The sequence below is a fragment of the Deinococcus sp. HSC-46F16 genome, from assembly GCF_024171495.1.
Taxonomy (GTDB): domain Bacteria; phylum Deinococcota; class Deinococci; order Deinococcales; family Deinococcaceae; genus Deinococcus.
This window is the reverse complement of record NZ_JALJZW010000004.1, coordinates 226868-282601: the sequence shown is the minus strand read 5'-3', so window position 1 is coordinate 282601 and position 55734 is coordinate 226868. Positions and strand designations below refer to the sequence as shown.

51 protein-coding genes and 3 tRNA genes (2 of these 54 only partly in view) are annotated in these 55734 nt (G+C 70.6%); 33 read left to right on the top strand and 21 right to left on the bottom strand.

All coding sequences use genetic code 11. From position 1 onward, the window contains the following. Positions 1-268, top strand: partial view of a VanZ family protein gene (locus L1280_RS10650; protein WP_371922908.1) — the 3' portion only. 107 nt of this gene lie to the left of the window's left edge; the window shows 268 of its 375 coding nt (coding positions 108-375); its start codon lies off the left edge, out of view; its stop codon occupies positions 266-268. A gap of 56 nt (positions 269-324) precedes the next feature. Here the strand turns inward: L1280_RS10650 and acs are convergent, their stop codons facing one another. The 3 genes from acs to L1280_RS10635 all read right to left on the bottom strand — a co-directional run bounded on the left by acs (position 325) and on the right by L1280_RS10635 (position 4354). Further along, positions 325-2277 (bottom strand): acetate--CoA ligase, encoded by a 1953-nt coding sequence (acs, locus tag L1280_RS10645; RefSeq protein ID WP_253582247.1) that lies wholly within the window; start codon positions 2275-2277, stop codon positions 325-327. A 188-nt stretch (positions 2278-2465) separates the two neighbouring features. Then, positions 2466-4058 carry a cation acetate symporter gene (locus tag L1280_RS10640; protein WP_253582245.1) on the bottom strand — a complete coding sequence of 531 codons (1593 nt, stop codon included), beginning with the start codon at positions 4056-4058 and terminating at the stop codon, positions 2466-2468. Continuing rightward, on the bottom strand, positions 4055-4354 hold the full coding sequence (locus tag L1280_RS10635) for a DUF485 domain-containing protein (RefSeq protein ID WP_253582243.1): 300 nt from the start codon (positions 4352-4354) through the stop codon (positions 4055-4057). The genes L1280_RS10640 and L1280_RS10635 overlap by 4 nt, the downstream gene beginning before the upstream one ends. A 202-nt stretch (positions 4355-4556) precedes the next feature. Here L1280_RS10635 and moaA point away from each other — a divergent pair, with 202 nt between their 5' ends. The 3 genes from moaA (at position 4557) to L1280_RS10620 (ending at position 7548) form a co-directional block, all read left to right on the top strand. After that, a complete protein-coding gene (gene moaA / locus L1280_RS10630; RefSeq protein WP_253582330.1) occupies positions 4557-5576 on the top strand; it encodes a GTP 3',8-cyclase MoaA in 1020 nt (339 codons plus the stop codon). A gap of 123 nt (positions 5577-5699) precedes the next feature. Next, positions 5700-6392 (top strand): GntR family transcriptional regulator, encoded by a 693-nt coding sequence (locus tag L1280_RS10625; protein ID WP_253582242.1) that lies wholly within the window; start codon positions 5700-5702, stop codon positions 6390-6392. A 277-nt stretch (positions 6393-6669) separates the two neighbouring features. Next, positions 6670-7548: a manganese catalase family protein gene (locus L1280_RS10620; protein ID WP_253582240.1), complete on the top strand. Its 879-nt coding sequence runs from the start codon at positions 6670-6672 to the stop codon at positions 7546-7548. A 64-nt stretch (positions 7549-7612) separates the two neighbouring features. Here the strand turns inward: L1280_RS10620 and L1280_RS10615 are convergent, their stop codons facing one another. Then, on the bottom strand, positions 7613-7957 hold the full coding sequence (locus tag L1280_RS10615) for a hypothetical protein (protein WP_253582238.1): 345 nt from the start codon (positions 7955-7957) through the stop codon (positions 7613-7615). 131 nt (positions 7958-8088) lie between these two features. Here L1280_RS10615 and L1280_RS10610 point away from each other — a divergent pair, with 131 nt between their 5' ends. After that, positions 8089-8712 carry a TetR/AcrR family transcriptional regulator gene (locus tag L1280_RS10610; protein WP_253582236.1) on the top strand — a complete coding sequence of 208 codons (624 nt, stop codon included), beginning with the start codon at positions 8089-8091 and terminating at the stop codon, positions 8710-8712. Positions 8713-8728: 16 nt separating this feature from the next. Further along, positions 8729-10201, top strand: a complete 1473-nt coding sequence (locus L1280_RS10605) for an ATP cone domain-containing protein (protein WP_253582235.1) — start codon at positions 8729-8731, stop codon at positions 10199-10201. 10 nt (positions 10202-10211) lie between these two features. Here L1280_RS10605 and L1280_RS10600 read toward each other — a convergent pair whose 3' ends face one another. The 6 genes from L1280_RS10600 to lon form a co-directional block, all read right to left on the bottom strand. Beyond that, positions 10212-13028: a transglutaminaseTgpA domain-containing protein gene (locus L1280_RS10600; RefSeq protein WP_253582233.1), complete on the bottom strand. Its 2817-nt coding sequence runs from the start codon at positions 13026-13028 to the stop codon at positions 10212-10214. A gap of 17 nt (positions 13029-13045) precedes the next feature. Then, a complete protein-coding gene (locus L1280_RS10595) occupies positions 13046-13987 on the bottom strand; it encodes a MoxR family ATPase (RefSeq protein ID WP_253582231.1) in 942 nt (313 codons plus the stop codon). Positions 13988-14039: 52 nt separating this feature from the next. Further along, positions 14040-14984 carry a cation diffusion facilitator family transporter gene (locus L1280_RS10590; protein ID WP_253582229.1) on the bottom strand — a complete coding sequence of 315 codons (945 nt, stop codon included), beginning with the start codon at positions 14982-14984 and terminating at the stop codon, positions 14040-14042. A gap of 172 nt (positions 14985-15156) precedes the next feature. After that, positions 15157-15231: transfer RNA gene (locus L1280_RS10585), tRNA-Asn, on the bottom strand. Between the two features lie 91 nt (positions 15232-15322). After that, a complete protein-coding gene (locus L1280_RS10580) occupies positions 15323-15853 on the bottom strand; it encodes a YqgE/AlgH family protein (RefSeq protein ID WP_253582228.1) in 531 nt (176 codons plus the stop codon). Between the two features lie 97 nt (positions 15854-15950). Next, positions 15951-18413 (bottom strand): endopeptidase La, encoded by a 2463-nt coding sequence (gene lon, locus L1280_RS10575; protein WP_253582226.1) that lies wholly within the window; start codon positions 18411-18413, stop codon positions 15951-15953. A gap of 238 nt (positions 18414-18651) precedes the next feature. Here lon and L1280_RS15760 point away from each other — a divergent pair, with 238 nt between their 5' ends. Beyond that, on the top strand, positions 18652-19725 hold the full coding sequence (locus tag L1280_RS15760; protein ID WP_305881877.1) for an alpha/beta hydrolase: 1074 nt from the start codon (positions 18652-18654) through the stop codon (positions 19723-19725). Here L1280_RS15760 and L1280_RS10565 read toward each other — a convergent pair. Continuing rightward, positions 19722-20864 carry an acyl-CoA dehydrogenase family protein gene (locus tag L1280_RS10565; RefSeq protein WP_253582224.1) on the bottom strand — a complete coding sequence of 381 codons (1143 nt, stop codon included), beginning with the start codon at positions 20862-20864 and terminating at the stop codon, positions 19722-19724. The two genes, L1280_RS15760 and L1280_RS10565, sit on opposite strands and share 4 nt — an antisense overlap. Positions 20865-20967: 103 nt before the next feature. Here L1280_RS10565 and L1280_RS10560 point away from each other — a divergent pair. From L1280_RS10560 to ppk1, 9 genes are all read left to right on the top strand, one after another. After that, a tRNA-His gene (locus L1280_RS10560) sits at positions 20968-21044 on the top strand. Between the two features lie 54 nt (positions 21045-21098). Then, positions 21099-21184 (top strand) — tRNA-Leu (locus L1280_RS10555). Positions 21185-21442: 258 nt separating this feature from the next. Continuing rightward, on the top strand, positions 21443-22816 hold the full coding sequence (tig, locus tag L1280_RS10550; RefSeq protein WP_253582222.1) for a trigger factor: 1374 nt from the start codon (positions 21443-21445) through the stop codon (positions 22814-22816). 114 nt (positions 22817-22930) lie between these two features. After that, positions 22931-23986: a beta-ketoacyl-ACP synthase III gene (locus L1280_RS10545; protein WP_253582220.1), complete on the top strand. Its 1056-nt coding sequence runs from the start codon at positions 22931-22933 to the stop codon at positions 23984-23986. Then, positions 23983-24912, top strand: a complete 930-nt coding sequence (gene fabD, locus L1280_RS10540; protein WP_253582218.1) for an ACP S-malonyltransferase — start codon at positions 23983-23985, stop codon at positions 24910-24912. The genes L1280_RS10545 and fabD overlap by 4 nt, the downstream gene beginning before the upstream one ends. A 57-nt stretch (positions 24913-24969) precedes the next feature. Then, on the top strand, positions 24970-25728 hold the full coding sequence (fabG, locus tag L1280_RS10535; RefSeq protein ID WP_253582217.1) for a 3-oxoacyl-[acyl-carrier-protein] reductase: 759 nt from the start codon (positions 24970-24972) through the stop codon (positions 25726-25728). Between the two features lie 416 nt (positions 25729-26144). Next, positions 26145-26375 (top strand): acyl carrier protein, encoded by a 231-nt coding sequence (acpP, locus tag L1280_RS10530; protein WP_253582215.1) that lies wholly within the window; start codon positions 26145-26147, stop codon positions 26373-26375. 89 nt (positions 26376-26464) lie between these two features. Beyond that, positions 26465-27709 (top strand): beta-ketoacyl-ACP synthase II, encoded by a 1245-nt coding sequence (fabF, locus tag L1280_RS10525; RefSeq protein WP_253582213.1) that lies wholly within the window; start codon positions 26465-26467, stop codon positions 27707-27709. A 117-nt stretch (positions 27710-27826) separates the two neighbouring features. Next, complete coding sequence (ppk1, locus tag L1280_RS10520) at positions 27827-29941, top strand: polyphosphate kinase 1 (protein WP_371922907.1); 2115 nt, start codon at positions 27827-27829, stop codon at positions 29939-29941. A gap of 76 nt (positions 29942-30017) precedes the next feature. Here ppk1 and L1280_RS10515 read toward each other — a convergent pair whose 3' ends face one another. Beyond that, positions 30018-30158, bottom strand: a complete 141-nt coding sequence (locus tag L1280_RS10515) for a hypothetical protein (RefSeq protein ID WP_253582211.1) — start codon at positions 30156-30158, stop codon at positions 30018-30020. Between the two features lie 22 nt (positions 30159-30180). Between L1280_RS10515 and L1280_RS10510 the strand changes: the two genes are divergently transcribed. Both L1280_RS10510 and L1280_RS10505 read left to right on the top strand, forming a co-directional pair. After that, positions 30181-32067 (top strand): tetratricopeptide repeat protein, encoded by a 1887-nt coding sequence (locus L1280_RS10510; RefSeq protein WP_371922906.1) that lies wholly within the window; start codon positions 30181-30183, stop codon positions 32065-32067. A 12-nt stretch (positions 32068-32079) separates the two neighbouring features. Continuing rightward, positions 32080-32385: a hypothetical protein gene (locus L1280_RS10505; protein ID WP_253582209.1), complete on the top strand. Its 306-nt coding sequence runs from the start codon at positions 32080-32082 to the stop codon at positions 32383-32385. 4 nt (positions 32386-32389) lie between these two features. On the opposite strand, the gene L1280_RS10500 is transcribed toward L1280_RS10505, so the two are convergent. Continuing rightward, positions 32390-33028, bottom strand: a complete 639-nt coding sequence (locus tag L1280_RS10500) for a pyroglutamyl-peptidase I (protein WP_253582207.1) — start codon at positions 33026-33028, stop codon at positions 32390-32392. A gap of 63 nt (positions 33029-33091) precedes the next feature. Here L1280_RS10500 and L1280_RS10495 point away from each other — a divergent pair, with 63 nt between their 5' ends. From L1280_RS10495 to mqnB, 6 genes are all read left to right on the top strand, one after another. Continuing rightward, positions 33092-33922, top strand: a complete 831-nt coding sequence (locus tag L1280_RS10495) for a DNA-formamidopyrimidine glycosylase (protein ID WP_253582205.1) — start codon at positions 33092-33094, stop codon at positions 33920-33922. Further along, positions 33919-34563 (top strand): pyridoxamine 5'-phosphate oxidase, encoded by a 645-nt coding sequence (pdxH, locus tag L1280_RS10490; protein ID WP_253582203.1) that lies wholly within the window; start codon positions 33919-33921, stop codon positions 34561-34563. Before L1280_RS10495 ends, pdxH begins: the two co-directional genes overlap by 4 nt. 160 nt (positions 34564-34723) lie before the next feature. After that, complete coding sequence (locus tag L1280_RS10485) at positions 34724-35233, top strand: NfeD family protein (RefSeq protein ID WP_253582201.1); 510 nt, start codon at positions 34724-34726, stop codon at positions 35231-35233. A gap of 34 nt (positions 35234-35267) precedes the next feature. After that, on the top strand, positions 35268-36863 hold the full coding sequence (locus L1280_RS10480; protein WP_253582199.1) for a flotillin family protein: 1596 nt from the start codon (positions 35268-35270) through the stop codon (positions 36861-36863). A gap of 85 nt (positions 36864-36948) precedes the next feature. Then, entirely contained in the window at positions 36949-37368 is a 420-nt protein-coding gene (locus tag L1280_RS10475; protein ID WP_253582196.1) for an organic hydroperoxide resistance protein, read from the top strand. 56 nt (positions 37369-37424) lie between these two features. Then, a complete protein-coding gene (gene mqnB / locus L1280_RS10470; protein WP_253582195.1) occupies positions 37425-38060 on the top strand; it encodes a futalosine hydrolase in 636 nt (211 codons plus the stop codon). A 19-nt stretch (positions 38061-38079) separates the two neighbouring features. Here the strand turns inward: mqnB and L1280_RS10465 are convergent, their stop codons facing one another. Further along, positions 38080-38505, bottom strand: coding sequence for a uracil-DNA glycosylase (locus L1280_RS10465; RefSeq protein WP_253582193.1), 426 nt, complete (start codon positions 38503-38505; stop codon positions 38080-38082). A gap of 166 nt (positions 38506-38671) precedes the next feature. Between L1280_RS10465 and tdh the strand changes: the two genes are divergently transcribed. The 5 genes from tdh to L1280_RS10440 all read left to right on the top strand — a co-directional run bounded on the left by tdh (position 38672) and on the right by L1280_RS10440 (position 43648). Beyond that, positions 38672-39709: an L-threonine 3-dehydrogenase gene (gene tdh, locus L1280_RS10460; protein ID WP_253582326.1), complete on the top strand. Its 1038-nt coding sequence runs from the start codon at positions 38672-38674 to the stop codon at positions 39707-39709. A 126-nt stretch (positions 39710-39835) separates the two neighbouring features. After that, complete coding sequence (gene dnaJ, locus L1280_RS10455; protein ID WP_253582325.1) at positions 39836-40960, top strand: molecular chaperone DnaJ; 1125 nt, start codon at positions 39836-39838, stop codon at positions 40958-40960. A gap of 177 nt (positions 40961-41137) precedes the next feature. After that, positions 41138-42115 carry a ribose-phosphate pyrophosphokinase gene (locus L1280_RS10450; protein WP_253582324.1) on the top strand — a complete coding sequence of 326 codons (978 nt, stop codon included), beginning with the start codon at positions 41138-41140 and terminating at the stop codon, positions 42113-42115. A 43-nt stretch (positions 42116-42158) separates the two neighbouring features. Continuing rightward, a complete protein-coding gene (locus tag L1280_RS10445; RefSeq protein ID WP_253582191.1) occupies positions 42159-42479 on the top strand; it encodes a non-heme iron oxygenase ferredoxin subunit in 321 nt (106 codons plus the stop codon). 53 nt (positions 42480-42532) lie between these two features. Beyond that, a complete protein-coding gene (locus tag L1280_RS10440; RefSeq protein WP_253582190.1) occupies positions 42533-43648 on the top strand; it encodes a hypothetical protein in 1116 nt (371 codons plus the stop codon). Here L1280_RS10440 and L1280_RS10435 read toward each other — a convergent pair. Beyond that, positions 43571-44803 carry a S8 family serine peptidase gene (locus L1280_RS10435; protein WP_253582189.1) on the bottom strand — a complete coding sequence of 411 codons (1233 nt, stop codon included), beginning with the start codon at positions 44801-44803 and terminating at the stop codon, positions 43571-43573. The genes L1280_RS10440 and L1280_RS10435 overlap by 78 nt on opposite strands. Before the next feature lie 83 nt (positions 44804-44886). Here L1280_RS10435 and L1280_RS10430 point away from each other — a divergent pair, with 83 nt between their 5' ends. Beyond that, positions 44887-45651 (top strand): SDR family oxidoreductase, encoded by a 765-nt coding sequence (locus tag L1280_RS10430; protein WP_253582187.1) that lies wholly within the window; start codon positions 44887-44889, stop codon positions 45649-45651. A 71-nt stretch (positions 45652-45722) separates the two neighbouring features. Next, the gene (locus L1280_RS10425) at positions 45723-46826 is read left to right on the top strand and encodes an App1 family protein (protein WP_253582185.1); all 1104 of its coding nucleotides are present in this window, start codon (positions 45723-45725) and stop codon (positions 46824-46826) included. Between the two features lie 79 nt (positions 46827-46905). Here the strand turns inward: L1280_RS10425 and rnr are convergent, their stop codons facing one another. Continuing rightward, entirely contained in the window at positions 46906-50655 is a 3750-nt protein-coding gene (rnr, locus tag L1280_RS10420; RefSeq protein WP_253582184.1) for a ribonuclease R, read from the bottom strand. 258 nt (positions 50656-50913) lie between these two features. Next, on the bottom strand, positions 50914-51690 hold the full coding sequence (locus L1280_RS10415; RefSeq protein WP_253582182.1) for an exodeoxyribonuclease III: 777 nt from the start codon (positions 51688-51690) through the stop codon (positions 50914-50916). 47 nt (positions 51691-51737) lie between these two features. Here L1280_RS10415 and L1280_RS10410 point away from each other — a divergent pair, with 47 nt between their 5' ends. Next, positions 51738-52046 (top strand): hypothetical protein, encoded by a 309-nt coding sequence (locus L1280_RS10410; RefSeq protein ID WP_253582180.1) that lies wholly within the window; start codon positions 51738-51740, stop codon positions 52044-52046. A 7-nt stretch (positions 52047-52053) separates the two neighbouring features. Here the strand turns inward: L1280_RS10410 and L1280_RS10405 are convergent, their stop codons facing one another. Then, positions 52054-52641 (bottom strand): class I SAM-dependent methyltransferase, encoded by a 588-nt coding sequence (locus L1280_RS10405; protein ID WP_253582179.1) that lies wholly within the window; start codon positions 52639-52641, stop codon positions 52054-52056. Between the two features lie 165 nt (positions 52642-52806). Between L1280_RS10405 and L1280_RS10400 the strand changes: the two genes are divergently transcribed. After that, positions 52807-53031, top strand: coding sequence for a hypothetical protein (locus tag L1280_RS10400; protein ID WP_253582177.1), 225 nt, complete (start codon positions 52807-52809; stop codon positions 53029-53031). A 56-nt stretch (positions 53032-53087) separates the two neighbouring features. Here L1280_RS10400 and accC read toward each other — a convergent pair whose 3' ends face one another. From accC to efp, 3 genes are all read right to left on the bottom strand, one after another. Beyond that, the gene (gene accC / locus L1280_RS10395) at positions 53088-54425 is read right to left on the bottom strand and encodes an acetyl-CoA carboxylase biotin carboxylase subunit (protein ID WP_253582176.1); all 1338 of its coding nucleotides are present in this window, start codon (positions 54423-54425) and stop codon (positions 53088-53090) included. An 87-nt stretch (positions 54426-54512) separates the two neighbouring features. After that, positions 54513-55055 carry an acetyl-CoA carboxylase biotin carboxyl carrier protein gene (gene accB, locus L1280_RS10390; protein ID WP_253582174.1) on the bottom strand — a complete coding sequence of 181 codons (543 nt, stop codon included), beginning with the start codon at positions 55053-55055 and terminating at the stop codon, positions 54513-54515. Between the two features lie 282 nt (positions 55056-55337). Further along, positions 55338-55734 carry the 3' portion of an elongation factor P gene (efp, locus tag L1280_RS10385; RefSeq protein WP_104991370.1) on the bottom strand. It continues 161 nt past the right edge of the window, so only the last 397 of its 558 coding nucleotides appear in the window; its start codon lies off the right edge, out of view — the gene reads right to left on this strand; it ends in the stop codon at positions 55338-55340.

Sequence of the window (55734 nt, the reverse complement as noted above, 5' to 3'; positions counted from 1 at the left end):
CCCCCTCGACTGGGCGGCGCACTTCCTGGCCTATCTCGCCCTGGCCTTTACCCTCGCGCGGGCGACCGGACGCCGGGGCCTCGCCGTGGTCCTCGCCGCCTGGTTCGGCGCCACCGACGAGGTGCATCAGGCCTTCGTGCCGGGGCGCGACGCGGGCCTGAGCGACTGGCTGTTCGGCCTCGCCGGGGCGGCGGTGGGGGCGTGGCTGGCGCTGGGGCGAAGGGCCGTGCGGACGGAAACGCCGGAGTTCACCGACGGGGAACCCTGACCAACCCCCCCGGCCCCAGCCGAGTCGTGGTTGGGGCCGGGGGATGAACACTGCCCTCACACCACCGGGGTCGCCGCCAGCCGTTCCAGCACGCTGGGGTCTTCTAGGGTGCTCGTGTCGCCCTCGATTGCCTTGCCCGCCGCGATCTGGCGCAGGAAGCGGCGCATGATCTTGCCACTGCGGGTCTTGGGCAGGGCGTCCGCCACGATGATCGCGTCCGGGCGGGCCAGCGCCCCGATCTCGCGGCTGACGTGCGCCCGCAACTCCTGCGCGTTTACCGTGAAGCCCGCCTGCGGCAGCACGAAAGCGACCACGCCCTCGCCCTTCACCTCGTCCGGGCGGCCCACCACGGCGGCCTCGGCCACGGCAGGATGGGCCACCAGCGCCGACTCGATTTCCATCGTGCCCAGGCGGTGCCCGGAGACGTTGAGCACGTCGTCCACCCGGCCCATCACGGTGACGTAGCCGTCAGCGTCGCGCCGGGCGCCGTCTCCCGCGAAGTACACGTGGGGAATCTCGCCCCAGTAGGACTTGCGGTAGCGCTCGTCGTCGCCGTAGACGGTCCGCAGCATGGAGGGCCAGGGCCGCTTGATGACCAGCAGGCCGCCGTCGTCGGGGCCGAGCTCCTCGCCGTCGTGGGTCATGATGGCGGGTTCGATGCCGAACATCGGCAATCCCGCGCTGCCGGGCTTGCTGGGGTGGGCACCGGGCAGGGTGGTCAGCATGATCGCGCCCGTCTCGGTCTGCCACCAGGTATCCACCACCGGGCAGCGCTCGCCGCCGATCACGCGGTAGTACCACATCCACGCTTCCGGGTTGATCGGCTCGCCCACCGACCCCAGCAGGCGCAGGCTGCTCAGGTCGCAGCGGCCCGGCAGTTCGTCACCCTGCCGCATAAAGGAGCGGATGGCGGTCGGCGCGGTGTACAGGATGCTGACCCGGTGCCGCTCCACGATCTGCCAGAAGCGGCCCCAGTCGGGGTGGTTCGGCGCCCCCTCGTACATCAGCACGGTCGCGCCGTTCAGCAGCGGCCCGTACACGCTGTAGGAGTGTCCGGTCACCCAGCCCACGTCGGCGGTGCACCAGTACACGTCGTCGTCGCGCAGGTCGAAAACTGTCCCCGTGGTCAGGTACGTGCCCACCATGTACCCGCCCGTCGTGTGCAGCACGCCCTTGGGCTTGCCCGTGCTGCCGGAGGTGTACAGCACGAAGAGGGGATGCTCGCTGTCCACGGGGGCGGCCTCGTGCTCATCGCTTACCCCCGCCAGCGCCTCGTGCCACCAGAGGTCGCGGCCCGGCTGCATGGGGGCGTCGCAGTTCGCCCGGCAGACCACCAGCATGTGCTCCAGGCTGGGGGTGTTCCGCGCCGCCTCGTCCGCGTTCGCCTTGAGGTTCACGAGGCCGCCCCGGCGCTGCCCCGCGTCGGCGGTGATGAGCAGCTTGCTCCCCGCGTCGTTGATGCGGTCCGAGAGCGCCGAGACCGAGAAGCCCCCGAACACCACGCTGTGAATCGCCCCGATGCGGGCACAGGCGAGCATGGCAATAGCGGCTTCCGGAATCAGCGGCAGATAGAGGGTCACCCGGTCGCCCTGCTCGACTCCCAGCACGGTCAGGGCGTTGGCGGCCCGCTTCACCTCGCGCAGCAGCTCGGCGTAGGTGAAGCGCCGCACCTCGCCGTCCTCGGCCTCCCAGATGATGGCCGTCTTCTCGCCCCGGCCCGCCGCCACATGGCGGTCGAGCGCGTTGTAGGCCACATTCGTCTGCCCACCCACGAACCACTGCGCGTGCGGTTCCTGCCAGTCCAGCACCCGGTCCCAGCGCCGCATCCAATGCAGTTCCCCGGCCACGTCGCTCCAGAAGCCGTCCGGGTCGTCGAGGCTGCGGCGGTAGAGGCGGTCGTACTCCTCGCGCGAGAGCCGGGCGCGGGCCACGAAGTCGGCGGGCGGCGCGATGACCCGGTTCTCGTGCAGCAGGTTGTCGATATGGTCGTTCGTGGCCTGATGGGTCATGGGCAAACCTCCGGGGAAGGGCGGCGGGCAGGGGGCAGAAGCGGGTTGTGGAGGCCTTCACTGTAGTGCGGCGGCGTGAGGAACGCGCCCGCCGTCACGCGGGGGGTACTGGACCCGGTTCAAGGAACTGGGAGGAGCAGGAAACCCCCGGCGGGGGGCCGGGGGCTGGGAGTCAGCGGTCGGGAGGCTCAGTCGTGCGCCGCGACGGTGCCGTCCACGCCCGCCCCGGTGTAGGCGCGGAACTGCATCTCCTCGAAGGCCTGGTCTTCCTCGTCGCGGCGGCGGCGGGCGCCGATCAGGGTGCCCAGCGCGGCGAAGGCGAAGCCCGCGGGGATGGAGACGATGCCGGGATTCCCCAGCGGGAAGAGGGGCGCGGCCTGGATGGGGTGACGGGCGGTAGTCTTCTCGGGCGGGTCCACGCCCATGATGTTGGGGCCGACCGCGATCAGCGCGAGGCAGGTCAGGATGCCGCCCACGATGCCCCAGATCGCCCCGGTCGCGTTGAACTTGCGCCAGAACAGGGTAAAGAGGATCACCGGCAGGTTGGAACTCGCGGCGATGGCAAAGGCCAGCGCGACCAGGAAGGCCACGTTCTGCGACTGCGCCAACAACCCCAGCAGGATGGCGATCACCCCCACCGCGACCGTGGCGAGTCGGGCCACCCGGAATTCCTCGCGCTCGGTCGCCTGTCCCTTGCGAATCACACCCTTGTAGATGTCATGGGTAAAGGAGGTGCTCGCCGCGATGGTCAGGCCCGCCACCACCGCGAGGATGGTCGCGAAGGCCACGGCGGTCACGAAGGCCAGTCCGAACTCGCCGCCCACGGTTCCGGCACCGCCGAACAGCTCCTGGGCCAGCAGGGGCGCGGCCATGTTGCCCGCCGCGTTCGCCGCAGCGATGTCCTCGCGGCCCACCAGCACGTTGGCGGCGTTGCCCATAAAGGCGGTCATGACATAGAACGCCCCGATCAGCACCATCGCCCAGACCACGCTCTTGCGGGCGTCCTGCGCGGTGGGCACCGTGTAGAAGCGCACCAGGATGTGCGGCAGCCCGGCAGTCCCCAGCACCAGCGCGAGGCTGAGGCTGATCAGGTCGATGGGGTTCTTGTACAGGACGCCCGCACCCAGAAATTCGGCGCCGTTGCGGGCCTCGACCTGCGCGAGCAGGTTAGAAAAGCTCCAGCCGAAAGCGTTCAGGATCAGCACCGTCATCACGATAGTGGCGAACATCAGCAAGACGGCCTTGATGATCTGCACCCAGGTCGTGGCGAGCATTCCGCCCACCACCACGTAGATGATCATCAGCACGCCGACGAGCGGAATGGCGATGCCCGGCGTGAGCACCCCGCCCGACAGCAGGCTGATCAGGGACCCGGCCCCCACGACCTGCGCGATCATGTAAAAGGCGCTGACCACGATGGTGCTGATGGCCGCGTAGGTCCGCACGCGGGGGTCTTTCAGGCGGTAGACCAGCATGTCGGCCAGGGTGTACTTGCCCAGGTTCCGCAGCGGCTCAGCGACGATGAACAGCACGGTCAGGTAGGCGATAAACCACCCCACCGAGTACATGAAGCCGTCATAGCCGTTCAGCGCGATCAGCCCGGTAATCCCCAGGAAGGAGGCCGCGCTCATGTAGTCCCCGGCGATGGCGATGCCGTTTTGCCCCGCGCTGATGCGCCCGCCCGCCACGTAGAAGTCCGAAGCGCTGGTGTTGCGCCGCGAGGCCCAGAAGGTGATCCCCAGCGTGATCGCCACGATCACGGCCGCGAGCAGAAAGGTCATTGCGCCGCCTCCCGCGCGAGTCGGTCGAAGGTCCGGGCCTTCACCACGTAGATCGCCGCCATGATCCAGCCCATCGCAAACTCCGCGAAGGCGAACACGTACCCGAAGGTCACGTTCCCAAAGACCTTGGTCGCCATCAGCGGCTTGTTGTAGCCCGCCAGGATGGGCAGCAGGAAATACAGCACCAGAAACGTCACGGTCATGATCACCGTGAAGCGGTTGCGCTCCGCGACCAGCCGGGCGTAGGCCGGGTTGCGCGTGGGCGCGGCGGCGGAGGGCAGACGGGAAACGGTCATGGGGGCCTCCTGGGGCACGGGAAGGCGGAAAGGGAGCGCGGCCCAGGGACCACGCGGCTGAATTGGAAGGGCACCTCGCAGATTAGGAGCCTCTTAACGTGAAATCAATGAACCGGGTGTAACGTTTGCGTTTCTGACCCGGGGACAGCCCGGCGGGGCGAGGGTGCCCGGTTCGCCAATTGTTCCGCGAGGGGGGCGTATGGTGAGGGCTGTGCTCCTCGACCGGCTGAACCGGCCCCTGCGTGACCTGCGCGTCAGCGTGACCGACCGCTGCAACCTGCGCTGCACGTACTGCATGCCCGCCGACGTGTTCGGGCCGGACTACGCCTTCTTGCCGCGCGAGGACCTCCTCTCCTTCGAGGAAATCGAGCGCCTGACCCGCGCCTTCGTCGCGCTGGGGGTCCGCAAGCTGCGTCTGACCGGGGGCGAGCCGCTGCTGAGGCGCGACCTGCCGGAGCTGGTGGGCCGCCTCGCTGCCCTGGAAGGCGTGGAGGACGTGGCCCTGACGACCAATGGCCTACTGCTGCCCCGGCTCGCGGCCGACCTGAAGGCGGCGGGCCTGCGCCGCGTGACGGTCAGCCTCGACAGCCTCGACCCGGAGGTCTTCGGGCGAATGAACGGCTTGAACGTGGCCCCCGAGCGCGTGCTCGACGGCATCGAGGCAGCGCTGCGGGCGGGCCTGCGGGTCAAGGTGAACACGGTGGTGCAGCGCGGGGTGAACGACGCCGGGCTGCCCGAGCTGTGGCGGGCGCTGCGCGACCGGGCGACCGTGCGCTTTATCGAGTTCATGGATGTGGGCAACCACAACGGCTGGAATCTGGACTCGGTGGTGCCCTCGCGCGAGGTGCTGGCCCGCCTCGCGGACGCGGAACCGGGTCTAGGTTTCTCCCCCGTGAATCCCGCCTACCGGGGCGAGGTCGCCGCCCGCTACCACGACGGCGAGGGCCACGAGGTCGGCCTGATCTCCTCGGTCACGGCCCCCTTCTGCGGCGACTGCTCGCGGGCGCGGCTCTCGGCGGTGGGGGTGCTGTACACCTGCCTCTTCGCGGGGCCGGGCACTGACCTGCGGGCGCCGCTGCGGGCGGGCGCTTCGGACGACGAAGTGCGGGGGCGCATCGCCGCCGTCTGGCAAGCCCGCCAGGACCGCTACAGCGAGGAGCGCGGCGAGGCCACCTCCGGGCGGGCGGTGAGCAAGGTCGAGATGTCGCACATCGGGGGCTGATCCCCTCTGGCAGAGGCTGTTCCCCGGCGCGTACCCGGCGCGTGACCTTGTGTCCGCCGAACACCAATCCTTAAGATGCATCCCGGAGAGCCCCTGCGCCCGCAGCCGGGCTGGGAGGCGAGCATGGCGAAATATCCGCTGATCAAGACCACCCTCAAAGACCGCCTGCTGGGCGGCCACTACGCCGAGGGCCTGCCCCTCCCCAGCGAACCGCAGCTCGCCCGCGAGTTCGAGGTCTCGCGCATGACCGCCCGCCGCGCCATCGACGAGCTGGAGCGCGAAGGCTACGTTTACCGGGTGCAGGGGGCGGGCACCTTCCCCACAGGGAAGCGCTTCCGCCAGGGCATGTTCCGGGTGCGGCCCTTCAAGGAATGGGCGCGGCACCCCGACCACCGCACCCACGTCCTGCGGGCGCTGACGGTGGGCGCCACACCGGAAATCGCCGCCGTGCTCCACCTGAACGCCGGGGACCCGGTGCTGTATGTCCACCGCCTGCGCACGGCAGGGGACGAGGCGCTGGTGATCGAGAAGCGCTACATCAACTCGGCACTGGCCCCCTCGCTGCTCGACCACGACCTGGGGTCCGAGAGCATCCACGAGGTGATGATCGGGCTGGGGGTGCCCATCACCCGCGTCGAGCAGAATCTGGAGGCCGTCAACCTGCGCCAGGAGGAAGCCGAGCTGCTGCGCGTGCCGCTGGGCACCGCCGCCTTCCTGCTGCGGCGCACGACCTACAGCGGGCCGCAGCGCGTGTCCTACGTCAACTACTGGGTGCGCGGCGACCGCTACGCTTTTCAGGACAGCTTCGAGCCGTAGGGCGGGGCGGCGGGGGGAAGACCCCTCACCCCGCTGCTGCGCACTCTCCCCAAGGGAGAGAGCCTCGCGCAACGAGGGCTGAGGGGGTCCTTTCCACTGAACGCCCCAGACTCCGCGCCCTCCCCGCGTGAGGATCGCCCCAAGACGCCCCTATCCGTACCCCACCTGGCACTCGCTTCAGGTAGAGATGTCCCTACGGCAACCTCACCGCCCGGACAGCTCCGGGCTGATGGAATAGCCCCCGACTGACCGCTCCGCGCGGCAGCAGGGAGGCTCCATGTTCTATTACGACGGCAAATTGCAGTACCCGGTCCGTGTCGAGACGCCCGATCCCCGCTTCGCGCGGCTGCTTCAGCAGGCCATCGGCGGCGTGGAGGGCGAGATGCGGGTGTGCCTCCAGTACCTCTTTCAGGCGTTCGGCGCCCGTGGCCCCAAGAAGTACCGCGACATGCTGCTGGCGACCGGCACCGAGGAGATCGCCCACATCGAGATGCTGGCGACGGCGGTGGCCCTGAACCTGGAGAGCAGCCCGGCCAGCGTGCAGGAGGAGGCCGCCCGCAGCAACCCCATCGTGGGCGCGGTGATGGGTGGGGACCCCCGGCAGTACCTCTCGGCGGGCCTCGCGGCGCTGGCGGCCGACGCCAACGGGGTGCCCTTCGACGGCTCGCACATCTACGCCAGCGGCAACCTCGCTGCCGACATGTATTCCAACGTGACCGCCGAGGCGACCGGGCGGGCGCTGGCCTGCCGCCTGTTTACCCTCACCGACGACCCCGGCATGAAGGACATGCTGCGCTTCCTGATCGCGCGGGACACCATGCACCAGCAGCAGTGGCTCGCCGTGATCGAGGAACTCGGCGGGCACCAGGGCACCCTGCCCATTCCCAACTCCTTCCCGGTCGAGGAGGAGCTGCGCGAGGTGAGCTATACCTACTTCGCCCCCGGCATCGAGGGCACCCAGCCCCCGCAGGGCCGGTGGACCCAGGGACCGTCCCTCGACGGCATGGGCCAGTTCAAGCTCGAGGCCGCCAAGCCGTTCGGGGACGAGCCCACGCTGGGGCCGCCCGACCCCCTCGCCTTTGCCGAAACCCAGCAGATGATGGGTGCGGATGGGGAGATGGGGACGACCGTCACGGCGACCCCCTCGGACGACTGAAAGCAGGAAGAGGGCCGCGCCTTCGGGAACTCCCCGGAAGCGCGGCCCTCCCCCGTGTTCTGGCTCAGGCGTCGGGGTCGGCTTCCCAGTCCGTCAGGGCGTAGGCCCCGGACACCATCGCGGCCAGCCCCAAGAAGTAGGCCCGGTCGCGGCCCTCCATGCGGGCACCCAGCAGCAGCAGCACGGGCACGGTGCCCAGTTCGATCTTGCCGTGCAGGGGGAAGGGAATCATCCGGCTGATGGCAGGCGGGTAATCGGTCAGGGCGCTGACGCCCAGGTACGACCCCGCCAGCGCGTGGGAGGCGGTGCGGGCCTGCGGGCTGAGCCCCAGCAGAGCGGGAGCGGCGGCCATCAGGCCGCAGGCGGCGTAGTCGACAAGGCCGTGCAGGCGGGGCGTCAGCGGTTTCATGGGCTCAGCATGGGGGGTCGCCGGGTGCCGGGGGAGAGGGCAGCCCTAAGTCGGCCTTGAGCGTTGGGGAAGCCGCGCCTTCACTTGAACGGGGTGCAAATTTGGACCGCAGGCGCTATATGTGGAACATCATGGATTCGTCGTCGCTCCGGGAGCGTCAGAAAGAACGCCGCCGCGCGCGGATCTATAGCGTGGCCCTCGACCTGTTCAAGCGGGGCGGCTTCCAGGCGACCACCGCCACCGACATCGCGCGGGCCAGCAACGTCTCGCGGGGAACCTTTTTCAACTACTACCCCTACAAGGAAGCGGTGCTGCTCGACTACGGCAGTGAAGTCATGGAGCGCCTGCGCGACAAGGCCGAAGCCCGGCTCGCGGAGGGGGCCGCGCCCCTGACCGTCCTGTATGAAGTCTGGGACGACCTCGCCGAGGAAAATGGCCGCGAGCGCGACCTCTTCCCGCCGCTCGCCTACGAGGTGATGAACCCCAACCCCGAGCGGGCCAGGACCGCCTACCAGGCCCTGCCGCTGAGCAAGGTCATTGAGCTGATCTTGAAACCGCTGCATCAGGCCGGGCAGATTCGCACCGACCTGAGCCTTCAGCGCATCAGCAACCTGATCGCGGACACCTACCTGCTCGTCGCCCTGCGCTGGAGCGCCTACGGCACCGACCGCACCCTGCAGGAGGAAACGCGGCTGGCGCTGAACCTGCTGCTGGAAGGGGCGCTGCGGCCCGACGCCCCGGCCCGACCGTCCTGAAGGGGGCGGACACGGCGTGACCCAGCCTGAACTCAGCATCGGCACCTCCCGGCACAGTTGGCCCTTCAGCCGGGGGCTGGTCGTGGAGTCGCTCGTCAACGCAGGAGCGAGTGCCCCGGCGGCGGCCACCGTCGCCCGGCGGGTGGAGCAGGCGCTGCGGCACGCCCGGCGGACGCCCGTCACTCCAGCCGAGTTGCAGGCGCTGATGGTGGACCTCGCGCGGGACGCACTGGGGGAGGAGGTCGCGCAGGCCGCCGCCCGGCAGACCCCCGCCTTCGTGGACATCCCCGTGCGGGCCAAGAAGGGCACCCTGCCCTTTAGCCGGGGGGTACTGGCCCGCACGCTGGAGGACACCGGGCTCTCGCCGCGCGACGCCTACGGCACGGCGAGCGCGGTGGACGTGCGGCTGCGGCAATCCGGGCGGCGCGAGGTCACGGTGCCCGAACTCGACGAGGTGACCGAGGACGTGCTGGCGGAGCGCTACGGCGAGCACCTGCGCCGCACCTACCGCTTCCTGAAGGGCAACCGGGGCCGCCTGGGGGTGGTGAGCGGGGACGGGGGCACGCCGACCCCCTTCAGCAAGGGGCTGCTGGTGCAGTCGCTGCTGGCAGCGGGGGTCGCGCCCGACGTGGCCCGCAAGGTGGCCCGCGTGACCCAGCGCGACCTGCGCGGCAGCGAGGACCGACTCGTGACCCGCCAGGCCATCCGCGAGAAGGTCGAAGCCCTGCTGCGCGACGAGGTCGGCCCCGACGTGAGTGCCCGCTACCGCCTGCTGCGGGTGATTCGCCGCCCGCCGCGTCCCCTGGTCGTGCTGCTGGGGGGCGTGAGCGGCACGGGAAAAAGCTACCTCGCCGCCGAGGTCGCCTACCGCCTGGGGATCACCCGCGTGATCGGCACCGACGCGGTGCGCGAGGTCATGCGGGCGATGGTGTCGCGCGAACTCGTGCCGGGCCTGCATGCGAGCACCTTCAACGCCTGGGAAGCGCTGCTGCCCCCCGGCGTGCCGCGCCCCGACAAGCCCACCCCCGCCGAGCTGCTCGCCGGGCTGCGCGATCAGGTCCAGCAGGTCAGCGTGGGACTGGGGGCGGTGGTGCGCCGCGCCATTGAGGAGGGCACCAGCCTGGTGCTGGAGGGGGTGCACCTCGTCCCCGGCTACCTGCGGGCGGCCGACTACGCGGGGGCGCTGGTGGTGCCCATGCTGGTGACCCTGCCCGACGAGGGCGAACACCGCCGCCACTTCGAGTCACGCGACCGCGAGACGGCGGCCAGCCGCCCCCTGCACCGCTATATGGCCTACTTCGACGAGATCCGCACCATGCAGGACTACCTCGAAGAACTCGCCCGCCGCGAGGATGTGCCCCTGCTCGACGGCCTGACCCTCGACGAGAGCGCCGAGCAGGCGGTGGACGTGGTACTGCGCCGGGTGATGGATGCCCTGACGCCGGGGGAACGGGCCGCGCTGCTGGGGGAGGAGGGGGGTGGGGAGTAAGGGACCCCGCCTAGCGCCCCCTGACCTTCCGCACCGCCGCCCGCAACTCCGCCACCGCCCTCTCCTCCCCACCGTAACGGGCGCGGTGGTAAGCCCCCACCGCCGCGCGGATGGCGTCGGCCTGCTCGGGGTGGCGTTCTATGGCCCGCTCCCCGTAGGCCGCCGCCGTCTCGCCGGGAGCGCGGGGCAGGCGCAGCCGCCGGGCAAAGTCGTTCAGCTGCCGCACAGCGGGGTCCAGGGCGGGGGAGCGGCGCCGGGCCACGAGCAGCAGCGGGAGCGCCGCGAGCAGCACCCCGGCGATCCCTAACGCGAGCAGGCCTGTTCGCCCGCCCACTCCCGCCTCCACCCGCCCCAGCAGGTCGCGCTGGCGCGGGCCGTCGTAGCCCGCGACCCAGTTGTTCCAGCGGGTCTGCCAGGCGTCGAAGCGCAGGGCGACCCGGTCCAGGGCGGCGGGGGGTGGGGCCGCCTCCGCCCTGGGCCGGGCGAGGGCGCTGGGCAGCCCGGCGGTCACCCGGCCGGGCGCGACCTGCGCGGTGGGGTCCACCCGCACCCAGCCCCGGCCCTCCAGCCAGACTTCGACCCAGGCGTGGGCGTCCTGCTGGCGCACGATCAGGTAGCCGCCGCTGGGGTTCAGCTCCCCACCGAGGTAGCCGCCCACCACGCGGGCAGGCACTCCCGCCGCCCGCATCAGGAAGGCGAAGGAGGACGCGTAGTGCTCGCAGAATCCGGCGCGGGAGCCGAACAGGAAGGCGTCCACCCGATCCCGTTCTGGCAGCGTGGGCGGCGTGAGGGTGTAGCGGAAGTCCCCGGCCCGCAGCCACTCAAGTGCCGCCTCTACCCGCTCCGGCGCGGGCAGTCCCGCCCACGACGCCGCCAGTGCCCGCGCCTGCGGACTCTCCCCGGACGGCAGCCCGAGGTTGAGGGTCAGGCGCTCGGGCGCCTCCCGCGCCCCCAGCCGGGCGGCGCGGCCCTGCACGGCGTGGCGGGTGCGGCTGCCCCCTACGCTGAAGGAGACGGCCTGAAACGCGGTCGTCAGGAACGCTCCCGGCGGCAGGGTGGTCGGCGTGTCCAGCACCGGAATCCAGGGCGGGTTGCCGGGTTCCAGGGTCAGGCGGTAGGCCAGCGTCGGCCCATAAAACTCCACCGTCGGGGACCCGAAGCGCTCGCGCACCTGCCCCCAGCGAACCCCGTCGTAACGCTCGTAGACGGGACCGCGCCAGTAGCGTTCCTCCGGGGTGGGCAGGGGGCCGCCGAACTCGGCGCGGAAGGCCACGTCCCGGCTCTGGGCCAGGGTGCTGTATTCCCCTGCCGTGATCTCGTCGGCCAGTCCGGTCTGCGCGGCCTGCACGGGGAGTTGCCACAGCGGTCCGTCGGGGCGGGGGAACAGCACGAACAGCACGGCCATCAGCGGCGCGGCTTGCAGGCTGAGGCGGCCAGCCTGGCCCACAGCGGCCAGCCCCGATTCTGGCCCCGGCCCAGTCCAGCGCCCCAGCGCGGCGAGCAGGCCCACCAGCCCCAGCGCGACATGCGCCGCCGCGAGTGGTCCCTGCCCGAAGAAGAGATGCGTGAGCAGCACGAACACCCCCAGCAGCGCGAGCAGCCGCCCGTCCCGCCGGGTGCGCGTCTCGGCGGCCTTGAGGCACACCAGCAGCCCCAGCAGCGCCGTCCCTGCCTCCCGGCCCAGCAGGGTGCCGTAGACGGCGTTCAGCACGACGAATCCCAGCCCCGCGAGCAGCCCCAGCGCCCAACTTGGCGGGGCGGGCAGCGGGCGACGGGTCCGCAGGGCGGCGTAGCCCAGCAGTACGGCCTCTAGCCCGGTGAGCCACGCGGGTTGCCGCAGGGCGGCGGGGGCCAGCGCGAAGGCCAGCGCGAGCAGGGTGAAGCGCAGCGGAGCACCTGGCAGCGGGGCTGGGGCGGGGCGCCGGGGGGCGGTCGCCGGGGCGGGCCAGGGCTGCACCTCGGCCAGCGCCGCGCGGGCCGCCGCCGCGTGCGCCTCCCCCACGCCGGGGGGCAGGGCGCGGCCGGGCAGCGTCAGGCGAAAAGGCGCTCCCATGCGCCGCGCCTCCTCCACCCAGGCGGCCAGCCGCGAGAGCCGGGCTTCGGTGCCTGTCAGGGAGGCCGTCTGTGCCCAGTCCAGCGCGAGGATCGTTCCGGCGGGCGCGTCCGTCTCGCGCACCACCAGCGACCCGGTGCGGGCCGCGTGCCGCCACGACACCTGCCGGGGCGAGTCGCCGGGCTGGTAGGGCCGCAGCCCGCTGAAGTCGTCCGGGCCGGGACCGCGCCGCTCGGCCTCCTCGCCCGCGCCGGGGGCCGGTGGGGGCGGGGGTGCTCCCTCCTCCAGCACCGGGGCGACTGGGAGGGGGGCCGGGGTCGGGAGGGGCTGCCACACCGCCCACAGCCCCAGCGGGTCCAGCGCGGCGACGGCGGGCCGGGTCAGGTGGAGCAGGCCACGGGCTGGGGTGGGGACTGGGACGGTCACCTCGGCCGTGCCCCCGGCCAGAACGCGCCCCATCCCCTCGGCCCCCGGCCCCAGCCGCACGAGGACGGTCAACCCTGGTCCCCGGCTTTCCATCCGCACTGCGAAGGGGGCCGTGCCGCCCGCGACCGCCGAGGCCGGAGGCGTCACCCGCCCGGACAGTGCCCGCCCCGCCCGCGTCGCCTGCGCTGCCGCCGCCACCCACACGCCCCCCAGCAGGAAGGTCACCGCATACCCCAGCCCCAGCGCGTAGTTGATGCAGCCCACCAGCGTGACCACGATCAGCCCCAGGAAGGCCACGCCCAACCGGGTGGGCCGCAGGGTGCCGGAGGTGGGCGGGGCAGAGGCCATCGGGCGAGGCGAACGGGTCAAGGAATGGGCGTCTCGGCGATCAGGCGGGCCAACACGTCCGGCCCGGTTCCCCCGCGCACCGGGAGCCGGTGGCCCGCGACGCTGGGGAAGACCGCCTGCACGTCCTCCGGCAGCACCATCGTGCGCCCGGCGAGGTAGGCCCACGCCCGCGCCGCCGCCAGCAGCCCCAGCAGGGCGCGGGGACTCAGGCCCGAGTCCAGCGCCGGGTGTTCGCGGGTCGCGCGGGCGAGCACTTGCAGGTAGTCCAGCAGCGGCCCCGCCACGTACACGGCGTCCACCTCCCGCCGGGCCGAGCGCAGGGTCTCCGCGTCCAGCACGGCGGGCAGGTCGCGCACCACGTCGCCCCGACCGCCCGTCTCCAGCAGGGTGCGCTCGGCGCGGGCGTCGGGGTAGCCCAGCGTGACCGACATCAGGAAGCGGTCGAGCTGCGCTTCGGGCAGCGGCGACGTGCCTGTGTAAGCCGCCGGGTTCTGCGTGGCGATCACGAAGAAGGGGTCGGGCAGGGGCCGCGTCACGCCGCCTTCGCTGACCTGCCGCTCCTCCATCGCCTCCAGCAGCGCGCTCTGGGTGCGCGGGGTGGCGCGGTTGATCTCGTCGGCGAGCAGCACCTCCGAGAAGATCGGCCCCGGCTGGTACCGAAAGACCCCCTCGCGCCCGTCCCAGACGCTCACGCCCAGCAGGTCGGCGGGCAGCAGGTCCGCCGTGAACTGCACCCGCCGGAAGCTCAGGCCCAGCGTACGCGAGAGCGCGTGCGCCAGCGTAGTCTTGCCGACGCCGGGCTGGTCCTCGATCAGGAGGTGACCCCCCGCCAGCAGGCAGGCCAGCGAGAGGCGCACCTGCCCCGGCTTGCCCAGAATCACCCCGTCCAGTTGCGCCAGCGCACGGGTCACCGCCGCCGCACTGGTGGGGGGGGAGGGAGCGGTGGGCACGCGCGTCATGGGGGCGAGTCTAGCCGCGCCCCTCTGACAGAACTGCGACATCGGGCGCGGGCTAGGCGTGCAGGTCTTCGCGGTCCTCGCAGAGCTGCCCCTCGGCCTCGGGTTGCAGGGTCACGTGCCGGAGGCCGTGTCGCTCGCGCAGAACTCGCCGAGCATGGACGAGCACCTCGGCGTGGTCCGCCCCCCCTGCCACCTCCACATGAGCCGTCAGGACCGGCTGCCCTGCCGTGATCGCCCACACGTGCAGGTCGTGCACACCCCGCACCCCCGGCACGCCGCCCAGCGTGGCCCGCACCGCCCGTACGTCCAGCCCCTTGGGGGCTCCCTCCAGCAGCACATTCAGGCTGTCCAGGAGCAGGCCCCACGCGCTGCGCAGGATCAGCAGGCCGATCAGGGCGCTCACGATGGGATCGGCCACCGTCCACCCCGTTCCCAGCACCAGCAGCGAGGCGATGATCGCCCCCACCGACCCCAGCAGGTCGCCCAGCACGTGCAGAAAGGCCCCGCGCACGTTTAGGCTGTCCCGCTGCCCCCCGTGCAGGACCGCCGCGCTCACGAGGTTGGCGATCAGCCCGGCCACCGCGACCGCCAGCATGACCCCGCCCTGCACCTCGGGGGGGTCAGAGAGGCGCCCGTAGGCCTCCCACAGAATCCAGAGCGTGAGCAGCAGCAGCGCCGCCGCGTTCACAAAGGCCGCCAGAATCTCCACCCGGTAGAAGCCGTAGGTCCGTTCCGGAGTTGCCGGGCGGCGGGCGAAGCGCACCGCAAAGAGGCTCAGCGCCAGCGCCGCCACGTCGGACGCCATGTGCCCCGCGTCGGAGAGCAGGGCCAGACTCCCCGACACCAGCCCCCCGATGATCTCCACCACCATGAACGTCGCCGTGACCACCAGTGCGGTGCCCAGCCGCCGCGCGTCGGCCCCGTGCCCGTGGCTGTGGCCGTGCCCGGCGTGCTCGTGGTCATGCGGGTGATCGTGGTGGTGGGAGTGGGCGCTCATCGGGCCTCCGGGGGCGGGGGAGACGGGGGCAGACCGGGACAGGCTAGCGCAGAGGTCCGCCGAGCCTTCTGTGTCCGGCTCGGAATCGGATGGACACTGGAACCGGTGGAGACACCCACGAGCCACAATGACAAAAGGAAAACCCCGTCCCAGAGGGGGGCGGGGCTTGGGCTGGCTCGGCAGGTTGGGGTCGAACCAACGACCGTCCGATTAACAGTCGGATGCTCTGCCACTGAGCTACTGCCGAATACCGTGGCGCGTGCCGTTTCCGGCGCGAGAGGGAGAGTAACACGGGTCCCGACGTTTTGCAAGAGAAGGGCCGCGGATGCCCCAACCGCTCAGGCCTGCGCCCCGCCCGGCATGATCGTCCCCGGATTCACGCCCAGGCGGTCGAGGGCCGCCTGCCAGCGCTCCCCCACGGGCACGTCCCAGATCAGCTCCGGCATGTCCTGCTCGACCCACAGCCAGGTGCCCTCGCGGGCTTCCTCGGTGAGCTGGCCCGCGCTCCAGCCCGAGTAGCCCAGCAGCAGCATGTAAGGCTGGTCCGAGGCCATCACCGCGTGCAGCACGTCCAGGCTGCTCGTCACGTACAGGCCGGGGGCCAGCCGCACCTCGCCCGGCAGGTTCAGCGCTTCCCGGTACAGGCACCAGCCCACGCCCGGCTCGACCGGGCCGCCCGCCCAGGCGGTGCCCGCCCCGGTGGTGGGGGCATCGGGCAGCAGCTCAGCCACGCTCTGGGTCAGGGGCGCATTGACGAGCAGGCCCATCGCGCCCGACCCGTCGTGTTCCAGCAGCAGGATCACGGCGCCCTCGAAGGCGCTGCCGCGCAGATGGGGGCTCGCCACCAGGAACGTCAGCGGGACGGTCATGGGTTCAGGATAGTGGGGTCGCAGGCGCAGCGGGCCATGACAGAAAAACCTCCCGCCACCGGGGAGGTGGGCAGGAGGCTAGGAAGGGGAGAGAGCTTTACGCGCTCGCGCCTGTGCTGCGGCGGGTCGCCCGGCGCTTGGCGGGCGGGGCAGCGACCTCGGCCGCCTCGCCGCGCGGGGTTTCCAGGGCCTTCAGGCCACCCACCAGGGCCACGTCGAGCACCTGGTCCACCGTCTCGCAGGGGTGGAAGCGCATGGAGGAGCGCAGGTGCACCGGGATGTCACGCAGGTCGCCCTCGTTCGCCTTGGGCATGATGATGTGCTTAATTCCGGCGCGGCGGGCACCCAGCACCTTCTCCTTCAGCCCGCCGATGGGCAGGTAGCGCCCGGTCAGCGTCATCTCGCCCGTCATCGCCACGTCGTGCCGGGCGGGGATGCCGCTCAGGGCCGAGATCAGGGAGGTGACCATCGCGCCGCCCGCCGAGGGACCTTCCTTGGGAATCGCGCCCGCCGGAACGTGGATGTGGATCTCGGAGTTCTCGATGCGCTCGCGGTCGATGTGGAAGCGTTCGGCGTTGGTCTTGATGTAGGTCAGCGCGGCGCGGGCCGATTCCTTCATCACGTCGCCGAGCTGCCCGGTCAGCACCAAGCCCTTGCCAGGCATCACGCTGGTCTCCACGAACAGGATGTCGCCGCCCACCGGCGTGTAGAACATCCCAGTCGAGACGCCCACCTTGTCCTCCTGCCCCTCGGTCTCGGGCACGTGGCGGGCCTGGCCGAGGTAACGGTCGAGTTCCTTGTCGGTCACCTTGACGCGCTTGACCTCGCCCGTGGCGATGCGGCGGGCGACCTTGCGGGCCACGGTGCCGATCTCGCGCTCGAGGTTGCGCACGCCCGCCTCGCGCGTGTAGTGGCTGATCAGCCGTTCCAGCGCCGCGTCCGTGAAACTGATCTGGTTGGGCTTCAGGCCGTTGGCGGTGAGCTGCCGGGGCAGCAGGTAGCGCTTGGCGATCTCCAGCTTCTCCTGCTCTATGTAGGAGGAGAACTCGATGACCTCCATGCGGTCCATCAGGGCCGCCGGAATCTGCTCGGGGTAATTCGCGGTGGCAATGAACATGACTTCCGAGAGGTCGAAGGGCACGCCCATGTAGTGGTCGGTGAAGTGCTGGTTCTGCGCGGGGTCCAGGACCTCCAGCAGCGCCGCCGAGGGGTCACCCTGGTAGCTGCTGCCGAGCTTGTCCACCTCGTCGAGCAGGATCACCGGGTTCTTGGTGCCCGCCGTGCGGATGCCCTGGATGATGCGGCCCGGCATCGCCCCGATGTAGGTGCGGCGGTGGCCCCGGATGTCGGACTCGTCGCGGGCGCCACCCAGCGCGATGCGCACGTACTTGCGCCCCAGCGACTTGGCGATGGACTGCGCGATGCTCGTCTTGCCCACACCGGGAGGGCCGGTGAAGACCAGAATCGGCCCCTTGTTGACCTCGGCGGCGTCCAGCTCGCCGCGCTCGGCCCGCTCGCGGCGCAGGCGGCGCACGGCCAGGAACTCCAGCACCCGATCCTTGACCTTTTCCAGTCCGTAGTGGTCCTCGTCCAGAATCCCGGCGGCCTCGCCCACGTCGAGGCGGTCGTCGCTGCGGACGTTCCAGGGCAGTTCGGTGACCCAGGTCAGGTAGGTGCGGATCACGGACGCCTCGGCCGCGTCAGGATGCATCCGGGCGAGGCGGTTCACCTCGCGGTCGATCTCCTTCTTGACCTCGGGCGACAGGCCCAGCGCGTCAATCTTGGCGCGGAAGGCTTCGGCCTCGTCGCCTTCTTCGCCGTCGTCGCCGCCCTGCAACTCCTTCTGGATGACCTTCATCTGCTCGCGCAGGTAGTACTCGCGCTGGTTCTTGTCGATCTCTTCCTTGACCTGGGCGCGGATGCGGGCCTGCACCGCCTGCACCTCCTGCTCGGTGTCGAGCAGCGTGAGCACCCGGCGCACGCGGTCGGTCAGGCGGGCGGCTTCCAGCACCGCCTGCTTGTCTTCCAGCTTGAAGTCGAGGTTGAAGGCGATGTGGTCGGCCATCTCGCCGGGGTCGTCCTTGCCCTGAATGGTCTGGACACTCTCGGCCCCGATGCGGCCTCCCTGGGCCACCGTCTCGAACTTCTCGCGCAGCTCGCGGGCCAGCGCCTGAAGCTCGACGGGGTCGCCCGTCTCGGTGGGCAGCTCTTCGACGTCGGCGGTGAGGTAGTCGCCGCGCTGGTACGCGGTCACGCGGGCACGCGACACGGCGGCGACCAGCATCTGCACGGTGCCGTCGGGGTTCTTGCGCACGCGCAGCACGTTGCAGGCGGTGCCCACGTCGTACAGGTCGGTGCCCTGCGGGTCGTCCACGTCCTTGTCGCGCTGCGACACGATCAGGATGACCTTGTCGCCCGCCATCGCCGCCTCAATGGCATTGATCGAGAGGGCACGGCTGGCGTCGATGTGCTGCACCATCGTCGGGTAGATGACGCTGCCGCGCACCGGGCACACAGGCACGTTGGCGGGCAGCGGGGTGGGTTGATTGGCAGTGGGCATGAAGGCTCCTTTGTAACGCCCGAGATGACTCTGGAGAAGGGGTCTCTGGCGAGGGTGTTGCCAGGAAACTTGAGTGCAACTATATCAACTTTCCGGGGAGGGGGCAAGCCCTGGACCGTCGGGGCAGAGAGGAGTCGGAGCCCGTCTACCACGCTGAAATCCTACGCTCGCACGCCTGACAGCGGCCTCACGGAGAGCTGAAGCGGCCTTCATGGGAAGTGTGGGCATACTGGGGGTCATGCCCCGCGTCCTGTTCCGGCTGCACACCCCACCCCCCATGCCGGGGGCCGTCTGCTTTCTGACTGGCACGCACCGGGGCTGGAGCGATGAGGCGGAAGGTTGGACCTTTGCCCCGGACGGGACGCTCGCCGCCGAGCTGCCCCAGGGGACGCTGCTGAACGTGAAGGTGCGGGCGCTGTCTCCGGACGGCACCGTCACCGAGGAGGGGGACGCCTGGGGAGGCCGCGCCCCGGCCCACCGGCTCGTGGTGCATGGGGACACCACCCTCGACCTCCCGGTGGCGGGTTGGCAGGACGGGCAGGGGGGCCGGGACCGCCCCGCCCGCAGCGCCCCCCCGCGCGAGACGGTCGCGCTCGCGTCCCCCTGGGGCGAGCAACCCGTGCGGTTGTGGTGGCCTCAGGACGCAAAGGGCGACCTGCCGCTGCTGATCCTGCACGACGGCCAGAACGTGTTCGACGAGGGACCCTCTTTTGCGGGCGAGAGCTGGGACGCGGCGGGGGCCGCTCAGGCGCTGGCCGACGCGGGCTTCCCCTGCCGCATCGCCGCCCTCCCCGTGAACGAGGACCGGAGCCGCCGCTACGTGCCCTTCGCCTTCGAGCTGAACGGGTTCGAGTCCGGTGCGGACGAGTACGCCGACTGGCTGCGGGAGACGTTGCTGCCGCATCTGCGCGGGCGGTTTGGGGACACCCCTGCGAGTCGTACGGCGCTCGCCGGGTCCTCCTTCGGCGGCCTGATCACCGCCTACGCGGGGCTGCGCGACCCCGGCACCTACGGCACCCTCGGCGTGTTCAGCCCCGCGATCTGGCCCGCCGACTTCGCCTTCCTGCGCTGGCTGGAAGGCCGCGCCGACCCCCAGGCCCGCGTGTGGCTCGACATGGGCGACCACGAGGGTGACAGCCTGAAGGGAGCCGACGAGATCGTGGAGCTGACCCGCGACCTTGCCGCCCGCTTACGCCCGAAAGTGGCCGAGGTCCACCTCACCATCGGCGAGGGCCACTGGCACGACGAGGAGGCGTGGCGGGCGCGGCTGCCGGAGTTTGTGCGGTGGTGGCTGATGGGGTTGGAGGCCTAGGCCAGCAGGTCCCGAGCGATGATCAGCTTCTGAATCTCGCTGGTGCCCTCGTAAATCCGCAGCAGCCGCTGGTCACGGTAGTACCGCTCCACGGGCGAGTCCTTCATGTAGCCCATGCCCCCGGCGACCTGCACGGCCTTGTCCGCCACCTGCGAGAGCATTTCGGTCGCGTGCAGCTTGGCGACGGACGCCATCCGGCGCACGTCCTGCCCCGCGTCCACCATCCAGGCGACCTTCTGCCACAGCAGGCGGCTGGTCTGAATGGCGACCTCCATCTCGGCGAGCATGAACTGCACCGCCTGAAACTCCGCGATGGGCTGCCCGAACTGCTCGCGGGTCTTGGCGTGCGCCACCGAGAGGTCCAGCAGCCGCTGCATGGCGCCCGTGGACCGCGCGGCGATGCCCACCCGCCCGTTCGTCAGGATGCCCAGAGCCTCGCGGTAGCCCAGGTGCTCGGGGCCGAGGAGGTTCTCGGCAGGCACCTCGGCGTCCTCGAAGATGACCTCGGCGGAGAGGGCACCCTTCTGCCCCATCTTCTCGTCGATCTTGCCGATGGTCACGCCGGGCGTGCTCTGCGGCTCAATCAGAAAAGCGCTCATGCCGCGCGTGCCCCGCGCCGGGTCCGTCACCGCGATGACGGTGAGCAGCCCCGCGATGGGAGCGTTGGAGATGTAGTGCTTGGTGCCGTTCAGCACGTATACGTCGCCCCGCCGCTCGGCCCGTGTGCGGATATTGGCGGCGTCCGACCCGCTCGACGGTTCGGTGATGGCGAATCCCGCGATGCACTCGCCGCTCGCCATGCGCGGCAGGAAGCGCCGTTTCTGCTCCTCGGTGCCCAGCCGGACCAGCCCGCTTGTGCCGATGCTCGCGTGGGCGCTGATCACCCCGCCGAAGCCCATGTGCCCTTGCCCCATCGCCTCGTACACGGCGCAGCGGCCCAGGGCACCCAGGCCGACCCCGCCGTATTCCTCAGGGATACTCAGGCCGAACAGCCCCAGCTCGGCGGCCCCGCGCATCAGCTCGGGCGGGACGCGGTTGGTGTCCTCGATCTCGCGGGCACGCGGCTCGACCACCTCCAGCATGAAGTCGCGCACGGCCGCCTGCATGTCCCGCAGGTCCTCGGGCAGGGTGAAGTTCATAGGTGGGCAACAGGCTAGCGCGTGGGGAGGGTGGGGCACGCCCAGATTGACACCCCGGCCTGGCCCGTCTAAGATGTGTGGGCCTGCGAAAGCGGCGCGTGCGGTGGGTTTAGCTCAGTTGGTTAGAGCGCCGCTCTGTGGAAGCGGAGGCCGTGGGTTCAAATCCCATAATCCACCCCACTTTCCCCCGGACCCTGCCCAGTGGCGAGGTTCGGGGCCTTTTTTAACGTGCGTGCGGGGATGGCGGAACTGGTAGACGCACCAGACTTAGGATCTGGTTCCCGTAGGGAGTGAGGGTTCAAGTCCCTTTCCTCGCACCAACAGGTGAGTTCCCCTGCCTTGGCGGGGGATTTCGCTTTGGCCTGGCCCCCTGGCGCTGGCGGTCGGCTCCCCTCGCGCGAAAGGTGCGCGAGGCTCTATGATGCGCGGCGGCATGTCGCGTGCCCGCCGCCGCGTCCCAGTTTCAGCGGAACGCGGAGCGGACGCAGGCACACACGAGGATGGAGCCGCCCCCTCCAGGGCACACGCGGGTCAGCCCGCGCGGAGCCGGGAGCGAGGTGGCCAAACAGAGGAGAGCTATGGCAGAGCTGATCAGCAAGGAAGGCAACAAGGTGCAGTTTCAGGTGGCGGTGCCCGCCGCCGAGGTCAACCGCGCCTACGAACAGGTGTGGGCGGGCCTCGCGCGCGACGTGCGCGTGCCCGGCTTCCGTCCCGGCAAGGCGCCCCGCAAGGTGCTCGAAGGCCGCGTGGGCAAGGGCTACGTCGAGCAGGAAGTGCGCGACCGTCTGCTGCAGGCCCACTACCCGCAGGCCGCCCGCGAGCTGAAGCTCAACCTCGTCGACGCGCAGATCGACCCCGGCGCCCTCCAGAGCGGCCAGAGCTTCACCTTCACGGTGCGCGGGGAAACGTACCCCGACGTCACGCTGGGTGACTGGCGCTCGGCGCAGCTCACGGCGGCGGCCCCCGAGATCACCGACGAGGTGCTGGAGCGCACCCTCTCCGACCTGCAGGAGCGCAACGCGACCTTCCAGACCGTGGAGCGCCCCATCGAGGCGACCGACCAAGTCACCATCGAGGAACTCGGCGAGGGCGAGGGCGGGTCCTACCCCGTCTACCTCGACGTGGCCGAGCCGCACGTGCGCGACGCATTGATCGGCAAGAACGTCGGCGACGAGGTCGAGATCACTGTGCCCGCCCACCAACACGGTGACCACGAGCACCCCGAGCACACCGTCCGCGTGCGGGTGCAGGGCGTGCAGACCAAGCAGCTTCAGGAGCTGGGCGACGAGTTCGCCAAGTCGCTGAACTTCGAGTCGCTCGACCGCCTGCGCACCGACCTGAAGGGCGAGCTGGAGCGCCGCGCCCGCCAGGAGGGCGACGCCGCCCGCCGCGAGGAGTTCATTGAGCACCTCGTCTCCGGGATGCAGGCTGAGATTCCCCAGGCGCTGCTCGACCGCCGCCGCGACGCGATGCTGGAAGAGATCAAGGACGACCTCGGCCGCCAGGGCGTGAAGTGGGGCGAGTACGAGACCTTCATGCAGGAGCAGGGCAAGCTCGACGAGTTCATGGCGGACCTCGCCAAGAACGCCGAGAGCCGTGTGCGCCGCGACCTGGCCCTGGAGCGCCTCGCCGAGGACCTGAACGTGCAGGTCAGCGATGCCGAGTTCAGCCAGACCATGACCGCGCTGGCGCAGGCCAACAACCTCACCCCCCAGCAGCTTCAGAGCCAGCTCGGGCCGAACGGCCTGAACGCCTACTACATCAGCATGGTGCGCGAGCGCGGTCTCCAGCAGGCGCTCGCCGGACTGACGGCGGGCGAGTCGGCCCAGGCCGAGAGCAACCCTGAGGCGACCGAGGGCACCCAGACCGACGGCGAGGGCGGCACCGAGGAAGGCGCGGTCCAGCAGGACGGGACCGGCGCGGCCGAGGACCAGGCCGAGAAGTCAGAGTAACACCACTCTCGCGGGGGGGCACGTCCACAGGGGCGTGCCCCTCGCCTTTACCCCCAGCCTCAACACTGAACTCGATTCATTGAACGGCTGTTCAAAGAATGCTAGCGTCGGCCCATGACGACCAATTCCGGGGCCAATCCCCACCGCCCCAGCCTGGGCATCACGGCGCTGGGCGCCTACGCCCCCGCGCAGGTGGTCAGCAACGCCGACTTCGAGGCGCGGCTGGACACCAACGCCGAGTGGATCGAGAGCCGCACCGGCATCCGCGAGCGCCGGTTCGCGGCCGAGGACGAGTTCACCTCCGACGTGGGGGTAGCCGCCGTACGGGACCTGCTCTCGCGTGACCCCGACGCCCTGCGCGAGGTGGACGCCGTGATCTGCGCGACCGTCAGCCCCGACGCGCTGATGCCCTCCACAGCGGCATTGATCGCCATGCAGGTGGGCCTGACCGGGGCCGCCGCCTTCGACCTCTCGACGGCGTGCAGCGGCTTCGTGTACGGCCTGAGCGTGGCGCAGGGGCTGATCCTGGCGGGAACGGCGCGGCGGGTGCTCGTGGTCGGCGCCGAGGCCCTCTCCAAGATCGTGGACCAGGACGACCGCAACACCGCCATCCTTTTTGGGGACGGGGCGGGCGCGGCGGTCGTGGGGCCGGTGCCTGTGGGCTACGGCTTTCAGCAATTCGTGCTGGGGGCCGACGGAGCCGGGGGATCGAGCCTCTACCTGCGCTGCGCCGCGCCCCGTCTGCCCGGCGGCTTTGAAATGGCCCCCGGCGTCGGCATGAACGGCCGCGAGGTCTTCAAGTTCGCCGTGCGCGTGCTGGGCGACAGCGGCAACGAGGTGCTCGCCAAGACGGGCCTGAAGAGCAGCGACGTGGACTGGGTGATTCCGCACCAGGCCAACATCCGTATCATCGAGGCCGCCAACGAGCGCTTCGGGGTACCCATGTCGAGGACGGTCGTGAACGTGGACCGCTACGGCAACACGTCGAGCGCGACCGTGCCGCTGGCCCTGCGCGAGGCGCTGGATGACGGGCGCATTCAGGACGGCCAGCAGCTCCTCCTCGTCGCCTTCGGGGGCGGACTGAGCTGGGCTGCCGGGACGATGCGCTGGTGGGCCGGGGCGCCCAGCCTGCAAGCCCGCGCCGCCGCCCCCGCCGAGGTGTCCGCATGAAGATCGCGGCTCTCTTTCCGGGACAGGGCTCGCACGCGGTCGGTATGGGCGCGGACCTCGCCGCCGCCTTTCCCGAAGCCGGGGCCGTCTACGCCGAGGCCGAGGCGACCCTGCCCGGCCTGCGCGGCCTGATCGAGACGGGGCCGCTCGAAAACCTCACCCTGACCGCCAACCAGCAGCCCGCCCTCGTCGCGGCGTCCGTGGCGGCTTTCCGGGTGTGGCAGGCGCAGACGGGGCTGACTCCGGCTTTCGCGGCGGGGCACTCGCTGGGCGAGTACTCGGCGCTGGTGGCGGCCAGAACGCTGGGCCTCGCGGACGCCCTGCGCCTGACCCGCCAGCGGGGCGAGCTGATGCAGGCGGCCGTACCCGTGGGCGCCGGGGCCATGAGCGCCGTGATGGGCGACCCGGAGGTGGTGCGCGAGGTCTGCGCGGCCATGCCCGGTATCGTCCAGCCCGCCAACTACAATGCGCCCACCCAGACGGTGATTTCCGGCGAGAAGGCTGCCGTGGACGCCGCTGCCGCCGAGCTGAAGACGCGGGGCCTCAAGGCCATTCCCCTCAAGGTCAGTGCGCCCTTCCACTGCGACTTGATGGCCCCGGCGCGGGAGGGGCTGACGCCGGGCCTGCACGCCACCGCCTTCGGGCCGCTCGCCTTCCCGGTGTACGCCAACGTGACCGCCGGGGCGAACACCGATCCTGCCGCCCTCCCCGACCTCCTCGCCCGCCAGATCACCGGGAGCGTGCGCTGGGTCGAGACGATTCGGGCGCTGGCCGACGCTGGGACCGAGGTCTTCGTGGAGTTCGGCCCCGGCACGGTCCTCACCGGGCTGGTGAAGCGCATCCTGCCGGACGCCCGGACCCTGAACGTCGGCACCGCCGAGCAGGTGCGCGGCTTTCAGCTTCCAGCGCTTAGCCCCCAGCTTTGAATCTTCCCGGCTGGCCGCCGGACGCTGGCGGCTGGCCGCTTTCCTGCAAGGACTTCCATGACCCAATCTGAACTCCAAGCCCATAAAATCGCGCTCGTGACCGGCTCCAGCCGGGGCTTGGGCCGCGCGATGGCCCTCTCGCTCGCCCGCGCGGGCTTCGGCGTGGCCGTCCACTACGGCCGCAACCAGGCAGAAGCCGAGAGGGTCGCCGACGAGATTCGCGGCCTCGGCGTGCCCGCGCAGGTCTTCGGCGCCGACCTCTCCACGCCTGCCCACGCCGGAGCCCTCGTCGAAGACGTGATCGGGGCGATGGGCCGCCTCGACGTGCTCGTCAACAACGCGGGCATCACCCGCGACACCCTCGCCATCCGCATGAAGGACGAGGACTGGCAGGCCGTGCTGGACACCAACCTGGGCAGCGCCTTTGCCGCCAGCCGCGCCGCCATCAAGCACATGATGCGGGCGCGGGCCGGGCGAATCATCAACATTGCCTCCGTCGTCGGGCTGATGGGCAACCCCGGCCAGGCCAACTACGTCGCCAGCAAGGCGGGCCTGATCGGGCTGACCAAGGCGCTCGCCAAGGAATACGGCGGACGCGGCATCACCGTGAATGCCGTCGCGCCGGGCTTCATTGAGTCGGACATGACGGCGCAATTACCGGAAGACGTGCAAAAGACGTACCTGGGCGGCATTCCCCTGGGCCGCTTCGGTCAGCCGGAAGAAGTGGCCGCCCTCGTCGCCTTTCTCGCCTCGGACGCCGCCGGGTATGTCACGGGGCAGGTCATCGGGGTGGACGGGGGACTGTACCCGCACTGAGGTCAACTCGCGCTGTCCAGCACGGACGGGCTGCATGACAGGGGAACAAGCGAGCGGGGCCGTATTCGACACGAAAGTGCCCGGAGCGGCCACTCCGGGTGCGGAAAGGGGGTGGGTGCTATGCGTCTGTCACGCAGGCAGCGTCCTACCACACGCGGGAAGCGGAAAACAAGGCCTGTCAAAGCTGCTGAGATCGTCACGATCCTCGGTGCGCTCGCGGGCCTGATCACCGCTCTGGCGCACCTGATTCAAGCCCTGAAGGAAGCCCTCTCGTCCCTCCATGCCACTCGCGCCGCGCTGGGCACCCCCCAGCAAACCGGGGGTTTTGTATTTCTGAACCCTGTTTAGTCTCGGTGGCAGCCCTGGGCGGCGCGTGTACACTGGCGCGAGACTTCAGGTTCAAGGAGGAACAGAGCATGGCGACATTTGAAGACGTGAAGGACGTGATCGTCGAGAAACTCGGCGTGGACGCGGACAAGGTGACCCCCGAAGCCCGGTTCGTCGAGGATCTCGGCGCCGACAGCCTGGAAACGGTCGAGCTGATCATGGGGCTGGAAGACCGCTTTGGCATCTCCATCAGCGACGAGGACGCCGAGAAGATCCGCACGGTGCAGGCGGCCGTGGATTACATCGGCTCTCAGCAGTAACCCTTCAAGACACCGGGGGCCGGGGGAGGTTGCGGGAAACCGTGGCCCTGCCCGGCTCCTCCCTTGACCCCCAGGGGAGAGGAGGCAGCATGAGCGTGACAGGACTCAGGCGCGTGGCAGTCACCGGGCTCGGCCCCGTGACACCCATCGGGACGGGGGCGCAGGCCTTCGCCGAGGCGCAGCGGGCGGGCAAAAGCGGCATCGGCCCCATCACCCACTTTGACCCCGCGGACGTGGCCAGCAAGATCGCGGGCGAGGTCAAGGACGACCTTTCCGCCTTCGTGGACCCCCGCGAGGCCCGCAAGCTTGACCGCTACGTGCAGCTCGCGCTCGCGGCAGCCGAACTCGCCGTGCGCGACAGCGGGCTTTCTGAAGAGGAGCTGCGTGGCGAGCGCACGGGCGCCGTGATCGGTTCGGGCATCGGCGGGGTCAAGACCTTCGAGGAGCAGGCCAATGTCTTGCGGACGCGCGGGCCGGGGCGCATCAGCCCGATGTTCATCCCGATGATGATCGCCAATATGGCGACCGGGCACGTCGCCATGCGCTACGGCGCGACCGGCCCCAGCAGCACGGTGGTCACCGCCTGCGCGACCGGCACGGGGTCGGTGGGCGACGCGGCCCGCTATATCCAGCTCGGGCTCGCGGACGTGATGCTCGCGGGCGGCACCGAGGCGGCCGTCACGCCCATCGCGGTCGGCGGCTTTTCCAACATGAAGGCCCTCTCGACCCGCAACGACGCCCCGCAGGAGGCCAGCCGTCCCTTTTCCGCCTCCCGCGACGGCTTCGTGCTGGGCGAGGGCGCGGGCGTGGTCGTGCTGGAGGACTACGAGAAGGCCAAGGCGCGGGGCGCGACCATCTACGCCGAGATCGTGGGCTACGGCACCAGCGCCGACGCGCACCACATCACCCTCCCGGCCCCCGAGGGACGCGGCGCCCAGGTCGCCATGCGGATGGCGCTGGCGACGGCGGGCGTGAACCCCGAGCAGGTGGGGTACATCAACGCGCACGGCACCAGCACTCACTTCAATGACCTGCACGAGACGCAGGGGATCAAGCATGTCTTCGGCGCCCACTCCCACGAGCTGGCCGTCAGTTCTACCAAGTCCATGACCGGGCACCTGTTGGGCGCGGCGGGCGCGGTGGAGGCCATCGCGGTGGCGCAGGCGCTGTACGACGGCATCCTGCCGCCCACCCTCAACCTGACCGACCCCGACCCCCTGCTCGACCTCGATTACATCCCGGAAGGGGCGCGGGAACAGAAGGTCGAGTACGCGCTGAGCAACTCCTTCGCCTTCGGCGGGCAGAACGCGGCGCTGCTGTTCAAGCGGGCGTAAACGCGGTCTAAGCACGCCTGGGCGCCAATTCCGCCTCCCATCTGAGACAATGGTGACCCGGCCCCGCGCCGGGTCGTCCGCTTTCTCCCGCTTCCCACCCGCCCGAGGTTGCCCGCTGTGTCCGCTTCTCGCCCCGTCCCCGCTGACCCCGCCCCGCCCCGCGCCCGCCGCCGCCCCGCCCGCCGGGAGACGGAGGAGGCCGGGCGGACCTTCAGCACGGTCGCCAACCCGGAGAGCGCCTTTCTCAACCGCGAGTTGTCGTGGCTGGCCTTCAACGCGCGGGTGCTGGCCGAGGCGCGGGACGAGCGCAATCCACCGCTGGAGCGGCTGCGGTACGCGGCGATCTGCGGCAGCAACCTCGACGAGTTCTTCATGGTGCGCGTGGCGGGGGTGCACCGCCAGATCGCGGCGGGGGTGCAGACCCCTGGCCCCGACGGGCTGCTGCCCCGGCAGACGCTGGATCTCGTGCGCGAGCGGACCCACGACATGCTGCGCCAGATCGAGCAGGCGGCCCGGCGAACCCTCGACGACCTCGCCCGCGAGGGGGTGCGCTTCTCGCGCATCGCGGACCTGGGCAAGCGGGCGCGGGCGACCCTGCGGGGGCGCTACCTCGCCGAGATTCAGCCGGTGCTGACGCCCCTGGTGGTGGACCCCAGCCACCCCTTTCCATACCTCAGCAACCTCAGCCTCAACCTCGCCGTGCTGCTGGACGCGGGGGAAGGCGAGGACCCCGACTTCGCGCGGGTCAAGGTGCCGGTGGGCGTGCTGCCGCGCGTGGTGGCGGTCGAAGGCCGCCTCGTGCTGCTGGAGGACGTGATCGCCGCGCACCTCGGCGAGCTGTTCAAGGGCCGCACGGTGCTCGCCGCGCACCCCTTTCGGGTCACCCGCAACACCGACTACGAGTTCGAGGAGGAGGAAGCCGAGGACCTGCTCGCCACCATCGAGGACGGGTTGCGGCGGCGGCGCTTCGGCTCGGCGGTGCGGCTGGAGGTGGGGCAGGGGATGCCCGCCCCCCTGATCACCTTCTTGCAAGAGCGGCTGCGGCTGGCCCCCGAGGACATCTTCCGGCTGGAGGGGCCGCTGGGCACCGCCGACCTGATGGGCCTGCCGGTGGACCGCCCCGACCTCGCCTTTCCGCCCCACGTGCCCGCCGTGCCCGACCTCGGAGACGAGGAGGAGGGGGAGGTCTTCGAGGCGCTGGGGCGGGGCGACGTGCTGCTGCACCACCCCTACGACGGCTTCGAGGGGGTGCTGGCCTTCCTGGAGGAGGCCGCCGCCGACCCGCAGGTGCTGGCGATCAAGCAGACCCTCTACCGCACCGGGGACGACCCCCGGCTGCTGGGGGCGCTGCGCAAGGCGGCCGAGAACGGCAAGCAGGTCGTCGCCCTGATCGAACTCAAGGCCCGCTTCGACGAGCAGCGCAATATCTCGTGGGCCAGGAAGCTGGAGCGGGCGGGGGCACACGTGGTCTACGGGGTGGCCGGACTCAAGACCCACGGCAAGGTCACACTGGTCGTGCGCCGGGAGGAGGGCGGCCTGCGCCGCTACGTCCACATCGGCACCGGGAACTACAACCCCAAGACCGCCCGGCTGTACACCGACCTCAGCCTGCTCACGGCCCACGCGGGCCTGGGGGCTGACGTGTCGGAACTGTTCAACCACCTCACCGGGTACGCGGAGGCCACCTACGCCCACCTCCTCGTCGCGCCGGACACCGCCCGTTCCGGCCTGGTGGCCCTGATCGACCGCGAGATCGCCCACGCGGGCGCCGGGCACGACGCCTGGGTGCGGGTCAAGGTCAATTCGCTCACCGACCCTGGCATGATCGAGGCGCTGTACCGGGCCTCGGCGGCGGGCGTGCGCGTCGAGCTGATCGTCCGGGGGGTGTGCTGCCTGCGCCCCGGCGTGCCCGGCCTCTCGGAAAATATCCGGGTGCGCAGCCTGCTGGGGCGCTTCTTGGAGCACGCCCGCATCTTCGCCTTCGCGGGCGCCGGAAATCCCGAGGTCTACTTCGGCAGCGCCGACTGGATGAGCCGCAACCTCGACCGCCGCGTCGAGGTGATCGCCCCGGTCCTCGACCCCGCCCACCGCGACCAGTTCCTGCGCATTCTGGCGACCGAGTGGGCCGACCGGCGCGGCTCCTGGGAACTGAACGTGGAGGGCGCGTATGAGAAGCTGCCGGGCGACTTCAGCGCCCAGCGAACCTTCGCGGAAGCGCGGCACTCGGGGTGAGGTAGGGAAAAGGGAAACGGACGCCGCCGGGGTGGGGGCGTCCGTAAGAGTTTTGAGAGATGTGAGACGTTACCAATTAGAGGACGCCGTAGTCGTTAGCACCCTGAACTTTGACCGGCTGCTTCAAAACGCCGTAATCGTTCGCCCCCGCCTGGGCGACCGAGACGCCGAGAGCTGCCAGAACCGCCAGGACCTTCACGATTTTTTTCAGGGACATGGCGGTATTGTAACCACAAACGATGACCCTAGATGTGGAGCACTTCTCAGACCTCCAGGCACACTTCGATGCCGGGCGTTACGACGCCGTCATCGCGTACCTGACCGACATCCCCCCGGCGACCCCAGGCGGGTGGCGGTTGCTGGGCATGGCCCACATGGTGAGCGGGCAGGTCCAGCAGGCAGAGTTGCCGCTAATGCGTGCTGCGGAGCTGGGTGACGACGAGGCACGCGTCGAGTACGGTAATGTTTTGCGTCTCCAGGGCCGTTTTTCCGAGGCGATCCGACACTTCGAGCGAATTAGCCCCGGTTTGACTGGAGAACTCGCGTTAAGGGCACAGCGGTGGCAGGGAACGGCTGAGTTTCAGTCAGGGCAGATGGTCGAGGGGCTGGAACGCTGCGAGCAAGCCTGGCGCGGTTATATGGCATTGGGTGATGACGAGCGCATTGGCCGTATCACCCAGACAGTGGCGCAGATGCTCGTGCAAACAGGCGAGGTGACACGCGCTCAGCACCTCTATCAAGAAGCCATACGGCTGCTGCCCAAGGACCGGACTCCAGTCGCTCGATTGTCGGCGTTGACCGGTCTAGCCAATGTCCAAGTGCTCACCGGGGATTTTCGGGGTGCTAGGAGCACTATTGCCCAAGCTCAGGAGGTGTTGACGCAGACAGACGCCATGAGGCCTCGTGCCTACCTCCTCGCTGTCGAAGCCGATCTCCACCGCCTCACCGGCGACCACGCTGCGCATCTTCAGGCGCTCGAAGAGTTGCGGGCCATCGTCGAATCCACCCGCGACTTCGAGCTGCTGACGTGGACGGCGACCCGGATGGCCGACCTGTACAGCCGCCAGGGGCAGCATGCGCGGGCGCTGGAGGTGCTGCTCGACCTCGCGCCGGACGCGACGCACCCGGCGGTGACCATGACGCGCGGCATCCTGCTGCGGCGGCGGCAGCATCACGCTCAGGCCGCTGAGCACCTGACGCGGGCGCTGGAATCGCAGACTTTGGGCGAGGGTCAACGGGTGCGGGCGCTGCTGCATCTGGCCGAGGCACAGTCGGGACTGGGGCAGACCGAGGAAAGCCTGCGGACCTTCCGCGAGGCGCTCACCGCCCTGATCGCCGCCCGCGACCGGATGCTCTACCGCCCCGACTTGCACGAACTCGCCAACCTCGTGCAGCGGGCGCTGCTCGACCCCGACCTCGCGCCCGACACGCAACTCGTGCTGGAAAAGCTCAACGTGCCCGGCAGCGAGACGCCCGTCTCCGGGGCGCTGCACCTGCGCGTGCACACCCTGGGCCGCTCGGAGATCGAACGTGGGGGCGAGACGATCACGCTGAGTCTGGAAGGCGGCGTGCTCACGCTGGTCTACCTCGCCCTGAATCCGGGGCGCACCCGCCGCGAACTGGAGGCGACCCTCTACCCCGACCGCGATCCCAAGACCGCCGGGGACTACTTCCGGGCCGTGTTCCGCGAGCTGCGGGTGCGGCTGGGGGCCGAGGTCCTCACGATGGAGGGGAGCGCCAAGCAGCCGCGCTACAGCCTGGGGCCGGACGTGCATGTCCACCTCGATGTGACCGAGCTGCGGGCGGCGCTCGCGGCGGGGGACCTCGCGCAGGCGCTGGCGCTGTACCGGGGGCCTTTCCTGCCGGGGTTGCGGATGGAGAGCGAGTGGGCCGAAGAGGTCCGCGAGGAACTGCGCCTGCTGCTCACGATGGAGGTCCGCACCCGCGCCTCGCACGCCCGCGAGGAAGGCGACCTGCGCCGCGCCCTGCTGCTGACGAATGAGTTTCTGCGGATTGACCCTTACGACCTCCCCATGCTGGAGGCCCGCGTGGAAATCGCGCGGGAGGTCGCGCCCCCGCAGGAACTCGCCCGTTACGTGGTGGAACTGCACCGCATGCAGCCCTAAGGGGCAGCGCCCATGCCCCCCGACGACCGCCCGTTCCTGAACCCGCCTGGTGCGGACGCCGCCGCGCCCGCCGGGGAGGTGCCCCCCGCCCTCTTCGACCTCGCCGTGAACCGGGCAGACGCGGCCCTGCGCGGCCTGCGGCCCGGCGACCCGGCCCGCGCCCTGGCGCTGTGGCACGCCCGCACCCGCTTTGCCCGGCGGGTGCCGCTGGTGGCGGTGGCGGAGGCGCTGCGCCTCAAGCCGGAGGGTCCCGGCGAGTGGCACTGGGCGGGGGGGCCGGGAGGCGGCTGGGTGGCGGGGAAGGCCCCCTTTCCGTAGACCCTCAATTCAGGCGGCCCGCGAGCACCTCCACCGCCACCCGCACCGCCCGCGTGATCTCGGGCTGGGGCAGGTAGGGGAGGGCGGGGCGGTCCTCGGGCACGGCAAGGGCGACTTCGGCATTCGCGGGCACGTGCAGAAAGCCGCAGGGCACCCCCGCGCGGCCCGACGCCGCCAGCGCATGCAGGGCGTGGTACATCACGACGTTACAGACGTACAGGCCCGCCGTGTTGCTGATGTGCCCTGGAATCCCGGCCTCCCGCCACGCGGCAAGGATGGGACGCAGGGGGAGGGTGGAGAGGAAGGCGGCGGGTGCGCTGGCGTCCGTGCAGGCGGGAGCGTCGCGGTAGATTTGGCCCGCGTTGTCGGGGATGGCGAAGTCCATCACGTTCACCGCGACCCGCTCCAGCGTGACCTGCGGGCGGCCCGCCGCGAGGCCGGTCAGCAGCACCGCGTCCGGCTGGTGGGTGGCGAGCAGGCCGCGCAGGGTGTGCGCCGCCGCGTGCGGCTCGACGGGCAGCAGGGCCGACTGTACGCGGAGGCCGCCGACCTCCAGGCCGTCCAGCGTGCCCACAGCCTCCGCGCTGGGGTTGACAGGGTGGGTGTGGAAGGGCTCGAAACCGGTCAGCAGCAGCGTGGGCATGGCAGGCAGAATAGGGCGGCGCTCCACTCTGTTTCGGGGGGGCGGGGCCGCTATCCTCGCCCCATGCCCGAACTGCCCGAGGTGGAAACCACGCGCCGCAAGATTGAGCCGCTGCTCGCCGGGCGCACCATCCTCAGCGTCACACACGACGCGCCGCACCGCTACCGCGACACCCACCTCGCGCATGGGCGGCAGGTCAGCGGCCTGTCGCGCCGGGGCAAGTATCTGATGCTGCACCTCGCGGCCGCCGAGGCGGACGGCGAGGAACACGACCTGATCGTGCATCTGGGCATGACCGGCGGCTTCCGGCTGGAGGAAGGGCCGCACACCCGCGTCACGCTGACCACCGACGCGGGCACCCTCTACTTCCACGACCCCCGGCGCTTCGGCAAGATGGCGGTCGTGCCGCGCGGGGTCTACACCGGGATGCCCACCCTGCTGGGGATGGGGCCGGAGCCGCTCTCGGAGGACTTCCAGGAAGAGGAGTTCGTGCGGCAGGCCGCGACTGCCGGAGCCGTCAAGCCCTGGCTGCTCTCGCAAAAGCCGGTCAGCGGCGTGGGCAACATCTACGCCGACGAGAGCCTGTGGCGTGCCCGCATTCACCCCGCTCAGACCCGCCTGACCCCGGAGGAGGCGAGCCGCCTCTATCACGCTGTCCGCGAAGTCATGCACGAGGCGGTCGAGGCAGGTGGCAGTTCTCTAGGCGACGGCCTGGGCAATTACCGCCAGCACGACGGTGAACCGGGCGCCTTCCAGACCCGCCACGCCGTCTACGGCCAGACCGGGAAGCCCTGCCCCCGTTGCGGCACGCCCATTCAGAAAATCGTGCTCGCGCAGCGCGGCACCCACTTCTGCCCCCACTGTCAGCCCCGGCGAACGGAGGACCCCGCATGACCGACCTCACCCGCCTGCGTCTGTCGTACACCCGCGCCGAGTTGCGCCGCGCCGACCTCAACCCCGACCCGCTCCTCCAGTTCCGGGCCTGGCTGGAGGAAGCCATCGCCGCCGACCTGCGCGAGCCGTATGCCCTCAGTCTCGCCACCGCCGACGCCGCCGGGCGGCCCTCGGTACGCACGGTGCTGCTGCGCGGGGCGGAGGAGGATGGCCTGACCTTCTACACCAACTACGACTCGCGCAAGGGCCAAGACCTCGCCGCCAACGCGCAGGCCGAGGTGCTGTTCCACTGGGCCGAGCTGGAGCGGCAGGTGCGGGCCTACGGCCGGGTCGAGCGCGTCTCCGAGGACGAGAGCACCGCCTACTTCCACGCCCGGCCCTACCAGAGCCAGCTCGCCGCCCACGCCAGCGACCCGCAGAGTGCGCCCATAGAAAACCGGGGGGCGCTGGAGGCCAAGTTCGCCGACTTGCAGGCCCGTTACCCGGAGGGCACGCCCGTTCCCAAGCCCGATTTCTGGGGCGGGTACCGCGTCGTCGTCTCCGAGTGGGAGTTCTGGCAGGGCCGCCGCAACCGGATGCACGACCGCTTCCGGTACGCGCGGGCAGGGGACGGGTGGCGGGTGGAGCGGTTGATGCCGTAGGGGCGGCCAGCCGCCAGCAACACCGGGAGTGAGGCGGAGCGCTGGGGCATAAGCGCTCCGCCTCTTTTCATGCCGGTCGCTGGAAGCTGGCGGCTGGCCGCTTTGAGGCAACTCCCGCCCCCCTCCCCGCGTACCTTAAGGCGAGGAGGACACCCTGGACATGGATTTCTATCTGCTGTGCCTGATCGTGGGCGGCGGCCTGCTGGTGCTGTCGCTGGTGGGCGGGCACGATCACGCCGCGCCCGACGACCACCCGGAGGCGGGGGACCTCGCCTCGTGGTTCTCGCTGCGCTCGGTGGTGAGCTTCGCGGCCTTTTTCGGGCTGGCGGGGACCGTCGCGGGGCTGCTGGGCCTGGGCGGGGTGGGGCGGCTCGTCATGGCCCTGGTGACCGGGCTGGCAGTCGGGGCCTTTACGGCCTTCGCCTTCCGGCTGGCCCGCACGCGCGGCGAGGTCAGTGGCGGGGCGGGGCGGCTCACCGGGCGCACGGGCAAGGTGCTCGTGCCCCCCGCGCCGGGGCGTCCCGGCAAGGTGGCCGTCACGGTGGCCGGACAGATCGAACATGCCCTCGCCCGCAGCACCGACGCCCTGAAGACCGGGGACGCCGTGATTGTCCTGGGCGTGCAGGGCGGCATCCTCGACGTGGGCGCCTGGGACGGGCGCGACCTCTGACCCTCACGCCCTTTCTCTCCTCAAGGAGCCTCGCATGACCGCAACCCTCGTGACCGCCTTTCTCATCCTGCTGGGCATCTTCATCGTGCTGGCGCTGATCAAGAGCTTCCTGATCGTGGTGCCGCCCAACAAAGTCCTCGTGATCTCGGGCCGCAGCCGCCGCACCGAGGAAGGCGACACGGTGGGGTACCGGGTGATCCGGGGCGGACGGGCCTTCCGTATCCCCGTGCTGGAAAAGGTGTCCTGGATGGACCTCACGACCATTCCCCTCGACCTCAGCATCGAGAACGCCTATTCCAAAGGCGGGATTCCCCTCAAGATCCACGCCGTCGCCAACGTGAAGATCAACGCGCAGGAGCCGCAGCTCTCCAACGCCATCGAGCGCTTTCTGGACGTGCCGCGCGAGAACCTCACCTCCATCGTGCGCGACACCCTGGAAGGCAACCTGCGCGGCGTCGTGGCGACCCTGACCCCCGAGGAGATCAACGAGGACCGCCTGCGCTTCGCCGAGGCGCTGATCGAGGAGGCTGAGCACGACACGAACAACCTCGGCATCAAGCTCGACACCCTCAAGATCCAGAACGTGACCGACATGGGCGGCTACCTCGACTCCATCGGCCGCCGCAAGACCGCCGAGGTCCTGAAGGAGGCCCGCATCGCGGAAGCCGAGCGCAACGCCGAGGCGACCCAGGCCGAGGCGCAGGCGCAGCAGCGCTCGCAGGTCGCCCAGGCGATCAGCCAGCAGGCGATTATCGAGGAGCAGAACAAGCTCGAAGTCCGGCGCACCGAACTCGGCGCCATTCAGCAGGCCCGGCAGAACGAGGCGGCGGTCGAGGCCGAACTCGCCAAGGTGCGGGCCACCCAGAACTTCGAGCAGGAGCAGGCGGCCCTCGAAGCCACCCTGCGCCAGCGCCGCGCCGAGGCCCAGCGTCAGGCCCGCACGATCGAGGCCCAGCAGAATGCCGAGGCCGCCGAGGTCGAGGCCCAGGCCCGGCAGCGCTCGCAGGTCGCCCAGACGGTCGCGCAGCAGGCCATCCTGGAGCGCGAGAACGAGCTGCGCGTGCGCCGCGCCGAACTCGAGGCCATCGCTGCCGCCCGCGAGAACGAGGCGAAGGTGAACGCCGAACGCGCCCGCGTGGTCGCCGAGCAGGAATTGGAGCAGGAGCGCGTCCTGCTCAACCAGAAGCGCCTCGAAGCCGACGTGGTGGCCCCCGCCCGCGCGAAGCGCGAGGCCGAACTGCTCGCCGCGCAGGCCGCCGCCGCCCCCATCATCGAGGAAGGCCGCGCCAAGGCCCAGGCCGTCGCGCTGATGGTGGACGCCTTCCGTCAGGCCGGACCGGAGGGCGAGCGGGCCTATGTGCTGAACATGTTGCCCGGCATCGTGGAGCAGTTCGCCGCCTCGGTCCAGGGCATGCAGATCGACAAGCTCACCGTGATCGACTCCGGGAGCGGCCAGGCCACCCGCACGGCCATGCAGACCCTCCCTGCCAACATCATCGGCATGGTCGAGCAGGTCGAGAACGCGACCGGGGTCAACCTGCTGAGCCTGCTGCAAGACCGGGGCAGACCGAAGGGCAACGGGGCGAGCGCGGTGCAGCCGTCCCCGGTCCCGGTCAAGAGCGACGCCTGAATCTTCGGGCCACCCAGTCCACCCAGGACGCTTGCGTGGGCAGGCGTCCTTTCTTTTGTCTGCCGGACGCGTCATCATGCCGCCCATGAGCAACCTCTACACCGCAGAAGCGAGCGCCACCGGGGGACGCGGGGGCCACACCCGCAGTACGGACGGCCGCCTGGACCTCGACCTCAGCGTGCCCGCCGAGATCGGCGGCGACGGCGGCCCCGGCACCAACCCCGAGCAACTGTTCGCCGCTGGGTACGCGTCCTGCTTCCAGGGCGCCCTGGGCGTGGTGGCCCGCCGCCAGAAGATCGAGCTGAGCGAGGACAGCACGATCACCGCCCGCGTGGGGCTGCAAAAAAGCGGGCTGGCCTTCGCCCTCGACGTGGAACTCGAAGGCCGCTTTCCCGGCCTGACCCGCGAGCAGGGCGAGGCGCTGATGCACGCCGCCCACGAGGTCTGCCCCTACAGCGTGGCGACGCGCGGCAATGTGGACGTGCGGCTGAAGGTCGCGGAGTAACCGCTTCCAAATACGTGCAGCGCCCCGGCTCCGGCTGGGGCGCTACGTTGTGGAGCATGCGCGTCCTGATCGTCGTCGCCACCGCCGGGGAAGCCGCCCGCCTCACCGACCTTCCCGCCGACGTGGTGGTCAGTGGGGTCGGCCCAGTCGCGGCGGCCCTGGCCACGGCGTCGGCGCTGGGCCAGGGGCGCTACGATCTCGCCGTGAGTGCGGGTATCGGCGGGGCGTATCCGGGAAGCGGCCTCGTGCCCGGTGACCTCGCGGTGTCGTCGCGGATCGTGCAGGCCGACCTCGGCGCGTGGGACGGTGGGGCGTTCCTGGAACTGGACGCGCTGGGGCTGTCGGTGCTGCCGGAGGGAGCCCACGCGGGGGTCTTCGATGTGTGGGAGGAAGCACAGGCCCTCGCCGCCCGGCTGGGGGCTGCCTACGGCCCCACCCTCACCCTCAGCACGGTGACGGGCAGCCGCGAGGGGGCAGAGGGGCTCACCGCCCGTTACCCCGGCGCTCTGACTGAGGGCATGGAGGGGGCGGGGGTGGCCCACGCCGCCCTGCTGGCGGGTACTCCGGCGCTGGAGGTGCGCGGCGTGAGCAATCCGGTCGGCCCCCGCGACCGGGCGGCGTGGCGCATCCCCGACGCCCTCGCCGCCACCCGCCGGGGCCTGGAGGGGCTGCTGGCGGGGGCGTCGGGCTGACCGAACGTGACCAAACGGCTCAGCTACTCAGCGGGGCCGCACCCTCCGCGCTGCCGGGAAACTTCACGGCCACACTGACCTCTGTGCCCGCCGGGGTCTGCGGCTCGATGTTCAGCCAGTGGCTCGCCAGCACCGGGGGCGCGGGCTGCGGGTCGATGGCCCGGATCAGCACCCGCCCCCCCGACGGCACGAACACGCACCAGCCGTCCGCCGCCTCCCGGAAGGCCCGCACCGGCAGAATGCTCTGCAGGGTCACGTCCTCCGGCGTCGCCCAGTATTCGACGAGCAGCAGGGCGTGGTCGCGGCGGTGGTCTGCGGGGTCGAGGTCGAGCTGAATCTCCACCGTGTCGGGCTGCCCCGGCACAAGGTTCATCCAACCGGGCACGACATTGCGCCCGCTCTGGGTGCTGCGAAACTGCTGCTGGGGGTTCATGGGCTGGCTCATGCGGGCAGGCTAGCGCGGCCGCGCGCCGTGGGCAGGCCGTGACCGTCCCGCCGGGGGCCGGGCGGTATCCTGCGGGGGTTGCTGCCCGCCGCCCCACTCCCCACCCTGAGGACCCCCTGCCATGACTGCCCCCGCCCCCACCCCTGACCTCATCCTCCCCACCACCATGAAGGCCCTCAGCAAGCGGGAAGCCCGCGAAGGGCTGTGGATGGTGGAAGCCCCGGTGCCCACCCCCGGCCCGGGTGACCTGCTTATCCGCATCCGGAACAGCTCCATCTGCGGCACCGATGTCCACATCTACAAGTGGGACGAGTGGGCACAGAAGACGATTCCCGTGCCCATGGTCGTGGGGCACGAATACGTCGGGGTGGTGGCCGGGATGGGGTCCGAGGTGCGCGGCTTCGCCATTGGCGACCGGGTCAGCGGTGAGGGGCACGTCACCTGCGGGCACTGCCGCAACTGCCGCGCCGGGCGGCGGCACCTCTGCCGCAACACGCTGGGGGTGGGGGTCAACCGCCCAGGCTCCTTTGCCGAGTACCTCGTGCTGCCCGCCTTCAACGCCTTCAAGCTGCCGGATGACATCCCCGACGAGGTCGCGGCGATCTTCGACCCCTTCGGCAACGCGGTGCACACGGCGCTCTCCTTCGACCTCGTCGGGGAGGACATGCTGATCACGGGCGCGGGTCCCATCGGCGTGATGGCCGCCGCCGTCGCCCGGCACGTGGGGGCGCGGAACGTGGTCGTGACGGACGTGAACGAGTACCGGCTGGACCTCGCCCGCCGGATGGGGGCCACCCGTGCAGTGAACGTGGCGAAAGAGGACCTGTGGTCGGTCGCGCAATCGGAACTCGGCATGACCGAGGGGTTCGACGTGGGCCTGGAGATGAGCGGGTCGGGCGCCGCCTTCGCGCAGATGGTGAAGGTGATGAACCACGGGGGCAAGGTCGCCATCCTGGGGATTCCCTCGGGGCGGGTGGACATCGACTGGAACGACGTGATTTTCAAGATGCTGACCCTGAAGGGCATCTACGGCCGCGAGATGTTCGAGACGTGGTACAAGATGACCGCCCTCATCCAGTCGGGCCTCGACCTCACCCCGGTCCTGACCCACCGCTTTCCCATCGACGAGTTCCAGCAGGGCTTCGACGCGATGCTCAGCGGGCAAAGTGGCAAGGTGATTCTGGACTGGGAAGCGGGGCGGTAGGTGGCGGGTGAACCCCAGGGCCGTGGCCCGGCAGACGCCGATCTGTCGGGCCACACCTACTTTTCTTGAGTCCGGTCGTGTTAACCTGACCCCGGAGGTCGGGTGCAGGCCCGGCAAAACGACATCATGGACTATTACGAGTTGCTGGGCGTGTCGCGCGGCGCGAGCGCCGACGAAATCAAGAGCAGTTACCGCAAGCTGGCCCTGAAGTTCCACCCCGACCGCAACAAGGAGCCGGGGGCCGCCGAGCAGTTCGCCAAGATCAATGAGGCCTACGCGGTCCTCTCCGACACCGAGAAGCGGGCGCACTACGACCGCTTTGGCTCGGCGCCGGGGGCGGGGATGCCGGGCGGCGACCCCTTCGGCGGCATGGGCGGCGCGGGCTTCGACCCGATGGACATCTTCGAGCAACTGTTCGGGGGCATGGCCGGGCGAGGCGGTCGCCGGGGTCCCGCCCGTGGCGACGACATCGAGGTCGAGGCGCGGATCACGCTGGAGCAGGCCCGCGCGGGCGAAGAGATCGAGGTCGAGGTCGACCGCCTGACCGTCTGCGACCACTGCCAGGGCAGCCGCACCGAACCCGGCGGGCAGCCGCCCAAGAACTGTCCCACCTGCGGCGGCGCAGGCGCGGTGCGGGCGCAGGCGCGGACCATCTTCGGGGTGGTGGAAACCCAGCAGCCCTGCCCCACCTGCCGGGGCGAGGGCCAGACGGTCGTGGACCCCTGCACCGTGTGCAAGGGGCGCGGCCACACCCTGAAGACCGAGCGGGTACCCGTCAAGCTGCCGCGCGGCATCGACGAGGGCTACCGCATCCGGGTCGCCGGGCGCGGCAACCACGGGCCGGGCGGCAACGGCGACCTGTACGTACACATCGAGATGCAGCCCCACCCCGAGCTGCGCCGCGAGCAGGAACACCTGATCTATACGGCCCCCATCGGCTTTGCCAAGGCCGCCCTGGGGGGCGAGATCACCGTGCCCACCCTCGACGGCCCGCAGACGGTCGAGGTCAAGGCGGGCACCCAGCACGGCGAACTGCACCGCCTGCGCGGGCAGGGCATGCCCCGGCTGCAGGGGTCGGGCATGGGCGACCTGATCGTGGAGTACCAGCTCACGGTGCCCAAGCCGTCTTCCCTCAACCCCGAGGCGAGGGAGGCCCTGTACGCCTACGCCCGCGCGGTGGGGGACGAGGCCAACGAGCACCGCGAGGGACTGCTCGGCAAGGTGGGCAAGCTGTTCGGCCGCGGGGACTGATCCTCATCACGGTGGGCGGGGGAGCGGTGTTCCTGAGGGGGGGACCGCTCCCCCGCCCCCCCGCGTGAATGTGTTCGGGGCGGGTATGCTGCTGTGCGGTCCGCCGCTCTGCGGCGACACATCTTTGTTCCCCACCTTTCCCGGAGGTACCCCACCGTGACCGTCTCCCCCAGCCCCATGACCGAGCGCCTGACCCAGAGCCGCCGCCACCCGCTGCTGGTGTTCGCCGGTCAGAGCAACCGCCCGCTCGCGCAGGCGATCTGCGACAACCTCGGTGTGCCCCTCGGGCACAGCAAGACCGAGAAGTTCACCAACGACAACCTGATCGTCCATTACGAGCAGTCCCTGCGTGAAGGCGACATCTTCATCGTCCAGTCGTTCAGCACGCCCGTCAGCGACGCGATCATGGAGCTGATGCTGATGATCGACGCCGCCAAGAGCGCCTCGGCGGGCCGGGTCACGGCCGTCATTCCGTACTACTCCTACTCGCGCAGCGACAAAAAGGACAGCCCGCGCATCTCCATCGCCGGGCGGCTGGTCGCCGATCTGCTGGAGGCGGCGGGCGCCGACCGGGTGCTCACCATGACCCTGCACGCGCCGCAGGTCCACGGCTTTTTCAAGGTGCCGGTCGATCACCTCTCGGCCGACGTGGTCCTCAGCCAGCATTTCAAGAGTTGCGTGCCGGACGCCCACAACGGCGTGGTGCTGGCCCCCGACGCGGGCAGCATCAAGCGGGCCTCGCAGATCGCCCGCCGCCTCGACTCCGGCCTCGCCATGATCGACAAAGAGCGGCTCTCGGACACCGAGGTCCGGCCCCGCGCCCTGATCGGGGACGTGGACGGCAAGACCGTCTTTATCGTGGACGACGAGATCAGCACTGCCGGGAGCCTGGTGGAGACGGTGAATCTGGCCCGCAGCATGGGCGCCAAGGACGTGTACGTGGCCGTCACCCACGGCGTGTACACGGGTCCGGCCATCGAACGCATCGCGGCGCTGGACGTGACCCAGGTCGCCAGCACGAACACGGTGCTCGTGCCCGAGGAGAAGGTCCGCGCGTCGAACGGCAAGCTCGCGGTGCTGGACGTGGCGCCCCTCTTCGCCAACGCCATCGCCAACATCCACACGGGCGAGAGCGTCAGCACGCTGTTCCAGTAAGCCCCGCCGGTCCAACCCGCACCCGCCCGCTAGACTCGCCCCGATGAGCGAGACACACGGGCGGGTGCGGGTTGGGCTGGAGGCGGAACTGCCGGAGGGCAGCCAGACCGAGGTCATGGTGGACGGCCTCAGCGTGGTGGTCGTCCGCTACGAGGGCGGGTTCTACGCCCTGCGCAACAACTGCACCCACAAGGATTACCCGCTGCTGGGAGGCGAGGTGAGCGCCGGGCGCATCACCTGCGCCAAGCACGGCGGCAAATTTGAACTTGCCACCGGCAAGGCGAAGGCACTCCCAGCCGTCAAGCCCGTCAAGCTCTACCGCACGGTGCTGGAGACGGGCGAGGTCTACGTCGAGCCGCTGTGAGGCAGGCCGTTTGACGGATGGGGTGCGGCGCCGGGCGTGAGAGAGTGCGGGACATGCACGTCCTGAACATCCTCGTCTCGCCGGACTTGCTGGGCTTGTGGGCCGGGTGGCTGGCCCTGGAGCGTCAGCCTTTCTTCCTGACGGGGGAGGAGGTGCGGGCGCTGGGGCTACACGCTGAACCCCGGGCAGAGGCAAGGCTCACCCCCGAGGCGCGGGACACCTTCGCGCTCTGGGGAGTCGCACCCGGAGCCGATCACGTCGCCTGGCTCACCGAGGAGGAGTGGCTGGCCCTCCCGACTGCCACGCAGCGTGCCCTGGTGCGGGCACAGGTGCGGCATGGGCGGGGTGCCGTGCCCCACGTCCGGGACTTCGCCGACCTCCTGCCCCACCTCCCCGGCTCGCGCTTCGTGTGGTGGCCGTCGCTGCTGTCGCCTGCCGTACTGGCAAGGGTGGTCGCGCAGGATCAGCGGGCGTGCCGCCGGGATGAGGTGCCGGAACACGTCTGGGACGCAGCGGCGACCATCCTCCCCGGAGCGCGTGAACTGGCGGGTACCTTTCCCCATGCCAGCGGCCCCAACTGCTTCGGCACCGTGATGGGCGCGGCGGGCGTACCGGGGGCCGAGCGGGAGTGGATGCAGCGCACCCCCTTCGAAGCGTTTCTGGCGGAGCGCACCCAGCCCGGTGGCCGCGACGACCAGCCGGGAACGGTGTTGGTGTGGCGCGACGCGGCCGGGGCTGTTCAGCATGCCGCCGTCACTCTGGGAGGGGGCTGGGCACTGCACAAGCCCTCGCAGACGTGGAGGTCCGCTCGGGTGGTGCTGCCAGTGCGGGAGTTGATCGCGTACTCGCGCACGCCGGGCTGGCGACTGGGCCGCGTGACTCTGCGCCAGCTACTTGCCGTTGCGGGTGAGCCGCCACAGGGTCACGGCGTTGTTCAGAAAGAGGGCCGCGCACAGCAGCGCGAAAATCAGGTCGCCCCGTTGCCCGAAGCGAATCCCCAGGATGCCCCAGCCGCACATCAGGGCGACCACCAGCCAGATGCGCCACGCGGGAGCGTTCACGGGGTCCTCCGGGTCTTCATGGCTCTCAGCCTAACGCAGCCCTGCGGGGCGGAGCGTCCCGGTGGGGGAGGGGGCCAGCACAGCCCGCACCGCCGCCTCCGCATTTAGGGTCCCCGCCCCACACGTCTTGCGGGCGTCGGAGTCGCAGCGCCCGCCCGGAAAGGGCGTGGCCGTGCGGGTCAGCAGCCCCGAGACCTGCGCGGGGGTCAGCGTGGGCTTCAGCCCGAACAGCAGGCTGGCAACCCCCGACACGTGCGGCGCGGCGAGGCTGGTGCCGTCGGGACTGCGCTCGCCGCCCGGCCCGGTCACGCTGCTCGCCAGAATGCCTCGCCCCCGCTCGCCGCCGGGTGCGGCCAGGGCCACCGTGCGGCCCCAGTTGGCGTAGCCGGGCCGCTGCCCCCCCTCCGACACGCTGGTTACGGTCAGGACGTTCTGGCACCCGGCGGGCGAGTACCCGGCGGCGTCGGCCCCGTCGTTGGCGGCCCCGGCGACGACCAGCACCCCCCGCGCCGTCACCGCGTCCACGGCGGCCTGAATGCGGGCGTCACACCCGGTCAGCGGGATGAAGTCGGCATACAGGCTGAGGTTGAGCACCCGTGCCGGGTATGGATTCACGGGCGCCCCCGCCACCGGCAGGCCCGCCGCCCACCGAATCCCGTCCGCGAGGTCCTGCGGGTCCACCAGCCCGTCCTGCCCCGCCACCCGCACCTGCACCATGCGGGCACGGGGGTTGATGCCCGCCATGCCGCGCCCGTCGTGCGCCGCGCCGATCAGGTTCCCGATCACCTCGGCGTGGTAGGCGGCCTCGCCCACGCCGCTCGCGTCCCGGTCGCGCCCGTCGCCGTCCCCGGCCCGCGCCGCGTCCGACACGAAGTCGTAGCCGTTCACCAGCCGTCCGGCGAGTTCCGGCGTGCTGACGTACCCGGTGTCCAGCACCGCCACGGTTACCGGAGCGCCCCGCCCCGTACCCGCGAGCTGCCCCCACGCCCCCGGCATCCGGATCGCGGCCAGGTTCCACTGCCGCGGCCAGAGGGGGTCACTCGGGCGGTAGGTGGCCGCCGGGGTGGGGGAGGGCCGGGGAGTCGGCGCGGGCGCCACGTCCAGCGGGAGGAGCGGCGCGAGGGGCTGCGGGCGTGGCGGCTCGGGCTGGAGTTCGGGGAGGTCAGTCACGGGTGGAGTGGGAAGCGGGACGAGACGCGGCGCGGCGAGGGCCGAGACTCCCAGCAGGCCAAGGGAGAGCAGGAGGACACGGGCACGCTTCATCCCGGCAGTCTGGCGTGTGGGGCTGACGGGCGGCTGAGGGCTTCCCCGAACCGGGGCCGCACTACCGCACTACCATGCGGGGCATGACCCCCCAGACCGTCCTCCTGACCGGGGCCTCCAGCGGCATCGGCCTCGCCACCGCCGAGGTCCTCGCCGCGCGGGGCCACCGCCTGGTGCTCGCCGCCCGCCGCGCCGACACCCTCGCGGCCCTGGCCCGCCGCCTCGACCCCTCCGGCTCGCGGATGCTCGCCGTGCCCACCGACGTGAGCGTGGACGCGGACCGCCGGGCGCTGCTGGCGGCGGCCGAAGCGCAGTTCGGCCCGGTTGACGTGCTCGTCAACAATGCGGGCGTGACCGTCGAACGCGGCTGGTGGTGGGACGATCCCGATCCGCTGCGCGTCGTGCGGGTCAATCTGGAAGCCCCCATCGAACTCACCCGGCTGGTGCTGCCCTCCATGCGGGCGCGGGGCCGGGGCCACATCGTCAATATCGGCTCGGTGGCGGGGCGGGCGGCCACCAACGGCATGTATTCGGCGAGCAAGTTCGGCCTGCGTGGGTTTTCCCTGGGCCTGCGGCGCGAGCTTCAGGGCACCGGGGTCACGGTCAGCCTGATCGCCCCCGGCTTTGTCAGGAGCGAGATGACCGCCTCCGCCCGCCTCCCCATGCCCGGCCCGGAGGTCGTGGCGGGGGCCGTGGCAGACGTGCTGGAGCGCCCCCGCCGCGAGGTGATCGTGCCGCGTGGGTACGCGGTGCTCGCTGCCCTCGACCACTTCTTCCCCGCGCTGGGGGACCGGGTGTCGGCGCGACTGATCCGGCGGCGGTACGATCACCGGGACGAGCAGCGGTAACGCACCACAAGTTTCCCTTCAGGCCCGCGCAGGACAAGCGGCGCGGCGGCTTGCGTACACTGACCTCCGAGATGATCTCCGCCAAGACGGCCTTCAAGGCGATTCAACCCACGCTGGAGCGGGGACTGCTGGCGCTCGACCACGCGGTGAGCGGCTACGTGCAGCCCCGGCGGGCACGCGGCAAGCTGATCTTGCAGCCCTATGTGGGGTGGGGCACCCCGCAGTCGGTCGAGGTGCACGGCCGCGTGCTGCTGCCCCGCACCCTGGCCCCGGCCCGCAAGGGTGACCCCCGCTGGCGTAACTTCCGCAACGTGCTGCGGCGCCTGCTCTCGCGCGAGGTCGGCGGGGTGCGCGTGACCGGGACCCTGGGGGGCGTCACCGCCAGCGACGTGAGCACCAGCGATGGCTATTTCACCCTGGTCTTTGCCCCAGCGCCGGGCAGCGAGCCCTTCGCCTCCGGCTGGCACGAGGCGCAACTCCAGATCGAGGGCCGCGAAGGCACCACCCGCGCCCGCGTGCAGGTCATCGCGCAGGCCCGCTTCGGCATCATCAGCGACCTCGACGACACCGTGATTCAGTCGGACGTGACCAGCCTGCCGCGCATGCTGATGACCAGCCTGACCGGCAACGCCCGCACCCGCCTGCCCTTCCCCGGCGTGGGGGCGCTTTACCGGGCGCTGACCCGCGAGGGCGAGGCCCGCAACCCGATCTTCTATGTCTCCAGCAGCCCCTGGAACTTCTTCGACCTGCTGTGGCAGTTCCTCGACTACCGCCGCATTCCGCTGGGGCCGATGTTCCTGCGCAACTGGGGCTTCGACCTGCTGGGCGGGCACGGCGGCTACAAGCACGGGGTCATCGAGCGCATCTTCGAGCGGTACCCCGACCTGAAGTTCGTGCTGATCGGGGACAGCGGCGAGAAGGACCCTGAAATCTACGCCGAGGTCGTGCGCCGTCACCCCGACCGGGTGCTCGCGGTGTACATCCGCGACGTGACCGAGGCCAGCCGCGACGAGGGCGTCCTGAAGCTGCGAGGGGAGGTTCGCAAGGCGGGGGTGGATCTCGTGCTCGCCGCCGACAGCCTCAACGCCGCCAGCCACGCGATGAGCATGGGACTGATCACGCCGGGCGAGTTCCGCAGCGTGCTGACGAGCGTGGCGCGGACGTACGAGACGTAGGGAGAGTCGCCAGCAGCCAGCCGCCAGTCAAAGAGAGCGGGCCAGAGGTCTTCCCCCTGGCCCGCTCCCATGATGTGGCTTAGCCCTGCGGTCCGTTCCCGCCCCGGCGACCCCGGCGACGGCGGCGGCGGTTGGCGTCCCCGCCTGCGTCGGCCTGCTGCGGCTGGCCCGAGCGGGGCGTCCCACCACGCGGGCCGCCGCCCGAGCGGCCGTTCAGGTCCCGCACCGCGCCCCGGTCGTTCGCGCCGCGCGAGTAGGCCGGACCCCGGCTGCCCCGGTCCCCGCCGCGCCCGTCCTGCCCGAAGCGGCGGCCCCCGGAACGGCCCCCCTCGCCGTGGCCTCCCTCGTCGGGGGGGAGGTTCTCCACGGTCCAGTCCCCGAAGTACATCCGCTGCACCGTGATGTTCACCGGGCGCAGGTGCTCGTTGCGGGGGCGTTCCAGGGTGATGACCCGGCGGCCACCGCGCCCGCTGCCGTTCGGTTGGCCCTGGCCGTTTCCGGCAAGCCGCCCACCACGGTCACGGTCGCGGCCGTCCCGTCCGCCCTGGCCCTGCTGCGGTCCCCGTGCGGGGCGGGGCGCCGGGGAGGCAGGCTGGGGGTCGTCCAGGGTGAACTTGCGCGGCGCGGAGGTGCTCACCGTTTGCAGCTTCTCGCGCTTCTCGGCCTCGCGGTCCTCGCGGCGCCGGGCGCGGGGGCGAATGGGGTTGCCTTCCATATCGGTCTCCTGGGTGAAATCGATTTGCCGGGCCAGGGGGTTGACCTGGCTGATGGTTACGGTCACGTGGTCCCCGAGGCGGAACGTCCGGCCGTTCGAGCGGCCCCGCAGCATCTGTGCGTCCTCGAGGTAGATGTAGTAGTCGTCGTCGAGGTGCGAGATATGCAGCTTGCCCTCCACGCCGTTTTCCAGTGCGACGAAGAGGCCGCTGGCGACCACGCCCGACACGTGGCCGGGGAAGGTCTCGCCAAGGTGCTCCTGCGCCCACTTCGCCTGGTAGTACTTCGTGAGGTCGCGCTCGGCCTCGGCCGCTGCCCGCTCGCGCTCGGAGGTGTGGTCGCCCATGCCGGGCAGCTTGGCCCGCAGGTCATTCACCGCCCGGCTGTTGGCCCGCAGCTCACCCGCCAGCATCCCCTTCAGGACGCGGTGGACCAGCAGGTCGGGATACCGGCGGATGGGCGAGGTGAAGTGCAGGTACTCGTCAAAGGCGAGGCCGAAGTGCCCGAGGTTCTCGCCCGCGTACTTGGCCTGCTGCATCGAGCGCAGCAGCAGCGTGTTCACCACGCTCTCGCGCGGGGTTCCGCGCACGCCCTTAAGCACCGCCTGATACGCCTGCGGGGTGGGTTCCCCGCCGGGGAAGGACAGGCCCAGCCGCGCGATGGCGTTTGTCGCCTCCTGGAACTTCTGGAGGGTGGGTTCCTCGTGGATGCGGAAAAGGGCCGGAATCTCGCGCTGCAGCAGCTCGTGCGCCACCACCTTGTTGGCGAGCAGCATCAGGTCCTCGATCATTCCCCGCGCGGTTTCCTCGCGGATGGGGATCAGTTCCATGCGGCCGTCCGGCCCCACGTCCACCTTGACCTCACGCAGCTTGAAGTCCAGCGAGCCTTCACGCAGGCGCTTCTGGCGCAGTTTGGTCGTGATCTTCAGCAGCAGGTGGAGGTCACCCTCCAGGTGCCGGGCGTGGTCGGGCAGGGTGGCGGTCGCCTCCGAGTAGGCCTGCACCTCGTCGTAGGTCAGCCGGGCCTTGGAGTTGATCACCGAGGGCGCGAGCTGCACTTTCAGGATGTCGCCCTCCGCCGAAAGTTCGACCAGCGCAGTCATCGTCAGGCGGTCCTCGTAGGGCACCAGGCTGCACACTCCGTTGGAGAGGTGCTCGGGCAGCATGGGCAGCACGCGGCCGGGCAGGTACACGCTCGTCGCGCGGGCGTAGGCTTCCTTGTCGAGGGGCGAGCCTTCAGTCACGTAGTGGCTCACGTCCGCGATGTGGACACCCACCACGAAGGTGCCTTCCGGCGTGGGCTGGATGTGAATGGCGTCGTCGAAGTCCTTCGCGTCGCGCCCGTCCACCGTGAAGATGTTGAACTCGCGCAGGTCGAGTCGGCCCACCAGCGCCTCTTGCGGAATCTGGGTGGGGATGGCGTTCGCCTGCTCCAGCACCTCCTCGGGGAAGTCGCCGCGCAGCCCGTACTTGACGATGACGGCCTCGGTCTCGGTCTCGGGGTCGTCCTGCTCGCCCAGCACGCGGGTAACCTGCCCGAAGACCTCGTCCTCGCCGGTCCCCTCGGGCCAGAACAGCTCGGCCACGACCCTCGCGCCGCTGTGCAGCTCGTCGATGCCCTGCGGCAGCAGCAGAATGCGGTGCCGGGCGCGGTGGTCGTCGGGCTTGAGGATGGGGTGGCCCTTGCTGAATTCCAGCGTGCCCACGAGCTGCTTGTAGGCCCGCTGCACGATGCGGACCACCGACGCACGGGGGCTGCCGTCGCCGCGCTGGCCCCGGCGGGGTCCCCGGCTGCCGCCGTCCCGTCCGCCGTCGCCCCGGCCCTCCATCCGCACCAGCACGATGTCGCCGTTCCAGGCTTCCATCGTGTGCTCGGGCGCGACATAGAAGTCCTCGCCGCCACTGTCCGGCACCACGAAGCCGAAGCCCGCCGCCGACGCCTGGAAGCGTCCCCGCACGAGGTTCATCGCCTCGGGCAGCCCGTAGGTGCGCTTGCGGGTGCGGATCACCTCGCCCGTGCGGGTCAGGTCGTCCAGCAGCGCTTCGAGGTCGCGCCAGTCGCCCAGCCGGTCCAGCATCTGCCGGGTGAAGGTGCGTTCCAGATCGCGCACGTGAATGGGCCGCCCCAGCTTGCGGAGCTGCGCCACCACGAGGCTGCGGCCAGGGTCGTCCGACGAGGCACGCTCCGCCTCGGCGCGGGCCTCGTCTTCGTCCTCCGTCTCATGCGGAAGGTCGATCAGGGGTTCGGGCGTGTCGGATTGCCCGTCGCCCGTCAGGGCAAGGATCGGGGCGGGTTCGGGGGTCGCCGGGGCCGCGACTTCCTCCACCTCGACGGACTCGACGCCGCCCAGCACCTCGTCCAATGGGGCCTCGGCGGGCTCGGGAGTCGGGGTGGCCTTGGCCTTGCGGCCGCGCCGGGGCTTGGGCACCTCCAGCAGCACGGGGTCGGTCGGCTGGCTCGCCACGGGCGGGAGCACGTCGGGTTGCGGCGCGGCGGCTTCGGCCACGGGGGCAGTCTTCGCCTTGCGGCCCCGGCGCGGCCCTGCGGGGGCTTCGGGTGGGGCGACCTCGGCGGCTTCCGACTCGGCCACCGGGGGCGCGGAGTCGGGGGTGGGCTCGGCCGGGGCCGCCAACGCTGCCTTGGGCTGGCGGCCCCGGCGGGCAGGCTTGACGGGGGCCGGGGCTTCCGGCTCGGACGGCTCGGGGGCGGCGACGGGGATCTCGGCCGTCACGTCCGGGATGGATTCGGGGGCCGCCGCCACCGCCTTGCGCCCACGGCGGGGCTTGGGGGTGGGCATAGGTTCGGTCGCCGCCTGCTCGGCAGGCTCGGGTTGTTCGGGAGTGGGCGCCGCCGAGGCGGTCGCGGCCCGCGCGGACCGGCCGCGCCGGGGCCTGGGGGCCTCCGCTGCGGGAGGGGTGTCTTGGGGGGTCGCCTGTTCCGGGGACGCAGTCGCGGCGGCCTTCGCCGGGCGTCCGCGCCGCTGGGGGGCCGGGGTCTGAGCCTCACTGGGCTGGGTCTCTGGGGCCTGGGTCTCGGCGGCGGGAGTGGTCTGTTCTTCGGAGGCGGTGCGGCGCAGCTCGTCAGTCGCCACGCGCTCCTTTTTCGCTCTGGGCATTCCTCACCTATCAGGACGTGCCCGTGGGACTCTATGTGGAGGTCGTTTCCGGCGGGGGGCGGCCGCGCAACGTGGGCAGGCCCCTGAGCCGAAACGACGCTCTCGCCCAGGGGCAGAGGGTTTCGCGCTTGTCTCGGGTCGTGCCCGGCCCCCTCCCGTGCGGGCGGTGCCCGGAGGCGGGGGGCAGGGGCACAGTCCTATGACCCGGCAGCGCGGTCAGTCTACCACGCGGGACCTGACGGCACCTTGAGGAGTGCCTCAGGCGGTTTCTGGCGCGGAAGTCACCCACCCCGTCACGGGCGCGTGGTCGCTGAGGCGGGCGGCGCGGTCCACCACGACCTTCCGCACCTCCACCCCGGCCGCAAGCAGGTAGTCGATGCGCCAGCCCACGTCGTTTGCGTAGGCGTTGCCCCGGTTGCTCCACCAGGTGTATTCGGACCGCTCGCCGAGAGCGGCGCGGTGCGCGTCGGTCAGGCCGCAGGAAAGGTGGGCAGTCATCCACTCGCGCTCGTGGGGCAGAAACCCGCTGTTGCCCCGGTTGCTGCGCCAGTTTTTGAGGTCGAGTTCGCGGTGCGCCACGTTGTAGTCGCCGCCGATCACCAGGGGCAGGCCCTGCGCGAGCGTGCCCAGCGTCCAGGCGTGGTAGTCGGCCAGCACCCGGTCCTTGAACCCCTGCCGCTCGGGACCGGAGCTGCCGCTGGGCAGGTACACGCTGGCGAAGCGCACTCCGCGCACCACCGCGCTGAGCACCCGGCCCTCGGCGTCCATCTCGGGGTGGTCCATGCCGGGGCGCACGTCCTCCAGCCCATAGCGGCTGAGGACCGCCACGCCGCTGTAGCCGGGTTTGCGGGCGGGAAACCACGCGCTGCCGTAGCCCAGCGCGGCGAACGGCCCCGGCATGGGGTCGGCGCGAACTTCTTGCAGCAGCAGCACGTCGGGCGCTTCGCGGGCGACCCAGCCTTCCAGCCCTTTTCGCAGGGCGCTGCGCAGCCCGTTGACATTCAGGGTGGTGACCTTCAGGGGCGCGGAGAGCATCGGCGCGGAGGATAGCGCGGCCCGCCGTCGGGTACCCTGGGGGCACCATGGTCGAGATCAAGTTCCGCAACGAGCAGGATGGCCGCGAGTTCGAGCTGACCCACCCCCGCGCCGCCCGCGTGCTGGAGGACGTGCGGACCTGGGCCGAGGGGAACGGCTTCGCGCACGTCACCTTCTGGCGCGACGCCACGGACGAGGCCAGGCTGTGGGTGCAGCTCGGGGACGACCGCCTGAACTACTGGATCCCCGTGAGCACCTTCACCGAGGGCCGCCACGAGACGGTCGAGATGCAGCTCGACTATGCCCGTGGTGCCCAGCGACGCAGCGCCGCCGGGTACGAGCGTTTCGACAAGTAAGCCTCCCCTAACGCCGCTTCACCTCGACCCGCAGGTGGAGCGTGTCCGTGAGGGGCGAGGTCAGGTCCCACTCCCCTAGGCTCAGGTCGTGGCTGGCCGCCAGTGCCCGCACGTCCTCCGGCGTCAGCACAACCGGAAACAGAAGGTCGGCTTCGGTGGGTGGGGCAGGAGGCTCCCACGGCGGCCCACCCAGACTCCGCAGCCGGGCGAGGTGCCACTCGCCCTGCGCCGCCACGACGAGCTGACCTCCGGGCCGCAGCACCCGCCGCGCCTCGGCCAGAGCGCGGGCAGGGTCGTGAAGGTGGGCCAGCACGCGCACGAGGAGCACGGTGTCGAACGAGGTGTCGGGGAAGGGGAGCTGCTCGGCCACGCCACGCCGGACCCCTTCCCCTGGCTCGGGGTCTATCCCGAAGAGGCCACCTGGGTGGCCCCGTGCCCTCAATGCCTGCAGGAGCTGCCGGTCGCCCGCACCTACATCGAGGACACGGGCAGTGGGGGAGAGGGGCAGCGCGGTCAGCAGCGGACCGTGCGGCCAACTCCGACCCAGCCGCCGCGACAGCCGCGCGTCCCTCTCTTGCCAGCCTCCCGGAGTCATCCTGCGTAGTCTGGCACGGCTTTTACAGCCTCCTTGTGAACACTCCACACAACGTTTACAACGTGGCGCTCTTTACGTTTCGGGCCGGGAGCGCGGGCGAGAGTTGACCCGTGTTCGGGGCAGGACCACCCTCCCCGAGAGTTCTTCCGAAAGGCAGGTTTAACGATGAAACTGTCCAACATCATGTACATCCTCGGCTTCGCTTCGATCATCACCTCGGCCGCCAGCTTTACTGCTGGCAAGGCGGACGGCGGCGCGGGCGACAAGAGCGGCGAGGAAAAGCAGCGCAGCGGCCTGTTCGTGGGCTTCTGGCCCCCCACGTTCTTCATCCTCGGCAAGATCATCGAGGACCGCGAGAACAAGAACCAGAACATCCTGACTGGCGAGTAAGCCGACCCAAGAAGAAGGGACGTGGTGCAAGGCCACGTCCCTTCTTGGCGTGTGGATCACATCTCCATGCGCGTTTTGAGGAAGTTGGTCATCACGGCGCCCCGCTTGTAAAAGGGATTGTCCATGATCTTGATGTAAAGCGGGATGGTCGTCTTGGGGCCGTGGATCACGCTCTCCTCGAGCGCCCGCTTCATGCGGCCGATGGCCTGCTCGCGGCTGTCGTGGTGAACGATCAGTTTGCCGATCAGCGAGTCGTAGTGCGGCGGAATGACGTACCCGGTGTACGCGTGGCTGTCCACCCGCACGCCGGGGCCGCCCGCGAAATGCACGTCGTCGATTTTGCCCGCCGCCGGGCGGAAGTCCTTGTCCGGGTCTTCCGCGTTGATGCGGCACTCGATGGAATGGCCGTGGAGCTTTACGTCCTCCTGCCGCAGGTGTAGGCCCTCGCCCGCCGCGATCTGAATCTGGAGCCGCACGAAGTCGAGGCCCGAGATCATTTCACTGACGCAGTGCTCGACCTGAATGCGGGTGTTCATCTCCATGAAGTAGTAGTTGCCATCTCTATCCACGATGAATTCCAGCGTGCCCGCGCCCGCGTAGTTCACGTGCTTGGCGAGGCGCACGCCCGCGTCCAGAATCTCCTGCCGCAGCGACTCGGGCAGGGTCGAGGGCGCTTCCTCGATCAGCTTCTGGTTGCGGCGCTGGATGGAGCAGTCGCGCTCACCGATGTGGATCACGTGGCCCTGGCCGTCGCCCATGACCTGCACCTCGACGTGCCGGAACTCCTCCAGGAACTTCTCCATGATGATGGCCGGGTCCCCGAAGTACAGCCGCGCTTCCTCCTGCGCCTGCGCGAAGCCCCTGGCGAGTTCGTCCTGGGTGCGAATCACCTTCTGGCCGCGCCCGCCGCCGCCCGCGCTGGCCTTGAGCAGCACCGGGTAGCCGATCTGCTTGGCGGCGAGGAGCGCGGCGTCCACGTCCTCCAGCACGCCCGTGCCTGGCACCACCGGCACCCGGCTCTGCGCGGCGATGTCGCGCCCGCCCGCCTTGCTGCCCAGCGCCCGCATGGATTCGGGCGTCGGCCCAATAAAGACCAGCCCGTGCTCGCGGCACATCTCGGCGAAGTCGGGGTTCTCGGCCATGAAGCCGTAGCCGGGGTGAATGGCCTCGGCCCCCGTCATCAGCGCGGCCGAGAGGATGTTGGGGATATTCAGGTAACTTGCACTGCTCGCGGGCGGCCCCACGCACACTGACTCGTCGGCGAGGAGCACGGGCAGGCTCTTCTCATCGGCGGTGGAGTACACCACGACCGTCTGGATGCCCATCTCCCGCGCGGTGCGGATGACGCGCAGGGCGATCTCGCCGCGGTTGGCGATCAGGATTTTCTTGAACATAGCGTTTGGCCCTCAGCTTTCAGCCTTCAGTCCTCAGCGGACGCTTCAGCTCGGGGGGCTGAAGGCTGACCGCTGACGGCTGACGGCTCACTCGATGATGAACAGCGTCTGGCCGTACTCCACCGGCTCGGCATTCTTCACCAAAATCTCGCGCACCACGCCGCCGGTTTCGGCCTCGATCTCGTTCATCAGCTTCATCGCCTCGATGATGCACAGCACCTGCCCGGCCTGCACCGTGTCGCCCACCTTGACGTAGGCGGGCGCGTCGGGGCTGCTCGCCGCGTAGAAGGTGCCCACGATGGGCGCCTTGACCGGGGTCCCGGCGGAAGCGGGCTTGGCGGAGGCCTCCGCGGGGGCGGGCGTCTCAGCGGCGGGGGCAGTGGTGGGAGCCGAGGGCGCCGGAGCGCTGGGAGCCTCGGCCGAAGCGGGCGCCGCGCTGCTGGCCGCTCCCGGCTGGAAGCTGGGCGCCGCGTGGGGGGCCGGAGACGGGGCGCTTGCCGGGGCCGCCATGCCCACTGCCTGCGGGCCGCGCTTGAGGTCGAGGGCGAAGGAGCCGGTCGTCAGGCTGAACTCGCGCACGTCGGCGTGGCTGAGGGCGTCGAGAATCTTCTTCAGGTCGTCTGGGTTCATGATTCCTCCCGGAAGGGTAAGCGGTGCGGGGCGGGTGGTCATACGAATGGCGGTCGACTCGTGAGGGTCAACCCGAGCGGATTTGCAAAGCTGCGAAGCAGAGCGAGAAGCAACGACCACGGATTGCGGGAGATGGACGAGGATTCGGTGCTCTCCCGAATCTTAAGGAATCGGACGCACTCCGTCGCACTCGCCGCCGAACAGGGGCGAACTGGACCGAGTCTAACGGCATGGCGAAACGCCGCCCCCACAGTCGGGAGGCGGCGCTTCGGGCGGGGGTCATCAGGCGCGGCTGAGGTACTGGCCCGTGCGGGTGTCGACCTTCACGTCGGTGCCCTGCTCGACGAAGAGGGGCACCTGCACGACCGCACCCGTCTCCAGGGTGGCGGGCTTGGTGCCGCCCGAGACGGTGTCGCCGCGCACACCGGGGTCGGTCTGCGTGATCTTGAGGATGACCTGGTTGGGCAGCGTGATGCTCAGCGGCTTGTCGCCGTACATCGCCACCTCGATCTCGGTGTTCTCCTTCATGAACTTGGCCGCGTCGCCCACCAGCGAGGGGGGCAGGTGCACCTGGTCATAGGTTTCCAGATCCATGAACACGAAGTCCGAGCCGTCCTTGTACAGGAACTGCATCTTCTTGCCCTCGACGTAGATGTCCTGGAGCTTTTCGCCGCTGTTG

Excerpts from the sequence above, each read along its gene's own strand:
- L1280_RS10465 (WP_253582193.1), bottom strand. The coding sequence starts at position 38,505 with ATGAGCCAGCCCATGAACCCCCAGCAGCAGTTTCGCAGCACCCAGAGC.
- L1280_RS10480 (WP_253582199.1), top strand. The coding sequence starts at position 35,268 with ATGACCGCAACCCTCGTGACCGCCTTTCTCATCCTGCTGGGCATCTTC.
- acpP (WP_253582215.1), top strand. The coding sequence starts at position 26,145 with ATGGCGACATTTGAAGACGTGAAGGACGTGATCGTCGAGAAACTCGGC.
- acs (WP_253582247.1), bottom strand. The coding sequence starts at position 2,277 with ATGACCCATCAGGCCACGAACGACCATATCGACAACCTGCTGCACGAG.
- L1280_RS10590 (WP_253582229.1), bottom strand. The coding sequence starts at position 14,984 with ATGAGCGCCCACTCCCACCACCACGATCACCCGCATGACCACGAGCAC.
- fabG (WP_253582217.1), top strand. The coding sequence starts at position 24,970 with ATGACCCAATCTGAACTCCAAGCCCATAAAATCGCGCTCGTGACCGGC.
- lon (WP_253582226.1), bottom strand. The coding sequence starts at position 18,413 with ATGCCCACTGCCAATCAACCCACCCCGCTGCCCGCCAACGTGCCTGTG.
- L1280_RS10415 (WP_253582182.1), bottom strand. The coding sequence starts at position 51,690 with ATGCTCTCCGCGCCCCTGAAGGTCACCACCCTGAATGTCAACGGGCTG.
- L1280_RS10515 (WP_253582211.1), bottom strand. The coding sequence starts at position 30,158 with ATGTCCCTGAAAAAAATCGTGAAGGTCCTGGCGGTTCTGGCAGCTCTC.
- L1280_RS10505 (WP_253582209.1), top strand. The coding sequence starts at position 32,080 with ATGCCCCCCGACGACCGCCCGTTCCTGAACCCGCCTGGTGCGGACGCC.
- accC (WP_253582176.1), bottom strand. The coding sequence starts at position 54,425 with ATGTTCAAGAAAATCCTGATCGCCAACCGCGGCGAGATCGCCCTGCGC.
- L1280_RS10640 (WP_253582245.1), bottom strand. The coding sequence starts at position 4,058 with ATGACCTTTCTGCTCGCGGCCGTGATCGTGGCGATCACGCTGGGGATC.
- L1280_RS10405 (WP_253582179.1), bottom strand. The coding sequence starts at position 52,641 with ATGACTCCGGGAGGCTGGCAAGAGAGGGACGCGCGGCTGTCGCGGCGG.
- L1280_RS10610 (WP_253582236.1), top strand. The coding sequence starts at position 8,089 with ATGGATTCGTCGTCGCTCCGGGAGCGTCAGAAAGAACGCCGCCGCGCG.
- L1280_RS10400 (WP_253582177.1), top strand. The coding sequence starts at position 52,807 with ATGAAACTGTCCAACATCATGTACATCCTCGGCTTCGCTTCGATCATC.
- fabD (WP_253582218.1), top strand. The coding sequence starts at position 23,983 with ATGAAGATCGCGGCTCTCTTTCCGGGACAGGGCTCGCACGCGGTCGGT.
- L1280_RS10410 (WP_253582180.1), top strand. The coding sequence starts at position 51,738 with ATGGTCGAGATCAAGTTCCGCAACGAGCAGGATGGCCGCGAGTTCGAG.
- fabF (WP_253582213.1), top strand. The coding sequence starts at position 26,465 with ATGAGCGTGACAGGACTCAGGCGCGTGGCAGTCACCGGGCTCGGCCCC.
- L1280_RS10435 (WP_253582189.1), bottom strand. The coding sequence starts at position 44,803 with ATGAAGCGTGCCCGTGTCCTCCTGCTCTCCCTTGGCCTGCTGGGAGTC.
- L1280_RS10485 (WP_253582201.1), top strand. The coding sequence starts at position 34,724 with ATGGATTTCTATCTGCTGTGCCTGATCGTGGGCGGCGGCCTGCTGGTG.
- L1280_RS10595 (WP_253582231.1), bottom strand. The coding sequence starts at position 13,987 with ATGACGCGCGTGCCCACCGCTCCCTCCCCCCCCACCAGTGCGGCGGCG.
- L1280_RS10615 (WP_253582238.1), bottom strand. The coding sequence starts at position 7,957 with ATGAAACCGCTGACGCCCCGCCTGCACGGCCTTGTCGACTACGCCGCC.
- pdxH (WP_253582203.1), top strand. The coding sequence starts at position 33,919 with ATGACCGACCTCACCCGCCTGCGTCTGTCGTACACCCGCGCCGAGTTG.
- L1280_RS10425 (WP_253582185.1), top strand. The coding sequence starts at position 45,723 with ATGATCTCCGCCAAGACGGCCTTCAAGGCGATTCAACCCACGCTGGAG.
- L1280_RS15760 (WP_305881877.1), top strand. The coding sequence starts at position 18,652 with ATGCCCCGCGTCCTGTTCCGGCTGCACACCCCACCCCCCATGCCGGGG.
- L1280_RS10430 (WP_253582187.1), top strand. The coding sequence starts at position 44,887 with ATGACCCCCCAGACCGTCCTCCTGACCGGGGCCTCCAGCGGCATCGGC.
- dnaJ (WP_253582325.1), top strand. The coding sequence starts at position 39,836 with ATGGACTATTACGAGTTGCTGGGCGTGTCGCGCGGCGCGAGCGCCGAC.
- tdh (WP_253582326.1), top strand. The coding sequence starts at position 38,672 with ATGAAGGCCCTCAGCAAGCGGGAAGCCCGCGAAGGGCTGTGGATGGTG.
- accB (WP_253582174.1), bottom strand. The coding sequence starts at position 55,055 with ATGAACCCAGACGACCTGAAGAAGATTCTCGACGCCCTCAGCCACGCC.
- mqnB (WP_253582195.1), top strand. The coding sequence starts at position 37,425 with ATGCGCGTCCTGATCGTCGTCGCCACCGCCGGGGAAGCCGCCCGCCTC.
- L1280_RS10565 (WP_253582224.1), bottom strand. The coding sequence starts at position 20,864 with ATGAACTTCACCCTGCCCGAGGACCTGCGGGACATGCAGGCGGCCGTG.
- L1280_RS10545 (WP_253582220.1), top strand. The coding sequence starts at position 22,931 with ATGACGACCAATTCCGGGGCCAATCCCCACCGCCCCAGCCTGGGCATC.
- L1280_RS10440 (WP_253582190.1), top strand. The coding sequence starts at position 42,533 with ATGCACGTCCTGAACATCCTCGTCTCGCCGGACTTGCTGGGCTTGTGG.
- L1280_RS10495 (WP_253582205.1), top strand. The coding sequence starts at position 33,092 with ATGCCCGAACTGCCCGAGGTGGAAACCACGCGCCGCAAGATTGAGCCG.
- L1280_RS10500 (WP_253582207.1), bottom strand. The coding sequence starts at position 33,028 with ATGCCCACGCTGCTGCTGACCGGTTTCGAGCCCTTCCACACCCACCCT.
- L1280_RS10450 (WP_253582324.1), top strand. The coding sequence starts at position 41,138 with ATGACCGAGCGCCTGACCCAGAGCCGCCGCCACCCGCTGCTGGTGTTC.
- L1280_RS10600 (WP_253582233.1), bottom strand. The coding sequence starts at position 13,028 with ATGGCCTCTGCCCCGCCCACCTCCGGCACCCTGCGGCCCACCCGGTTG.
- L1280_RS10510 (WP_371922906.1), top strand. The coding sequence starts at position 30,181 with ATGACCCTAGATGTGGAGCACTTCTCAGACCTCCAGGCACACTTCGAT.
- L1280_RS10625 (WP_253582242.1), top strand. The coding sequence starts at position 5,700 with ATGGCGAAATATCCGCTGATCAAGACCACCCTCAAAGACCGCCTGCTG.
- rnr (WP_253582184.1), bottom strand. The coding sequence starts at position 50,655 with ATGCCCAGAGCGAAAAAGGAGCGCGTGGCGACTGACGAGCTGCGCCGC.
- L1280_RS10580 (WP_253582228.1), bottom strand. The coding sequence starts at position 15,853 with ATGACCGTCCCGCTGACGTTCCTGGTGGCGAGCCCCCATCTGCGCGGC.
- L1280_RS10620 (WP_253582240.1), top strand. The coding sequence starts at position 6,670 with ATGTTCTATTACGACGGCAAATTGCAGTACCCGGTCCGTGTCGAGACG.
- tig (WP_253582222.1), top strand. The coding sequence starts at position 21,443 with ATGGCAGAGCTGATCAGCAAGGAAGGCAACAAGGTGCAGTTTCAGGTG.
- L1280_RS10445 (WP_253582191.1), top strand. The coding sequence starts at position 42,159 with ATGAGCGAGACACACGGGCGGGTGCGGGTTGGGCTGGAGGCGGAACTG.
- L1280_RS10475 (WP_253582196.1), top strand. The coding sequence starts at position 36,949 with ATGAGCAACCTCTACACCGCAGAAGCGAGCGCCACCGGGGGACGCGGG.
- L1280_RS10635 (WP_253582243.1), bottom strand. The coding sequence starts at position 4,354 with ATGACCGTTTCCCGTCTGCCCTCCGCCGCCGCGCCCACGCGCAACCCG.